Genomic DNA, 41,446 nt, shown 5'->3' on the forward strand with positions numbered 1-41,446 from the left:
AACTAGGCCGAGCCCGCGCACGCCGCCGTCGCGCGGGCGAGCATCGATCGGGCGGGTGTGGGGGAGAAGGTCGAGATCCGCGTCGGCCGTGGTGCGGATGTGCTGCCGACGCTCGAGGATGCCGCGCCGTTCGACCTCGTCTTCATCGACGCTGACAAGGAGTCCAACACGATCTACCTCGACTGGGCCGCCCGACTCGGCCGCCCCGGCGCGGTCGTCGTCGTCGACAACGTGGTCCGATCCGGGCGGGTCGTGGAGACGGATGCCGGTGCCCAGGTCGACGGTGTCCGTGCGGGGCTTGCGATGCTCCGCGACGACCCCCGCTTCGATGCCACCGCGCTGCAGACCCTCGACCGCAAGGGATGGGACGGCATCGCGATCGCCCTGCTCACCGACGAGACCGCATCGGCGTGACCGAGTGCGTCGGCGTCGCTGTGCGGCATCCGGCATCTCACTAGACTCGGGGAGCGGACCGATGACGCTCCCGTTCCATCCTCCACGAGCAAGGAGACACCCCCGTGGCATTGATCGAGGCAGTAGGCGCACGCGAAATCCTGGATTCGCGCGGCAACCCGACCGTCGAGGTGGAGGTGCTGCTCGACGACGGGATCGTCCAGCGCGCAGCCGTCCCCTCCGGAGCGTCCACCGGCGCCTTCGAGGCGTACGAGCTGCGCGACGGTGACAAGACCCGCTTCGGCGGCAAGGGCGTCCTGAAGGCCGTCGCCGCCGTCATCGACGAGCTGGGCCCGGCCATCGAGGGCGTCGATGCGAGCGAGCAGCGCATCATCGACGAGATCCTCATCGAGACCGACGGCACCGAGAACAAGTCGCGCTGCGGTGCGAACGCCATCCTCGGCGTCTCCCTCGCCGTCGCCAAGGCCGCCGCTGACAGCGCCGACCTGCCGCTGTTCCGCTACCTCGGCGGACCGAACGCGCGCGTCCTCCCCGTGCCGCTGTTCAACGTCATCAACGGTGGCGAGCACGCCGACAACGGCATCGACATGCAGGAGTTCTTCCTCGCGCCGATCGGTGCGTCGACCTTCGCCGAGTCGCTCCGCTGGGGCGCCGAGGTCTACCAGGTCCTTAAGAAGGAGCTGCAGGCCGCCGGTTACGCGACGGGCCTGGGTGACGAGGGCGGGTTCGCCCCCGACCTCCCCAGCAACCGCGAGGGCCTCGACTTCCTGGTCAAGGCGATCGAGAAGGCCGGTTTCACCCCCGGTTCCGAGATCGCCCTGGGTCTCGACGTCGCCGCCACCGAGTTCTTCAACGACGGCGTCTACCGCCTCGAGAACAAGGACTGGACCGCCGAGCAGCTCACCGACTACTACGTCGACCTCGTCGACTCGTTCCCGATCGTCACGATCGAGGACGCGCTTGCCGAAGACGACTGGGAGAACTGGACCGCCCTCACCGAGCGTCTGGGCAAGAAGGTGCAGCTCGTCGGCGACGACCTGTTCGTCACCAACCCGGCACGCCTGGCCGACGGCATCAAGCGCGGCGCCGCGAACTCGCTGCTGGTGAAGGTCAACCAGATCGGCACGCTCTCGGAGACGCTGGATGCCATTGAGGTCGCGCACCGCGCCGGCTACACGTCGATGCTGTCGCACCGTTCCGGCGAGACCGAGGACACGACGATCGCCGACCTCGCCGTCGCCGTGAACGCGGGTCAGATCAAGGCCGGTGCGCCCGCTCGCAGCGAGCGCGTCGCGAAGTACAATCAGCTTCTGCGCATCGAGGAGGAGCTGGGCGACGCCGCGGAGTTCATCGGCGCCGACGCCTTCCCGCGCTTCACCGCGTAAGGCGCACGACCAGACACTGAACGAGGAAGGGGGAGCCGTGGACAGACCGACGGCTCCCTCTTCTCGTTCCCGCCCCCGTTCCGAGAAGCGACGCGTCGACGTCCGCGACTGGGTCGGGGGCGTCCGCATCTCCGGCTTCATGGGCATCATGCTGGGGCTCGTCGTGCTCGCCGCGCTCGTCCTGGTGCCGACCGTGGGCACATATGTCGACCAGCGTCAGCAGATCGCCGCGCTCGAAGAGTCGGTCCAGGCGACCCGCGACGAGGTCGCCGAGCTCGAGGCAGAGCGCGAGCGCTGGAACGACGAGGCGTACATCACCGCGCAGGCGCGTGAGCGGCTGTATTACATGCGTCCCGGAGAGGTCGTCTACCTCGTCGCGGACGATGTGCCCGGCGGCATCCTGGCGCCCGAACAGGATCCCATCAGCGATGAGGTCGAAGAGGCGAAGCCCGACTGGATGACCCAGCTGCTGCGCTCGGTCGCCGAAGCGGGACTCGCGCGCACCGTCGTCGCCGACTGAGCAGCAGCGGGGCACCGCGGGTACCCTTGACGGGTGCCTCACCCGACCCTGACCCCTGCCACCGACGTCGACCACGCCACCATGCGCGCGCAGCTCGGACGCCCCATGCGGGGAGTCGTCGGGATCGCCGCGCGCTGCGTCTGCGGCAACCCCACCGTGGTCGCCACCGAGCCGCGCCTGCCCGACGGCACACCGTTCCCGACCTTCTACTACCTGACCCACCCCGGAGCGACCGCAGCGATGTCGGCGCTGGAAGCGACGCAGGTCATGCGCGAGCTCTCGGACGAGCTCGCCGACGAGGAAGGCCTCGCAGAGGCGTACACCCGCGCCCATGAGGCCTACCTCGCCGACCGCGCCGTGTTCGGAGAGGTCGAGGAGATCGCCGGGATCTCCGCCGGTGGGATGCCGACTCGCGTCAAGTGTCTGCACGCCCTCGCCGCGCACGCCCTTGCGGCCGGCCCCGGCGTCAACCCCATCGGCGACCGCGCACTCGCCCGCGGCGACTGGTCTCCCGAACGGTGCACGTGCGCCGAGCCCGGCGAGGACGCCGGATGAGATCCGCCCGCGTCACGCTCGCTGCAGCCCTGGTGGCGGCGACGACCGTGATGCTCGGGGCAGCCGCGGCCCCGGAGGCCACCCCCGAGGTCGATCCGGTGCGCTCCATGGAGTACTGGCTGGACGAGTACGGCATCGAGGAGGCCTGGAAGACGACCCAGGGTCAGGGCACGACGATCGCCGTGATCGACACCGGGATCGGTGAGGGCGCAGAAGAGCTCGAGCCAGCCGTCGTCGGGGGAGCGGACTTTTCGGGGATCGGCACGCCCAACGGCCGCACGCCCATCGGCGAGGCCGATGCCGACCACGGCAGCTGGGTGGGATCGCTCGCCGCCGCGCGCGGCACCGGCGCCGGCAAGGGGATGGTCGGCGTGGCCCCCCGGGCTGAGCTGCTGTCCCTCTCCATCGGTTTCGGCGAGTCCGCGACGGTGCCGTTCGTCGATCAGGTGGCCGAGGCGATGCGATGGGCGGTCGACCACGGCGCCGACGTCATCAACCTGTCCTTCACGACGAACACCCTCGACTGGAACCGGGCGTGGGACGACGCGTTCCTCTACGCCTTCGAGAACGACGTCGTCGTGGTCGTCGCCGCAGGCAACCGCGAGAGCGGCACAGATCAGGTGGGTGCGCCCGCGACGATCCCGGGCGTCCTGACCGTCGGAGGGGTCGACCGGGACCGTCGCGCCAGCAACACGGCATCCACTCAGGGCATCACCATCGGGATCTCCGCACCCAGTGAGGAGCTTCTCGGACTCTCCGCCAACGGCGACCTGGTGATCTGGGAAGGCACGAGCGGGGCCGCGCCCATCGTCGCGGGCATCGCGGCGCTGGTGCGTTCGGCACATCCCGACTTGGATGCCGCGAACGTCATCAACCGGATCATCCGCACCGCCGATCCCGCACCGCAGCAGGTGAGCGTGCCGAGCGCCCTGTACGGCTACGGCACGATCAACGCCGCGGCCGCCGTCACGCGCAGCGTGCCGGTCGTGTCGGAGAACCCGATGGGATCGCTCAGCGAGTGGATCCGTCTCTACCGGCGCGCGGCCGCGCCGTCGAACCCGACGCCCACGCCGACCCCGGTAACGGTGGCGCCGCTGCCCGAGCCCGAACCGCCCACCGCGGCGCGCTCCGCCCTGCTCCCGACCGCCGACACCCTGCGGTACGGCACCGTGCCGCTCGTCGGTCTGAGCCTGGGGACTATACTTGTCGTGCTCGGGGTCACCGCTGCTGCCCGGCGCATCCGATCGGCGCGCACCCCGCGACCGCCGAGCCGCTAATCAAGGAGTACTTCCGACTGTGACGAACACCGTGCCCAAGATCTTGGTCGTCGGAGGAGGCTACGCAGGCTTCTACACCGCGTGGAAGCTGGAGAAGCACCTGCGGCGCGGCGAAGCCGAGGTCACGATCGTCGACCCGCTCCCGTACATGACGTACCAGCCGTTCCTCCCCGAGGTGGCTGCGGGTGAGATCGAGGCTCGTCATGTCGTGGTGGGTCTCCGCCGCCACCTCAAGCGCACGCGTGTCGTGGTCGCCAAGGTCACCGGGATCGACCACGCCAACAAGACGGCGACGATCACGCCCGAGGTCGGCGAGCCGTGGCAGGAGACGTACGACCAGATCGTCGTCACCGCCGGCGCCGTCTCCCGCACGTTCCCGATCCCCGGCATCGCCGACAACGCGATCGGACTGAAGACGATCGAGGAGGCCGTCGCGATCCGTGACCGCATCCTCACCAACTTCGACCGTGCCGCGAACCTCCCGCCCGGGCCCGCGCGCGAGCGCCTGCTCACCGTCGTCGTCGTCGGCGGCGGCTTCGCCGGTATCGAGGTCTTCGCAGAGACGCGCGCCTTGGCGAGCGCCCTGCTGAAGTCGTACCCGAACATCACGTTCGAAGAGACCCACTTCCACCTCATCGAGGCGATGGGTCGCATCATGCCCGAGGTGTCGCTGAAGACGAGCGAGTGGGTTCTCAAGGACCTCGCCAAGCGCGGCGCCAACGTGCACCTCGACACGCAAGTCACCGGCGCCGTCGACGGCAACGTCGAGCTCTCGACGGGTCAGATCATCCCGACCGACGTCATCATCTGGACCGCCGGCGTCATGGCGAACCCGACCGTCGTCCGCGGCAGCGATCTCCCCGTCGAGGAGCGCGGCCGCATCCGCACCCGCGCGGACCTCCGTGTCGGCACGGCTGAGGAGATCGTCGAGGGTGCCTGGGCCGCCGGTGACATCTCGGCTGTCCCCGACCTCACGGGCAAGGGCGTCGGCGGCTACTGCGTGCCCAACGCCCAGCACGCTGTGCGTCAGGCCAAGCTCCTCGCGAAGAACCTCGTCGCCGTCCTCCGCGACGAGGTCCCCACCGAGTACATCCACCACAACCTCGGCGCCGTCGCAGGTCTCGGTCTGTACAACGGTGTCTTCCAGTCCGGCAAGATCGCCATCAAGGGCTTCTTCGCCTGGGTCGCCCACCGCGGCTACCACGGTCTGGCGATGCCCTCGTGGGAGCGCAAGTTCCGCGTCGTCGGCGACTGGTGGCAGAACTTGTGGCTCGGTCGCGACAACGTCTCGATGGAGACGCTGCAGAACCCGCGCTACGTGTTCGAGGAGTTCGCCGCCCGCCCGCGCCCGGCCGCGCCCGCTCCGGCCATCGAGCCGAAGAGCGTCGCCGGTGAGAAGGCACCCGTCGCCGGTGGGGCCGCCAAGGCCTGACCTCTCTCTCGATCGAACCCTGCCTGGCCTTGTGCCCGGCGGGGTTCGTCGTTTGGTCGGTGGATGCCGAGGTGCCGGGCTCTTGCTTCGAGTGAGGCGCGCCCGTGGCCGGCGGCTACGCTGGCGGAGGGCCCCCGTAGCCCAATGGCAGAGGCAGGCGACTTAAAATCGCTTCAGTCTGGGTTCGAGTCCCAGCGGGGGTACGTAACGAATCCCTTAGGCCCGAATCATTTGAAAGCCAAGTCCACGAACAATCATTCTCAGGTATCTGCAGGAAGATTGACCACTGCAAGACGCGCTGCCGGAACAGAACGCAACTGGCAAGCGTTGAGAAGTCGCAAAACATTAGCGCGTCGGGCGTAGGACGCAATTGGTTCGTCTAGGTCTGCCCGTCGAATAGGAGGAAGGTGGGTCGGTCACCCAGGGACGCCTGATGCCAGCCACATCCCTATTGCCGCTCCCGTCACGGAGAATAAGGTTCCGACAACGGGGTAAAGAATCAGGAGTGCGAAGCCGTCCCAGACGGTATCCGAGTTCTCGACCCGTTTCGTTATCGGTCTCGCCGCGAAGAAGAACGCCACCATCCCTAGCACTCCTCCGATGCTCCCGAATATCCATTCCAGCATCTTTGGTTCTGTGTGCTGAAACGCGCCGACGGCTAGTGTGGCGACGACTGCGGCCACGATGCCTATGATCAACTCAGTGATGATCTTCCTCACAGGCCGAGATTAGCGGATCGATTCGATGTGCTCCGAGTGCTCGGATCGACCCCTTCCGCTTCCTTCCGATCGCTAGGCTGACTCTGAGGTGGCAGATGGATGTCGTGTTCTGGGTCGTAACGCTCATTGCGGGTGCCGTGGCGGGCGTCGTGGCTACACAGCTATGGGTTCGGTGGTTCAACGCCATCGGTGACCATGAGCTGTGGGTCGATTGCACGGCGACTGGTCTGGCGCTCGACGCACAAGTTGGACAAAGGTTCGGCCTGCGGCACTCGGTCCATGGGGTAGAGATGGAGCAGCCGTACAACGTGAGCCTCTTCGTTTGGCGAATGGGTGCCAAAGATGTTCGTAGTGACTCATTCGATGGCAAGGATCTCACTTACCGGATTAAGAACCGCATCTCAATGGACTCGCTTGTGGCCAACGAGTCGACCGGGGGAGCGTCGGTTCACTTTGAGTCAGACGGTGAAGGAGCGGTGGTGCGGATTAAGCCGAGCCTTATACGACCGGACTTCTCTGCGAACTACGAGTTCGTCTGCGATGGCGTGCCGCAAGTTGAGCGTTACAATCCGGTAGCTGACCTGAACCTAACCTCCTATTATCATGAAATCAAAGAGAAAAACATCATCGGCCCCACACTTTTTGGGGTTGGAGCTGTCTCGGGTGCTCTTGCCATTCTTTCCCTCATTGTCGGACTAGCTGGCTACAACATCGACAAGGAGGCGTTCGTCTGGATCCCCCAGTGGATCTGGGTCGTTTTCCTAATGCTATTTGGTGGACTCCTGCTATTGATGACTGGCGCTGAGGTTGCACCTAGGAGGGCGCGTCTTTCGCGAAAGGTGGCGCGTCGTCGCTTCGGTGGGCGCGTACTCGAGCGCGGCCAGGTAACTTCTCTCTCCTCGCTACTTATCCCTTGAACTAATAAGCACATCGGTTCACGTCGAGACGTTCGAGACGACGCAGAAGGTGTTGCCGTCGGGGTCGCGCAGGACGATGTAGTCGGCGCCGTCCTCGTAGTCCCAGTCGTCGACCGTGGTGGCGCCGAGCCCGACCAGCCGCTCGACTTCGGCGGCGCGGTCGTCGGCCTCGATGTCGAGATGGTGCCGTTGCGGCTTGTCCGACCCGACGAGCATGAGTGACAGCTGTACGCCCGTGCCCTCCCGCGGCACGAGACTCGCCCAGTCATCGCCCGGCTCGCGCTTCGGCACGTAGTCGAGCGCCGCAGTCCAGAACTCCACGCTGCGAGTGATGTCGCGCACGCCCCACACGATCGAAAGGATGCTTGCCATGTGCGGCATCCTGCTCCTGCCATCGCGATCCCGGTAGGGGGCTTGCGCGGCTGCGGCGAGTGCGTGTGGCCGGAATCACGCGAGGGCTGGCGGTCGCGCCCGTCGCAGCGAGGAGGCACCTCTCGGTACGGTCAGGCCATGCTCGAGATGCGTCCGGACTGTGAGTCCTGCTGAACCGCCACCGCTGCGGACGGCGAGGCGTACATCTGCTCGTACGAGTGCACTCGGTGCGCAGGCTGCGTCGATACGGTCCCGGGCCGAGCGTGCCCGAACTGTGGGGGAGTGCTCGAGCGGCGGCCGACCCGCGTGGCGAGGGCATAGCGAGCCGGCGCGAGAGTCAGCCTCCGAAAAGGCGGCTCACGAGATCCAGAGCCACCGGCGCGCCGAGAGCGGCAGTCCCGACGACGACTGTGGCACCCCACGTCATTCGCACACGCCGAGCAGCTTCGACGTCCTGCTGCAAAGCGGCGAACGCTGACTCGTCGGCAACCGGACCGGGCTCCGCGGACCACGTGGCATCCGTCGACGCCGCTTCTGAAATCCGAGATACCTCTGCTGGCTCCAGGACTGGGTTCTGCTTCCGGAGCCATCGCAGGAGCTGCGGCGCTGTGACCACCGACACGTCTGCGGGCCGATCCCGGTACGTGACCGAGCCGGCCCCGACGACGACCACAACCGCTCGAACAGCGACTTCCTCGCCAAGGGCGGTCCGCAACAGTCGCTCGGCGCGCGAGGCTTCGTAGCGAGCGTTCCGAAGGTGATCGGTTTTCTGGCCGTTGACCATCAGTCGCTGACTACCGACCCAGACGCGCCCGCCGGCGTGATGCTTCGTGTTGAGGGTGAAGACTCCCGCCGGCCCGATCAACACATGGTCGATGTCGCTTCCCCGGGTTCCGACCGGAACGGAGTGGAGGACAAACCAATCCGTGCCGAGTGAAGCCAGCCGTCTCGCGACGTCGAGCTCCCCGAGGGCTCCGAGGTACCAGGGTCGTGAGTCGGTGGTCAGCGGGGATCGCCCGAAGAAGCGTGCGCCCCGCGAACGGGGTCTCGCGTTCTCCTGCACTCGAAGCAACTCCGCCTTCACCGCAGCCGCGGGGACTGAACCGAATACGCGGCGCGATCGCGGAAGCGGGCTGGCAGTCATCCGTTCGAGTCTAGGGAGCATGGCGCTGCCAGCCGGCGCGGATGCCTAGCGGCGGCGATCGACTGAACCAGGGCCGAGATCGACCGGACCGGGCGCATCGGCTGGCGCAGGCAGTCCCAGCTCGAAGATCCTCGTCACCATCGCCACCGCTCGATCGGTGAGCCCGTCACCGGGATAGAAGTCCTCGTAGAGCGCCTCGGCTTCGGCGAGCGTGCTGACATCACAAAGCACGAGGAGCTGTCGGATGTCGTCTGTGTCGCGGCCCGGACGGTTGGCACGAAGCTTCATCGCAAGGAGCGCCTCCTTCGACGCGACCTGGATCACGATGCCGTCCGCCTCGAAGATCGTGACCCACTCAACTGGTCGACGCCCGAGTGTCGGGAGCGCATCCACTTGCTCGACATTGAAGTTCAGCCAATCTGATGACCATCCTCGAGCAACGGCGACCCGGACCGCCGCAGCAGTCACGGCTTTGTCGGTTCCGGGCTCCACGTGCAGTGAGTCGAGATCCTGCGTCAGTCGCCGGTCGAAATACTGCAAGCTCAACGCGGCGCCACCGACCAACCTGATCCCCGCGACCTCGCCCGCAGTGCGCAGCTCGGCCACAAGATCACGCAGGCCGGCGATGATGTCGTCCCGGTTCAGCGTGGCCGCCATGCTCACACGCTCGCGAACGTATCCGCCCAGACGAGCACGCCACGGCTGGCGAACGTGTCGGGCACCGCAGACAGAGGCGGAACGGGATCTGCGGCATCCACATCCAGCGTCCGCCGCTTCTGCAGCGTACGGTCTGCTGAGTGTGCCCACGGGGGAGTCGGGAGGCCCTCGTCGCGCAGTCGCCATTCCACCAGCGCCGCGATAGCGGCATCCCAGGCGGCGTCGCCGGTCGGCTCAGGCTCGGTGAGTGTCAGTACCCCGCGAACCAGACCGCTCTCCGCGACGAGGTTGTCGTTCAGCTGGAGCAGTGCGCGAAGAGCGCCGGCGCGGTCCTTTTCGCGGAGCCGACCCCGGATCTCCGCGGCAACGGTCGCCGCATCATCTCGACGCGTCGGCGCCGCGTACAGGCGATGCCCGGCGCCGGCGAGAAGTCGGTCGATGGTCCCGAACTCGGCGTCGCGGCCGCGCTCCGAACGCGAGATCGCGGACTGATCGAGGCGCGCGCGTGCGGCAAGCTCGGCCTGCGTGAGGCGCTTGCTCTTCCGGGCTGCTCGAACGAGCGTGGATGCGGTGACCATGACTCCTCGATATGTCTTCAGAGACATAATACCTGTCCATTTGGACATGTCACCGGTCGGGTCGGATCTGCCCCGCCACGAGGCTCGGCGGGTCAGCGGCCTCCCACCGCTCGACGGTCTGCACGGCCCAGAACACGGCGAACAGCCCGAGCGCGATGGCTTCACCGATGAAGACGGCGGGGGTATGCGGCATCCGGATGCCGATGATCACCGTCAACAGCAGATCGATCACCATCGCCACCGGGATCACGAAGTACACCACCCGCACCGCGCGCGACGGCCGAGGTGCCGCCGGGTCGCGTGTGCGGGGGAGCGCGTTCACGATCGGGATCGCCGCGAACACCGAGAAGAAGCACACCGTCACCGCCAGGTGCACGTTCACCCCACCCGCGAACGGAAACTGCTCCCGCAGCCCCGGCGCGAACGCGAGCACCGCCAGGCCTACACCCACGACCAGCGCGACCGAACCGATCGCGACGGTGCGACGCCAAGGAATCTGCCCGCGGACCGTGAGCACGATCGCCAGCGCGAGCACCGCGCCAAGAACCACGAGGTACGTCGCCACCCCGTTCAGGACTGTCGGCATCACCGCATCGGGCACGACCGGCTCGAGACGGAACCCCGTCGGCACGATCGCGATCAGCGGTGCGAAGATCGCCGCCACATCGAGCAGCACCGACTCCAGATCCCGCCCCGACAACGCCAGCAACGCCACCGCCGTCGCGGCCAGCGCCGCCGAGAACACGCCGCCCGCGGGCGAGTAGTAGTAGTCGCTGATCGACGGCAGCAGCACACCCGTCCGCACCGTCTCGACCGTCACCGCCACCGCAAGCGCGAACACCACACCCACGAGCGACAGTCGAAGATACCGATGGGTGCGCTGACCAGTCACCCTTGCGACCCTATGACACCCCGGCGACGCGGGTTCGCGTGGGCCGCGCTCAGGCGCTCAACGGAATCCCTCGATCTGCGTCGACTCGTCGGCGACGCGCACGCCGAAGTGATAGGCGAGCTTGCCACCGAGCCATCCCGAGGCGCCGACCGCGGCGAACGCCACGAGGCTGATGACGAACGCGAGCACATCGACCTCCGTGTCCGGTCCATCGAAGCGAAGAACGGCGCTCACGACGAACAGCGCCAGCGCCGCGGAGTTGAACGCCATGTGCATGAGCGCCGTGCGGTGCGCCGCCGTGTGGCGCCTGAGCGTCAGGAAGTCCATGAAGCCCAGCACCGAGGCCAACATGGCACCCGCGATGCCGATCACGAGCAGGATGCGCGCGCCCACCACGAACGGCTCTGGGTCGTCGACGAAGAACGAGATCAGGTCGAAGATCAGGCTTGCCGACCACGCCCCGATCGGGATCGTGACCGCCACCGGGTGGAATGGGTGACCGTAGGGTCCCGCGATCGCGGCCTTCGGGCGCTTCGATCGCCGCAGCGCCTCCGAGGGGTCGGCGGGGGTGTGGGTGTTCATGATCCGTCTCCTTCGTCAAGCGGGTGGACACGAGTGTGAAGACGCGCGTGATCTGGCGGAGGGGGCTTGAACGCCGCGTGAGCCTGTGCAACGTAGTCGCGCGGCATCTCGGGTCGCCTGCGCGGATGCGGTCGGCGATGATCGGAACATGCTGATCGCAATGGCGGGCCTTCCGGGCTCAGGCAAGAGCACCCTGGCCCGCGAAATCGCGCGCACACTCGGCTGCGCGCTGCTCTCGGTCGACCCGATCGAAGCGGCGATGTGGCGCGCGGGTGTCGCGCGCGATCAGCCCACCGGGCTCGCGGCGTACGTCATCGCCGAAGACCTCGCCCGCGAGCAGATGATCCTCGGGCTGGACGTCGTGATCGACGCGGTCAACGACGCCGTCGCCGCTCGCGGTCAGTGGGGGGCACTCGCGGCGGAGTTGGGGGAGCCGCTCGCGTTCGTCGAGGTCTTCTGCAGCGACGAAACGGAGCATCGGCGCCGGCTGACCGAGCGTCGCCGTGACATCGTCGGATTTCCTGAACCGACGTGGGACTCCGTCGTCGAGCGGAGGGCTGCTTTCACTGAGTGGACGGGCGCGCGTCTGCGGCTGGATTCGATGCTCTCGCAGGATGAGAACGTCGCCACGGTGCTCGCTCACATCGCCTCGGTGAAGATGAGAGATTCCTCATGTGGCCGGGCCTTCTGAGGCGCCGATTCGGCCGCCCAATGTCGGACCCCCTCACCATCATGGAGGTATGACAAGCCCCCACGGCACTCCCGGTTCAGACGCATTTACCGCGTCGCTGGCCGAGATCGTCCACGGGGCCGAGGGCATCGGTGCCGCCCTCGCTGCGGCTCAGATCCAGGAGATCCGCTTGCTCGCCGCGGCCGCCGCGCTCGCTGATCGCGCCGTCGCCGGATCACCCCAACGAGTGCGCGAACGCGACATGGTCGAGCGTTCCATAGCCGCCGAACTCGGGGGAGTGGCACGCGTCACCGACCGGACCATGCAACGGCGCATGGAAGAAGCCCGCACCATCGTCGAGGACTACCCGGCCGCGATGGCCGCATGGGAGACGGGCACCATCGTCCGCGGTCACGTCATGGTGATCAGGGATGCCGGGACCGTCCTGCCACCCGAGCTGCGTCCCTCATTCGCGGATGCCGCCATCTCCCGGTGCGAACGAGACACCCCGAATCGGGTGCGCGCCGAACTCGAGATGCTCGCACAGCGCATGCATCCGCGCACCTTTTCACAACGCCACGAAGAAGCGGCGGCGGGTCGATGCGTGCGAACCGTGGCCGGGCGGGACGGGATGAGCGACCTGATCGCGACCGTGCCGACGGTGATCGCCGAGGGCATCCACGACCGGCTCACCCAACAGGGACGAGCGATCATCGATACCCGCGGCGAGCGTGCGGCGGCCGCCAGTGGCGCCACGTCAGACGGCGTCGCCTTCGGGATCGATGCAGCGTCGCTTGGTGCCGGATCGTTCGACGACACGGCGCGCGGCGAGGCGACATCTCGCGCCGAGATCATCGCCACCGACGCCCGCACGATGGACCAGGTCCGCGCAGATCTGTTCGCCGACCTCCTTCTCATCGGACCGCCCGCCCTCGACGACACCCGCGGCACCAGCGCGGGGCCGCTCGGTGCGATTCGCGCGCGCGTCCAGGTGGTGATCCCCTCGCACGTGCTGAACGGAACCGGCGACGCCTGCGACCTCGTCGGCCGCTCTCCGATCGACGCCGAGACCGCCCGCCAACTCGCCGCCGGCAACCCCATCTGGGAGCGGCTCATCACCCACCCCGTCACCGGCGCCGTGCTCGAAGTCGACTCGTACCGCGTGCCCACCGCCATGCGCCGCTACCTGCAAGGCCGAGACCAACACTGCCGATTCCCCGGATGCCGCACCGCCGCGATCCGCTGCGAAGTCGACCACACGCTCGACCACGCACTCGGAGGCGCGACGAAGACGTCGAATCTCGCGCACCTCTGCCAGCGGCATCACTCGATGAAGCAGTTCACCGCATGGCGAGTCCGACAACTGAAGGGTGGCGTCCTCGAATGGACCTCACCCCTCGGCAGGACCTACCGCGAAGACGCACCCACCCCGGCCGTCGCCTTCACTCCTGCCGTCGCACCGCTCACCGCACCCGCCCCGTTCTGATGCCCTCGTCCGGCGCGGCCGCGCTCGCGAAGACCGATCGCGGTGCGCGAGCGTCGCCGGCACCCGCCCGCGCCACCGGCAGCCGCGCGCGCCACCGGCATCCGTCCGACTCAGCCCGCGAGCTCCCGCCGAACGATCTCCGCACCCGCGCTCAGCGCCGCGAGCTTCCCGCGCGCCACCGCACGCGGCAGCGGCGCCATCCCACAGTTCGTCGACGGGTACAGCAGCGACGCATCCACGTACGGCAACGCCGCCCGCAGCGTCGCCGCGACATCCTCCGGCGTCTCCACCTTCGACGACGCCACATCGATCGCGCCCACCATCACGCGCTTCCCCCGCAGCAGCTCGATCAGCTCGATCGGCACATGCGAGTTGTGGCACTCCAACGACACGATGTCGACCCCCGACGCCTGCAGCTTCGGGAACGTCCGCTCATACTGACGCCACTCGTCACCGAGCGTCGCCTTCCAATCCGTGTTCGCCTTGATCCCGTACCCGTAACAGATGTGCACCGCCACATCGCACGTCAAACCCTCGAACGCCCGCTCCAGCGCAGCCACGCCCCAGTCGTTCACTTCGTCGAAGAACACATTGAACGCCGGCTCGTCGAACTGGATGATGTCGACGCCCGCCGCCTCGAGCTCCTTCGCCTCCTGGTTCAGGATCGTCGCGAACTCCCACGCCAACTTCTCGCGGCTCTTGTAATGCGCGTCGTACAGCGTGTCGATCATCGTCATCGGCCCCGGCAGCGCCCACTTGATCGGCTGCGACGTCTGCGCCCGCAGATACGCGGCATCCGCCACGAACACCGGCTGCTTCCGCGACACCGCACCCACCACCGTCGGCACCGACGCGTCATACCGGTCGCGAATGCGCACCGTCTCCCGCTGCGCGAAATCCACCCCGTCGAGATGCTCGATGAACGTCGTCACGAAGTGCTGCCGCGTCTGCTCGCCATCGCTCACGATGTCGATCCCCGCCTGCGCCTGATCGGCCAGCGACAGCCGCAGCGCATCCCGCTTGCCCTCGACGAGGTCCTCGCCCTCGAGCAGCCACGGCGACCACAGCTTCTCCGGCTCCGCCAGCCATGACGGCTTCGGCAGGCTCCCGGCGGTGGAGGTGGGCAACAGCTTCGTCATCATCGGTCTCCCTGCTCGTCGTCGTTCCGCGCGGAGTAGCCGGCCGACCACTCCCGCAGTGTCGCCTCGTGCGGCGTCATGAAGAACTCCTCCGCGAACTTCCCCTGCACCACCGCCAGACGGCTCCGCTCCTCGCGGTCGTACACGACCCGCGTCAGAGAGAAGTCCGACGCCGTCAGGCTCGGCTGGTACACCGCACCCGCCGCCGAGTTCGCGTTGTAGATCTCGGGCCGGTAGATCTTCTGGAACGTCTCCATCGTGCTGATCGTCGCGATCAGCTCCAGGTTCGTGTAGTCGCCCAACAGATCGCCGACGAAGTAGAACGCCAGCGGCGCTGCACTCCCGCGAGGCATGAAGTACCGGGCACGCATCCCCATCTTCGCGAAGTAGTTATCGGTCGGCGACGACTCGCTCGTGTACTCGACCCCGAGGATCGGGTGCACATTCGCCGACCGCCGGTACGTCTTCGACGTCGACACGCTCAGACAGACGACCGGCGGCGTCGCGAACTGCTCCGCGTACGCGTCCGACTCGATGAAGCTCTTGAACAGGTTGCCGTGCAGCACACCGAAGTCGTCCGGTGCGCTGAAGCCCGTCCGCCCCTCGTTGTGCGCCGGCAGCACGATGCTGAAGTCGTAGTCACGAACGTACGACGAGAAGTTGTTGCCGACGATCCCGTCGATCCGCTGCCCGGTCTTCGTGTCGACGATGAGCGGATGCAGCACCTCGATCAGCGGGAACGACCCCCCGCCCGACGCATCGTCGATGTCGACGCTCACCGTCACGATGTCGAGCTCGAGCTGGTAGCGGTCGCCGGTCTCGTTGTCCCAGTTCGCCAGGTCGTTGAAACGTCGATCGATCATTCGCAGCGTGTTCCGCAGATTCTCCTCGCGGTCCTCACCCCGGGCGAGGTTCGCGAAGTTCGTCGTGATGCGGGTGCCGTCAACGGGACGGTAGTCCTCGTCGAAACGCGTCGTCTCAATCGAGAAGACGGGGGCGGACGATTCAGTGAGACGCATGACAAGCCGTTTCTGCTCGGGCAGGCCAGACGGCCTGCTGACTCGATGTTCAGAAAGCCGCAGCGCGTGCCCGGGGAGGATGCCGTGGCGCGAAAGCCGAAAGCAAAGCGGGCGCGAGGCTTCGCGTCATGCTGCGATTGACTCCAGTGTGTCCCACACCCGCGCACCGCGCACATCGGCCCCGTCACACGACGCAACGCGGATCCACAGCCAGCGTGAAGACCCGCGTGGATAGGATGAAGACCGCTTGTTCGGAGGGGGAGACATGGACTTCTTGGTGCCACTGCTCGTGGTCGTCGGCGTACTGGTGATCGCGGGTATCTACCTGTGGGCGACGTACAACTCGCTCGTCTCGCTGAACGTGCGGGTGGACGAGGCGTGGAGCGACATCACCGTGCAGCTGAAGCGGCGCGCGGACCTGCTGCCGAACCTCATCGAGGCGGTGAAGGGCTACGCCGCACACGAGAAGGCGGTCTTCGAGAACGTCACCCAGGCACGCGCCGAGACGCTGTCGGCCACGACGCCGGCCGACGCCGGTGTCGCCGAGGGGCACATGCAGCAGGCGCTGAAGTCCCTCTTCGCGGTGGCCGAGGCCTATCCGCAGCTCCAGGCGAGTCAGAACTTCCTCCAGCTGCAGCAGGCCGTCGTCGACACCGAAGACAAGATCCAGGCCTCGCGCCGGTTCTACAACGGCGGCGTCCGCGAGCTGAACACGAAGATCAAGGTCTTCCCCAACAACCTCTTCGCCCGCCGGTTGGGCTTCTCCGAGCGCGAGTTCTTCGAGGTCGTCGACGGCGCCGCGATCTCCGAGCCGCCGCGGATCCAGTTCTGAGTTCGACGAGCGGCGCCCTTTCGCGCCGGAGGGTGATTGCGTGAGCAGTGATGAGCGCAGAGGGCGCGGCGGGTTCTTTGACGCTCTGACACAGCGGACAGTCTCCACCGAGATCTCCTCCACGGTTCCGCGCGGGTTCCAGCTGGCTGCGGCCTACGCATGGCGCTTCCTCGTCGTCGCCGCCGCGATCGCGGTGTTCATCTGGATCATCATCCAGCTGAAGCTCCTCGTGATCCCGCTTCTCGCGGCCATCCTGATCACTGCCCTGGTCTGGCCCCTCTTCTCGCTTCTGGTAAGACACCGCGTTCCCCGCTGGCTCGCCGTCCTGGTGACCGTCGTCGTGACCCTCGCGATCGCCTCGGGCCTGGTCGGACTCGCTGTTTGGCAGATCTCCCTCGAGGCATCCGCCGTCCGCGATCGCACCATCGTCGCCCTCGCCGAGTTCCGCGACTACCTCATCGATGGCCCACTTCACCTGACCGGTGGTCAGATCGACGGCACCATCGACCAGCTGTTCGGCATCCTGCAGGAACAGGCCCAGCTGCTCTGGACGGGCGCGCTCGCGATCGGCACCACTCTCGGCCACGTCGCCACCGGTGTCCTGCTGGCCCTGTTCATCCTCATCTGCACCCTCGCCGACGGCGGCGGGATCTGGCGCTGGACCGTCCGCCTGTTCCCGCGGCGCGCCCGTGCCGCCGTCGACGGTGCCGGCCGGGCCGGTTGGCAGACCGTCATCAACTACTCGCGCACCCAGCTGCTCGTGGCGACGATCGACGCCATCGGCATCGGGGTGGGAGCCTTCCTCCTCGGCGTGCCGCTCGCTGCGCCCATCGGCGTGCTCGTCTTCCTCGGCGCATTCGTCCCGTTCGTCGGTGCCGTCCTCACCGGCGCTCTCGCGGTCTTCCTCGCGCTCGTCTACAACGGCCCGTGGATCGCCCTGTGGATGCTCGTCATCGTCCTCGCCGTCCAGCAGGTGGAAGGACACATCCTGCAGCCGCTGCTGATGGGAGCCGCGGTCAAGGTGCACCCCCTCGCCGTCGTCCTCGCCGTGGCCGGAGGCGCGATGGTCGCCGGCATCGCCGGCGCCGTCTTCGCCGTCCCCCTGGCCGCCTTCGCTAACGTGGTCTGGCTGTATCTGTCGCGTCGCGGGTGGGAGCATCCCGTGCAACCCCTGCCGACCGATCTGATCTGGAGTACCGTCCCTCGCCCGAGGGGACGCGCGTGACCGAGGAGAGCACCATCACCCACCCGACCCTCGCGGAGTTCGAAGACGCCGCCGCACTGTTGAGCGACGTGGTCTCGCACACTCCCGTCGAAGCCTCCGACTACCTCTCCGGCGTCCTCGGCGCCCCGGTCTTCCTCAAACTCGAGAACCTCCAGCGCACCGGTTCATTCAAGATCCGCGGCGCCACTTACCGCCTCTCCCGGCTCAGCGCCGAGGAGCGCGCCCGTGGCGTCGTCGCGGCATCCGCCGGCAACCACGCGCAGGGCGTCGCCCTCGCCGCGCAAAAGCTCGGCATCCCGGCGACCATCTTCATGCCGCTGGGCGTGCCCGTTCCCAAACTGCTCGCCACCCGCGGCTACGGCGCCGATGTCGTCTTGGAGGGCGCGACCTTCGAGACGCCGCTCCGGCTCGCGCAGGAGTTCGCCGAACGGACCGGGGCCGTCTTCATCCCGCCCTACGACCACCGCGACGTCGTGATCGGGCAGGGCACTCTCGGGCTCGAGCTCATGGACGAGATCCCCGGGCTCGACACGGTGCTCGTCGGCATCGGCGGCGGGGGACTGGCCGCAGGGATCGCCGCGGCCGTGAAGGCGCGCGCCGCGGCTGAGGGTCGCACCGTCCGCGTGATCGGCGTGCAGGCGGAGAACTCGGCCGGCTACCCGGTATCACTCGCCGCCGGCACACCGATCGAAGCGGAGACGAGCCCGACGATCGCCGATGGCATCGCCGTCAAGCGGCCCGGGGACGTGCCCTTCAAGATCATCCGCGACCTCGTCGACGAGGTCGTCACCGTCAGCGACGACGACATCGCGCGCGCCATCCTGGTGCTCATCGAACGCGCCAAGCAGGTCGTCGAGCCCGCCGGCGCCGTCGGCGTCGCGGCGATCCTCACCGGAAAGGTGATCCCCACCGGCCCGACCGTCGCGATCCTCTCCGGCGGCAACATCGACCCGCTGCTGCTGCAGCGTGTCGTGGCGCACGGTCTTGCGGCATCCGGACGGTACATGACCCTTCAGGTGCCGCTGCCCGACCGCCCCGGCCAGCTCGCGCGCGTGTCCGAGCTGCTGTCGACGGTCGGTGCGAACGTCATCGAGGTGCTCCACACCCGTCACGGGCAGGGCCTGCAGATCAGCGAAGTGATCCTGCAGCTGAGCGTCGAGACGCGCGGCGAGGAGCACCGTGCGCAGGTGCTGGCGATCCTGCAGGAGGCCGGCTACAAGCCGACGGTCCTGCCGGACTGATCCGCGGCCGAAGCCGCCGCACTCACTGGCCCGCGTAAGTCTCGACCTTCACGATCTCGACGCTGATCGACTTTCCGTTCGGCGCCGTGTAGGAGGTCTTCTCGCCCTCCTTGAGCCCGAGGATCGCCTCACCCAGCGGGGAGGCCTCGCTGTAGACGTCGAGCTCGCTGTTCGCCGCGATCTCGCGGTTGCCGAGCAGGAACACCTCTTCGCCACCGGCGACGACAGCGGTCACGACCGTGCCGGACTGCACCGTGCCGTCGGATTCGGGGGCGACGCCGACCTTGGCCTCCTTGAGCAGCTGCTGGAGGGTGCGGATGCGCGCCTCCTGCTTGCCCTGCTCATCCTTGGCCGCGTGGTAGCCGCCGTTCTCCTTCAGGTCGCCCTCTTCGCGCGCCGCCTCGATGCGCTTGGCGATCTCCTCACGGCCCGTCGTCGACAGCTCTTCGAGCTCGGCGGCGAGGCGGTCGTACGCCTCCTGGGTGAGGAAGGTCTCCGTGGACATGTGTATCTCCCGATGTCGTTCGAGGGGTAAGCCAAACGCCCCAGCTTCATGCCGGGGCGCGTGAACACACAGACTAAGGGATCCAGCAGGAGCGGACCAAACCGGTGGTCGCCTCCGACACCGTCGGCACCGTCTCCACGACCATCCGCGATCGCTCCTCGGATGCCGCGTACTCCACGATCTTCCACCCCACCACGCCGTGCTCGGTGTCCTGTGCTTCGAAGGCGCAGGCGACCGCTGTGCCCGCGGCGATGGAGATCTGTGCGCGGACGGCGACGGTGTGGTCGTCGACGACCTCGTAGCCGTTCGTCTCCGCGTCGACGGTGGACATCGCCCCCGTCACGGTCGACCAGCTCAGCAGCACCGTGGCGACCGCAGCGATGCCGATGCCCACGATCCATGCGAGCCGGCGGCGCACCGACGACCCGGCTCGGCCGTACCGCTCCGCGAGCTTGCGTTCGACGTCGGTGGGGGTCATGCGGCATCCGATCTAGGCTGGAGTTCCAGGCTATTCGCTCTGGCTGAGAGATAGAGGATCCATGCTCGACCTTCCCTGGCTCGCAGGGCTCGCGACCCCGTCGCCGACGTCCACCGTCCGCGCCGACGACGTCACCCCGGGCATCGCCGGATTCATCGCGATCGCGGTCGTCGCGATCGTCATCGTGCTGCTGGCGATCGACATGCTCCGCCGCATCCGGCGCGCGCAATACCGGCTCGACGTCCGCGAGGAACTGGATGCCGAGGAGGCAGCCGCCCGCGCCGCCGAAGAGCCCGCATCACCGGTCGGCGACGCGCCCCGCGGCGATGGTGACGTCAGCCCGGAAGACCCAGCGAAGGGCTGAACGGCTCGAGCGAGATCAGCAGGCACGCCGTCCAGTGGCAGAGGAACGCCAAGACGGTGCAGACGTGGAAGATCTCGTGGAAGCCGAAGTGCCCGGGCCACGGGTTCGGGCGTTTCATGCCGTAGACGATCGCCCCGCCCGTGTAGAGCAGGCCGCCGACGATGACGAGGATCATCATCGCGACGTTCGTCTGGAGAAGGTCGCCGAGGTACATCACGGCCGCCCACCCCAGCAGCAGGTAGAGCGCGACGTAGAGCCAGCGCGGTGCGTTGATCCAGAACACCCGGAACAGGATGCCGAGAAGGGCGCCCGACCACACCAGCACGAGCAGGAGCGTCCCCTTGTCGGGGGGGAGCGCGAGCGTCGCGATCGGGGTGTAGGTCCCGGCGATGAGCAGCAGGATGTTCGCGTGATCGATGCGCTTGAGGACGATCTTCGTCTTCGGGCCCCAGTCGAACCGGTGGTACAGGGCTGAATTGCCGAACAGCAGGAGCGAGCTGGCCATGAAGACGGCCGCGGCCCACTTCGCGGGGCCGCCCTCGGCGAGCACGATCAGGACGATTCCGGCGGCGATCGCCACCGGGAACGTGCCGGCGTGGACCCAGCCGCGCCACGTCGGTCTGATCTCCGCGTGCGCATCGGCGGAGGCGGCCTCGATGAGGGGGAGTTGCGGCATCTCTGCGCCGTCGGCGGGCGAGTGTCGGTTCACATCGCCGAGCCTACGCGCGCAGTCATGCCTGCCGACACATACGCGTCGGGGCGGGGACTCCGCGCGCGGCAGGGGTAGCGTAGACACGTGACTCGCGCCGGATCGACCCAGGGACGGGGCCTTCTCTACCGGCTCTACAGCTCCCGGCTCCGCCGCGAGATCGAGGCTCGGAGCGTCCCGCATCACGTCGCGATGATGATCGACGGCAACAGGCGGTGGGCTCGCCAGCTCGGGTACACGACGGTCTCGCACGGCCACCGCGCCGGAGCCGCGAAGATGCACGAGTTCCTCAAGTGGTGCGACGAGCTCGGCATTCAGGTGGTGTCCCTCTACCTGCTCTCGACCGACAACCTCACCAAGCGCGACAGCCAGGAGCTCACCGATCTCATCGAGATCATCGCCGAGCTCGCCGAGACGCTGTCGCAGGAGCCGGGTTGGCGGGTTCAGCACGTCGGGCGCGCGGAGATCCTCCCGCCCGAGCTGGCCGAAAGCCTCCGCACGGTGGCCGAGCGCACCCGCGAGAATACCGGCCTTCACGTGAACCTCGCCGTCGGCTACGGCGGGCGTGGGGAGATCGTCGATGCGGTGCGGAGCATCATCGTCGCGCACCACGCCCGCGGCGGTTCACTCGAGGAGCTCGCCGAGAGTCTCACCCCGGAGCAGATCGGCGAGCACCTGTACACCGGCGGCCAGGCCGATCCGGACCTCGTGATCCGCACCTCCGGCGAGCAGCGCCTGAGCGACTTCCTGCTGTGGCAGTCCGCGCACAGCGAGTTCTACTTCGTCGAGGCCCTCGGGCCGGACCTCCGTGAGGTCGACTTCCTCCGCGCGATCCGCGATTTCGGCGACCGCGACCGCCGCTTCGGCAGCTGATCGCGGACCGCGGGGGCCCGGCGCCGACATGCTCTCAACGGGCCGCGCGGCGGGCATCGACTTCGTCTGGCAGCGCGTGGACGAGGCGCGCGCCCTCGTCGGCGATCTGCTCGGTCTTCCCGCCGAGGGGGTCGTCCTGCAGCCGTCCACGACGCAGGGTCTGACCCACGCGCTGTACGGCCTGTCCGGCGAGGTGCTCGTCTCGCCCTGGGAGTTCCCCGCCCTTCCGGTGGCGGCTGCTCGCGCGGCCGCCTTCCGCGGGGTGCTCCGCGTCCGGGAGATCGAGGCTGCCGACCGTGGCGTGACCGTCGACACCGTGCGCGACGCGCTGACCGATGAGACCACCGCGGTCGCCGTCAGCGCCGTCGACTACCGCACCGGCTACCTCGCCGACCTCACCGGCATCCGCGAGGTGATCGGCGACCGCCTCCTCATCGTCGACGCCGTGCAGGCGTGCGGTGTCACCGAGCCCGACTGGGCTGCCGCGGACGTCATCGCCGGAAACGGCTACAAGTGGTTGCGCGCGGGACGGGGGAGCGGCTTCGCCTGGTTCTCCGACCGCGCGCGCGAGCGCATCGAACCCGTCCTCTCGGGGTACGCGGGAATGGCCGGGGAAGTCGGTGACCTCGAGGTCGCCCCGGTCCGAGCGGATGCCGCGGCGTACGCCATCTCCCCGGTGGACCCCATGGCGGCCGGGCGTTTGGCCGCAGCGCTCCGTGAGGTGTCCGCCGCGGGCGTCTCCGGCATCGCCGAGCGCGTCGCCGCCCACGCCCAGCGCGTCATGGCGATCGCCGACGCGCACGGCATTCCGGTCGTCACCGATCGCGAGCGCCACGCCGGCATCGTCGCGCTGGACCCGCCCGCCGAACTGACCGGTCCCATCGGCGCGTCCCTCACCAACGCCGGCCTCACCGTCACTGTGCGCGGCGGCCTGGTCCGCATCTCCGCCCACGCGGGAACGAGCGAGGACACGCTCCGCCTGCTCGACGACGCCCTCGCAGAGGCCCGGACGATGGTACCGCCCGTGCCCGTGGCCCCGACACCGTTCGACGCGCCCATCTCGCTGCCCGAGGGCGCGATGCTCGAGGGACCCCTGGAGAGTTAACCTCGCCGTCACAATCGTGCGGCGTGTCGGATGCGGCATCCGCCACCGACGGAGCCTACGTTCATCCCAACGGGCAAGGAGCCCGTTCGAGTCGGCCTCTCACGACTCGTGACCCCAGGTCGACTCGTGACTGCCGGGTGTGTGACACCCGGGGCGGGAGTGGGTTGTGGCCACACGAGCACCTGAGAAGCAGCGTCACCTCGACTCGGCCGCGGAAGCGGCCTCGGACCAGGATCTGCGCACGTACGTGCTGGACACCTCGGTCCTGTTGAGCGATCCGCGTGCACTTTTCCGGTTCGCCGAGCATTCCGTCGTCCTCCCGGTCGTGGTGGTGACCGAGCTGGAGGGCAAGCGTCACGACCCGGAGATCGGGTACTTCGCACGGCAGGCGCTGCGGCACCTCGACGAACTGCGCGTCGAACACGGACGCCTCGACTTCCCCGTGCCGGTCGGTGACGGCGGCACCCTGCGCGTCGAGCTCACCAACACCGACCCCACCGTGCTCCCCGCCGGCATGCGGCTCGGCGACAACGACACCCGGATCCTCTCGGTCGCCATGCACCTGAGCCAGGAGGGCCAGTCGGTCACCGTGGTCTCCAAGGACCTCCCGATGCGCGTCAAAGCGGCATCCCTCGGTCTGCACGCCGAGGAGTACCTCGCCGAACAGGCGGTCGACTCGGGCTGGACGGGCATCGCGTCCATCGACGTGTCGGGCGACGAGGTCAGCGACCTCTACGACAGTGAAGTGGGCGTCAGCGAAGACGTCCGCGGACTGCCCGTCAACACCGGTCTCGTGATCCACTCCGAGCGCGGCTCCGCCCTCGGTCGCGTCACCGGCAACGGCTCCTACAAGCTCGTGCGCGGTGACCGCGACGTGTTCGGTCTGCACGGGCGGTCGGCCGAGCAGCGCATCGCGATCGACTTGCTGCTCGACCCCGACGTGGGAATCGTGTCCCTCGGCGGGCGTGCCGGCACCGGCAAGTCGGCGCTCGCGCTCTGCGCGGGGCTGCAGGCGGTGCTCGAGCAGCAGCAGCAGAGGAAGACCATCGTCTTCCGCCCGCTGTACGCCGTCGGCGGCCAGGACCTCGGGTACCTCCCCGGCGACCAGGGCGAGAAGATGAACCCGTGGGGCCAGGCGGTGTTCGACACCCTCGGCTCCGTCGTCTCGGGCAACGTCCTCGAAGAGGTCGTCGCGCGCGGGATGCTCGAGGTCATGCCGCTGACCCACATCCGCGGCCGGTCGCTCCACGACGCCTTCGTGATCGTCGACGAAGCTCAGTCGCTCGAACGCAACGTGCTGCTGACGGTGCTCAGCCGGATCGGCCAAAACTCGCGCGTCGTCCTGACCCACGACGTCGGACAGCGCGACAACCTGCGGGTCGGGCGTCACGACGGCATCGCCTCCGTCATCGAGACCCTGAAGGGTCACGGCCTGTTCGGGCACGTCACGCTGACCCGCTCGGAGCGCTCGGCGATCGCGGCGCTGGTGACCGACCTGCTGGAGGCCGGCGAACTCAGCTGAGCCGGCGGAAGAAGGCCCTCGGCACCGTGCTTATCCGCGCGGCGCCGAGGGCCTTCATCGTCACTCCCAGCGGTACCCCACGCCGCGGACGGTCGAGATGAGGTTCGGGCCGACCTTCGCGCGCAGATAGCGCACGTACACGTCGACCACGTTGGAGCCCGGATCGAAGTCGAGCCCCCACACACGGCTGAGGAGCACTTCACGCGTCAGCACCTCGCCGGGGTTCCGGAGGAACTGCTCGGCGAGGGCGAACTCCCGCGCCGACAGGTCGATGTCCCTGCCCCCGACCGTGGCACGGCGGGCGAGGATGTCGAGGGTCACCGGGCCGCGGCTGAGCACCATCGCAGCGCCGCCCGTGCTCTCGCGCAGTCGCGACCGGACGCGCGCCATGAGCTCTGCGACGGCGAACGGCTTGGGGACGTAATCGCTCGCGCCCGCGTCGAGACCCTCGATCGTGTCGCTCGTGCCGCTGCGCGCGGTGAGCATGATGACCGGCGCCGTCACGCCCTCGGCACGCAGATGCCGCAGCACCTCGAAGCCGTCCATGCTCGGCAGGCCCACGTCGAGAACGATGAGGTCGACGTCGCCCTCCAGTGCGAGGTCGATCGCCTCGGGTCCGTCTTCGGCGCCGACGGCGTCGAAGCCTTCGGCTCGGATCGCCCGGGAGACGAGCGAGACGATGTGCGGCTCGTCGTCGACGATCAGGATGCGGGTCATTCGGTGGCCTCTCGCTGAAGGAGGACATCGCCGGCACGGATGGGGGAGGGCAGAGCCCCCCGCTTGCCGATCGGGATCTCAAGGGTGAACGTAGCACCGCCGCCGGGGGTGTCCGCGACGGTGCAGTGGCCGCCGTGCGCCTTCGCGATCGCGTCGACGATGGCCAGACCCAACCCCGACCCGCCCACGTGGCGTTTCCCCTGGCCCCGGTCGAACCTGCGGAAGATGCGGTGGCGGAGGGCGGGAGGGATGCCGGTGCCGTGATCACGGACCCAGAACTGCGCGCCGGCGGCATGCAGGGCGCTCCCGAGCTCGATCTGCGATCCGGCGGGTGAGTACTTCGCGGCGTTGTCGGCGAGCTGCAGCCAGGCCTGCAGGAGACGGTCGCCGTCGGCGCGGATCATCCCCTCCGCGCACTGCTCGATGTGCCAGCCGTGATCTCCGATCACAGCGACCATCTCGGCGACGCGCTGCGTCAGTCCCGTGACGTCGACATCGCCGTAGGCGAGCTGGCCGCCCTCGACCGCCGCCAGGACGTCGATGTCGCCGATGAGGCGCGTCATCCGATCGAGCTCGGCCATCCCGAGCTCCCGGATGGAGGCCACGTCCTCGGGGTCTGCGGGATCCATCACCTCGAGATGGCCCCGCACGATGGTGATCGGCGTGCGCAGCTCGTGCCGGACGTCGTCGAGCAGACGTCGTTGCGACTCGATCGCGTTCTCGGCGGCATCCGACCCCGGCACCGCGCCCTCGTTCCGGCGATCCCCCACGGCCCACGCGACGACGCCGATGCTCGCGAGGGCCGGGACGGATGCCAGGAACCAGGCGAGGGCGACCCAGCCGGCGAGGGTGGGCGCACCCACCAGCACGACGACGAGCGCCGCCGATCCGACGGCGATCAGGCCTGCAGCCGAGACGGCGAGGATGATCCTCAGGCCCGGCGTGGACCGGCGCGGAGCGGCGGCGCTGTTCACCGTCGTGCGATCAACCCGGGTGGGTCATCGACAGCAGGTCGAGCTTCTCGTCCAGCTGCGCCTCGGTCAGCTCACCGCGCTCGACGTAGCCGAGGTCGATGACGGCGTCGCGGACCGTGATGCCCTTGGCGACAGAGTGCTTGGCGATCTTCGCCGCCGCCTCGTAGCCGATGAGCTTGTTCAGCGGCGTCACGATCGACGGCGACATGCCCGCGTACGCGGCGGCACGGTCGAGGTTCGCCTCGAGGCCCGTGATCGTCTTGTCCGCGAGCACGCGGGACGCGTTGGCGAGCAGGCGGATCGACTCCAGCAGCGCGGTGCCCATGACCGGGATCGCGACGTTGAGCTCGAACGAGCCCGATGCGCCTGCCCAGGCGACCGTCGCGTCGTTGCCGATGACGCGGGCGGCGACCATGAGGACGGCCTCCGGGACGACCGGGTTGACCTTGCCCGGCATGATCGACGAACCCGGCTGCAGGTCGGGGATGTGCAGCTCGCCGAGACCCGTGTTGGGACCCGAGCCCATCCAGCGGATGTCGTTGTTGATCTTCGTCAGCGAGACCGCGATCGTGCGGAGGGCGCCGGACGCCTCGACGAGGCCATCGCGGTTGGCCTGCGCCTCGAAGTGGTCCTTCGCCTCGGTGATCGGCAGCTCGGTCTCGGCCGCGAGCAGCTCGATGACCTTCTGCGGGAAGCCGAGCGGGGTGTTGATGCCGGTGCCGACGGCGGTGCCGCCGAGGGGGACCTCGCCGACACGGGGGAGGACGGACTGCACACGCTCGATGCCCAGGCGCATCTGGCGGGCGTAACCGCCGAACTCCTGGCCGAGGGTCACGGGGGTCGCGTCCATCAGGTGGGTGCGGCCGCTCTTGACGGCGTCCTTCCACAGCTCGGCCTTCTCCTCGAGCGCGACCGAGAGGTGGTCGAGCGCCGGGATGAGGTCGTCGATGAGCGCCTGCGTCACGGCGATGTGCACGGAGGTCGGGAACACGTCGTTCGAGGACTGCGACGCGTTGACGTGGTCATTCGGGTGCACGGGCGAGCCGAGCTTGCCCGTCGCGAGCGTCGCGAGGACCTCGTTCATGTTCATGTTCGAGGACGTGCCCGACCCGGTCTGGTAGGTGTCGACCGGGAAGTGCGTGTCGTACGCGCCCGAGGCGACCTCGTCGGCGGCCCACGCGATGGCGTCGGCGATCTCACCGTCGAGGGTGCCGAGGTCCTTGTTGGCGAGGGCCGCGGCCTTCTTGATGCGGGCCAGAGCGGCGATCTGGGTGGATTCGAGGCCCTTGCCGGAGATCGGGAAGTTCTCCACGGCACGCTGCGTCTGCGCGGCGTAGAGGGCGTCCTTCGGGACGCGGACCTCTCCCATGGTGTCGTGTTCGATCCGGTATTCGGTCGCGTCAGTCATGACGTTCACATCCTCGTTTCAGGTGACTGCGTCTGCGGAAGACGGGTGGGTGGTCAAGCGGTCTCGCCGGCGAGGCCGACGATGAGATCGGGGATCGCCGTGCCGTCAGCGAGTCGGTAGTTCGCGCCGACGATGGCGAGTCGGCCCTCGGCGACGGCGTCGCTGATGAGCTCGGAGGATTGCAGCAGGCTGCCGACGGTGTCGCGGAGGTGCTGACGGCCGACCTCCTCAGCGTCCACGTTCTCGCTCGTGACGCCCTGGGGCGCCCCGGCGCGCAGCACGCGGCGGACGGCCGGGACGATGGGAGCGACCTGGCGCCAGATGTGCGGGGGCAGGGACGGTGCGTCGATTCCCGTCGACTCGATGGCCGCGCGGACCGCGCCGCACTCGTCATGGCCGAGGACGACGATCAGCGGAACGTGGAGGACGGCGACGGCGTACTCGAGGCTGCCGACGACGGAGTCGGAGATCACCTGACCGGCGTTGCGGACGACGAACAGGTCGCCGAGCCCGAGGTCGAAGATGATCTCCGCGGCCAGGCGCGAGTCGGAGCAGCCGAACAGTGCGGCCGTGGGGCGCTGCACGTGAGCCAGCTCGTGACGACGTTCGGCATCCTGACGGGGATGACGGGGTTCGCCGCTGACGAAACGGCCATTGCCGTCGAGCATGTCCGACCAGACACCGGCCGGGGTCGCCTCTGCGCTCATCCGAGCTCCTCTCGCAGGTCGCGGATCTGGTCGCCGAGACCGGTCGCGGCCTCTGCGGCCTGCTCCGCGGTCGTGTCGCCGTAGATCAGGATCGTGTCGCTGCCGGCGTCGGTGGCCAGCGCGTAGGAGATGTTGTCGACGGGGCTCGCGAGGTCGTAGACATCCCACTCGATACCGTCGATCGTCTCCGAGCCGGTCGGGGCGAAGCCGCCGAGCTCGCGGGCGATCCAGTCGTCGGCGGTGTCGAAGGCCTGCGAGACGCGGATGAAACCGGATGCCGGTGCGTACACGACCCGCCACGCGCCACCCTCGATGCGGGCGGAGTTCGTCCGCCAGTCCTCGGGCGCGTCGGGCACGATGACCGCGTGTCCGACTGCCCCGGAGGCCTCCTCCGCCGCGGCCACCACGTCGGCCTCCGGCTGATCGGGCGGAGTGCCGCGGGGCACGCCGAGGATCACCACGGCGACGATCGCGACGCAGACGATGAGTGCGGCGATCAGGTTCCGGAAGGTCTTGCTCGAGCGGTAACGCTGCGAGGCGGCGGCCTTGCGGGACGCGGTCTCCTCAGCCGTCTCAGGACGGCCGAGTTCAGCGACGATGCGCGGGCGGGCCATCAGGATGCCGATCCCTCGGACGGCCGGACCTCTTCGAGGCGACGCTTGGCGCCGACGAGCCACTCCTCGCAGCGCGCCGCGAGCGCTTCGCCGCGGGTCCAGAGGGTGAGGGACTGTTCGAGGGTCGGGGCGCCCTGCTCGAGCTGGGCGACGACCTGGACGAGCTCGTCGCGGGCCTGTTCGAACGTGAGGGTCGACACGTCGGAGGCGTCGCTGGTCATGGTCTCCATCCTAAGACGGCCCCGGGCCCTCGCCGGACTGCGAGATCTCCCCCTCCGAGCGGGCCGCGAAGGAGCCGCGGGCGACCGTCACCGTGACCGCGGAGCCGGCGGCGGCCTGCGCGGCATCCCGCACGATGACGCCGTCGGCGAGATGCGCGATGGCGTATCCGCGCTCCAGCGTCGCGCCGGGGGAGAGGGCGCGCAGCGACGCGCGGAGCTCGGCGGTCGTGAGGGCCGCGGCATCCCACTGGCGACGGACCACGTCGCGGCCGCGCATCGACAGCGACCAGATCTCCTGCGAGCGTCCGGTCAGGAGCGATTCCGGGTCGCGGAGGACGGGTCTCGAGCGGAGCTGCTGGAGGGCATGGATGTCGTGCGCGATCCGCTGCGTGAGGCGGGTGCGGGCACGCGACCGCAGCTGCTGCACGAGGGCGCGCTGCTCGGTGACGTCGGGCACGACGCGCTTGGCGGCATCTGTCGGAGTGGAGGCGCGGAGGTCTGCCACATCGTCGAGCAGCGGATGGTCGTTCTCGTGGCCGATCGCCGAGACCACCGGGGTCTTGGCCGCTGCGACGGCGCGCACGAGCTTCTCGTCGCTGAAGCCGAGCAGGGTCTGCGGGTCGCCACCGCCGCGCGTGATGATGATGACGTCCACCTCGGGATCGGCGTCGAGGGTCTTCAGAGCCGCGATCGTCTCGGGGACGCACCGGTCGCCCTGGACGGCGGCGTGGATCGTGCGGAAGCGGACGTGCGGCCACCGGAGCTCCGCGTTGCGGTGCACATCCTTCTCGGCATCGCTGCGCTCACCCGTGATCAGGCCGATCACATGAGGGAGGAAGGGGAGGGGCTTCTTGCGAGCGGCGTCGAACAGGCCCTCGGCGCGCAGCTGAGAGCGCAGTCGCTCGAGCCGCTCCAGCTGGTCCCCGAGACCGGTGTGACGCATCGCGGAGACGGTGAAGCTGAAGTCGCCCGTCTTCACGAAGTAGTCGGGCTTCACGCACGCGACGACCCGGTCACCGACCTTGAGATCGTCGGGGGTCCGCTGCAGGGTGGACGACCACATGCGGAACGACAGCATCCCGTCGCCGCCGGTGTCCTTGAGGCGTCCGAAGACGTGACCGCCGCGGAGATTCCAGGCGGTGATCTCCGCCTCGACCCACACCGCACCCCACTTCTGCACGAAGTCGCGGATCGTCTCGTTCAGCCGCGACACCGAGGTGGGCGTATCGGGGGAGGAGTCCCGCGGGTGCACCGCGTCGGGCGGGGGCGTGGCGCCGGCTGCGGTCTGGAAACTCGTCACGGACACCCATCTTGGCGCATCCGCCCTCTCTCAGGCGGGGGTTCGTAGAATCGAGGAGTGACTTCCACCACCGTGCCGCTGCCCACCCCTCGCATCCCCGGGGCACGGGGGCGTCTCCTCGACCTCCCGGTCGCCGGCCCCAAGCGCGTGCTGCTGGCCGCGCCGCGCGGCTACTGCGCGGGCGTCGACCGTGCCGTCATCGCCGTCGAGAAGGCGCTCGAGCGGTACGGTGCGCCGGTGTACGTCCGCAAGCAGATCGTGCACAACATCCACGTCGTCACCGAACTCGAGTCCAAGGGTGCGATCTTCGTCGACGAGGTCGACGAGGTCCCGCCGGGTGCGCACATCGTCTTCAGCGCGCACGGGGTGAGCCCCGCCGTCGTCGGCGCCGCCGCGGACCGGGGACTGCAGGCCATCGATGCGACATGCCCGCTGGTCACCAAGGTTCACCGCGAGGCCGTCCGCTTCGCCCGCGACGACTTCGAGATCCTGCTGATCGGGCACGAGGGGCACGAGGAGGTCGAGGGCACGGCCGGTGAGGCGCCCGACCACGTCACGGTCGTGAACTCGCCCGACGAAGCCGACACGGTGGTCGTGAAGGACCCCGACAAGGTCGTCTGGCTGTCGCAGACCACGCTGTCGGTCGACGAGACGATGGACACCGTCCGCCGCCTCCGGGAGCGGTTCCCGAACCTCCAGGATCCGCCCAGCGACGACATCTGCTACGCCACCCAGAATCGCCAGGTGGCCATCAAGAAGGTCGCCGTCGACGCCGATCTCGTGATCGTGGTCGGCTCGGCGAACTCCTCCAACAGCGTCCGTCTCGTCGAGGTGGCCCTCGAATACGGGGCGAAGGCCGCGTACCGCGTCGACTACGCGAGCGAGATCAAGCAGGAGTGGCTCGACGGCGTCGAGACCGTCGGAGTGACCTCCGGCGCCTCCGTTCCGGAGGTGCTCGTGCAGGAAGTGCTCGCCGACCTGGCCGGAGCAGGCTACGCCGACGTCGGCGAGGTGAAGACGGCGGAGGAGGACCTCATGTTCTCGCTGCCCAAGGAACTCCGTCAGGACGTCGCCGGACGTCGCGACGAGCGCGCCCTCGGAGGGCGGACCCGCTCGTGAGCGACCCGCGGCCGGCTCCCCGCTACGGCGAATACGCGACGCCGGAGGAGCAGCGGGCCGCCATCCGTGAGCCTGCACCGGGGCCCGCGCCTGCGGCATCCGCTCCTCATCGGCCTGCGCAGACGGCCCCTGCGACGACCGTCGCGGCGCAGCCGACGCGTCTCGCCGACCGGATCATCACGATGATCCTGCTGGGCTACGGGCTGCTGACGGTCCTCACCGCGATCCCGCAGATCCTCGACTTCACGGCGTTCGCGCAGACGTGGATGGATGCCGTCGGCGTCGACGGCGAGTTCACGAACACCGACCAGGGGCGCACGTGGGGCATGGTCGGGGCGATCGTCTTCGGCATCGGCTGGCTCATCACCGCGGCACTGTCCTGGCTGTCGCTGGTGAAGCGGCGGGTGACGTGGTGGATCCCGCTGGTCGGCGCGATCGTCACCTTCGGCATCGTGAGCGCTTGTCTGGTGGTGCCGCTCCTCGGTGACTCCGCCGTCGCGGCCCACTTCGGCGCCGCCTGATCCTGCGCCGCCTGGTAGCGTCGTCGTGCGCGGGGCATCACGCGCGCGTGTACTGAGGGGGACTCCATGGCGCGGTCGATCGCGGAACGCGTACGGCAGCGGTTGTGCGGCATCGGCGTTGCAGTGGCGCTCGCCGTTTCCCTCGTGCCTGCGGGTGCTGCGAGCGCTGCGGCCGCCACGCCCACGCCGGCGACCCCCGTCGTGGTTCCCACCGCGTCACCGACGCCGACGGAGCAGCCGTTCACCGTTGCGCCGCAGCCGCAGATCACCGGGACGGCCCGTGTCGGTCTCACGCTCACCGCCACGACTCCGGACTGGTCGCCGGTGCCCGCGCACACGTATCAGTGGCTGGTGGACGGGGTTCCCGTCGCCGATGCCGTCGGTCCCACCTGGCAGGTCACCGCCGCGGCCGCCGGCAAGCGGGTCACCGTCGCCGTGACGGGAACCCTTCCCGGATACGTCACCACGACCGTCACATCCGAGCCTACGGCCGCGGTCGTGCGCGGCCGCTTGACCGCGAAACAACCGGCGATCTCGGGAACTCCGACGGTCGGGCGCACCCTGACGGTCCGCGCGGGTGATTGGGGCCCCGCTCCGGTGCGTGTCACCTATCAGTGGCTTCGAGACGGTGCCGTCATCAGCGGGGCGACCGCCTCGAGCTACAAGGCCACCCGCGCGGATGACGGCCGAGTCGTGGCCGCTCGTGTCATCGTCCGCAAGGACGCGTACCACACCGCGAGTCGCACGACATCGGGCGTGCGCATCGGCAAGCCGATGACGAAGACGGTGGCGCCGACGGTGTCGGGCACCTTCGCCGTGGGGCGCACGCTCACGGCTCGAGTCGCGCCCTGGAGCCCCGACGGCGTGCGCCTGAACTACCAGTGGTATCGCGGCTCCAGCCGGATCCCCGGCGCCACGACCAGCAGGTACACCCTGCGCGACGCGGACGGCGGGCACAAGATCTGGGTCCGTGTGGCCGGACGGAAGCCGGGTTACACGATGGCAACCCGTTCGAGCACATCGCGGACCGTCTTGCGGGTGCTGACGGTGCCGGCATCGGTGTCCGTCACGGGCGACAAGACCGTGGGGACGACGCTCACGGCTTCCGTCGGTACGTGGGGCCCGAAGCCGGTGTCCTTCCGTTACCAGTGGCTCCGCGACGGGAAGAACATTCCGGGAGCGAAGGGACGGACCTACCGACTGACCGACGCCGATGCCACCCACCGCATCTCGGTGAGGGCCGCGGGGCTCAAGGGCGGCTACGCCACGGTGCGTCGCACGAGTCCGGCGTTCCTCGTGAAGTGGGCCTTCGCATCCGCTCCGACGCCGAAGATCACCGGCGACGCGAAAGCGGGCGGCCTCCTGACCGCGAAGATCGGGACGTGGCGGGAGACGCCCGACACCCTGCAGGTGCAGTGGCGTGTCGACGGCGGAGCGATCGCCGGCGCGACAAGCGATACCTTCGAGGTGCCCGCCTGGGCGGCGGGCCGTGAGATCACGGTGGTGGTGACAGGAGCGAAGAAGGACTTCGTCACGGTCACGAAGACGTCCCCCGTGACCGCCGTGTCGTGGTCGCTCGGGTCCGCCATCACGGGCGGCACCTCCATGCGTCCGGGAGTGCAGATCACCTCACCGAACGGGCGGCACCAGTTCGGTCTCCTCGGCGACGGCAACCTCGTGCTGTCCGATGGAACCGTGCCCGTTCGTTCCGGGGCGACGACCGGCATGATCGATGGAATGCTCCAGTTCAGCGGGGACGGCGAACTGATGATCGTCGATCCGCAGGGAGTGGCCGTCTGGTCCACGCAGACGGGAGGTCAGGGCGCCACGGCTCTGACCATCGAGGACGACGGCGTCGCGCGTCTGGTGGGAGCGGAGGGAAACGTCGTGTGGTCCAGCGACGCGCTCGCTCCCTTCACCGATGCCAGCGCCGCAGCGGCGGGCGTCCCCGGGCGTTACGGATGGGCGTTCCCGATCCTCCCGAGCGGGAAGTTCACGACGTACGCGGGGCACAGTGGCGATGACATCGCCGCGCCCAGGGGAACGCCGGTCTACGCGATGCGCGGCGGGACCGTCGCGGTCCGGGAGATCTGGATCACATCCGGCTGTCCTTCCTGGGCGCCGAACCGCACCCGCCAGAAGGAAGTCGTCGTCACCTCCGTCATCGATGGGCGCACGTTCGTGGCCGTGTACGCGCATCTCGACGCCTTCTCCGTGAAGACCGGGCAGCAGGTGTCCGCCGGGCAGAAGATCGGCACGGTCGGCTCGACGGGCTGCTCCACGGGGCCGCACCTTCACACGGCCTTCACCGTCGACGGTGAACGGTACGCGCTGTATCCGCGGGACGTCCTCGGCGTGACCGCGTACTGACCGCCCGCGCGGCGGCACGAGGAAGCCCCGGCTCGCAGTGCGTGCGAGCCGGGGCTTCGTTCGTGGCTGAACTCAGGCGGCGAGGGACTTGCCGGCCGAGCCGAGCTGCTGGGTCGCGGCGGCGACACGCTGCGCCATCGCCGACTCGGCGATCTTGCCCCACGCGCGGGGGTCGTACTGCTTCTTGTTGCCGACCTCGCCGTCGAGCTTCAGCACACCCTCGTAGTTGGCGAACATGAAGCCCGCGATCGACCGGGTGAACGCGTACTGGGTGTCGGTGTCGATGTTCATCTTCACGACGCCGTTCGCGACGGCCGTGGCGATCTCCTCGTCGGACGAGCCGCTCCCGCCGTGGAAGACGAGGTCGAGGGGCTTGGGGCCGGTGCCGAAGTGCGCGGCGATGCCCTCCTGGATCTCGCCGAGCAGCTCGGGGCGGAGCTTGACGCCGCCGGGCTTGTAGACGCCGTGCACGTTGCCGAAGGTGAGGGCCGAGATGTAGCGGCCGTTCTCGCCGAGGCCGAGCGCTTCGACGGCCTTCGTCACGTCGGCGACGGTCGTGTAGAGCGCGTCGTTCGAACCCTCGTGAGCGACACCGTCCTCTTCGCCGCCCACCACGCCGACCTCGATCTCGAGGATCGCGTTGATGTTCTTCATGCGGGGGAGCAGGTCCTTGGCGATCTCGATGTTCTCGTCAAGCGGCACGGCCGAGCCGTCCCACATGTGCGACTGGAAGATCGGGTTGCGACCGGCCTTTACCTCTTCCTCGGATGCCGCGATGAGGGGCAGCACGAAGCCGGGCAGGGCGTCCTTGGGGCAGTGGTCGGTGTGCAGTGCGACCGTGATCGGGTAGTTCTTGGCGACCTCGGTGGCGTACTTGGCGAAGGCGATCGCGCCGGTGGCGCGGCCCTTCACGGTGTGACCGGCGAAGTAGTCCGCACCGCCGGTGGTGACCTGCAGGATGCCGTCGGAGCCGGCCTCGGTGAGGCCCTGCAGAACGGCGTTGATCGTCTGCGAGCTCGACACGTTGATCGCGGGGTAGGCGAATCCGCCCGCCTTCGCGCGGTCCAGCATGTCGGCGTACTGGTCAGGGGTGGCGACGGGCATGAGTCAGCTCCTCGAGGATGTCCGGTGATTCATCGCCACTCTATCGAAGCGGCGTCTCGCTGCGGATGACCAGCGCCCGGAATCGGATGAGCGCGCCCCTACGATTTTGATAACAATCCCGAATCCTTCGCCTCGTCGTGGTGAGGATCGGCGGGGATCGGCGAGAGCGAGTCCTAGGCTGAGGGCATGGTGAGCCTGACTGCCGACATGAGTCCCCTGCATCCCGATCGCAATCTGGCCCTCGAGTTGGTGCGCGCCACCGAGGCGGCCGCGATCCGTTCGGTGCCGTTCATCGGGCGGGGCAAGAAGGAGCTCGCCGACGGGGCGGCCGTCGACGCGATGCGGGCCTTCCTCACCACGGTGAACTTCGACGGCTCCATCGTGATCGGCGAGGGCGAGAAGGACAACGCCCCGATGCTCTACAACGGCGAGAAGGTCGGCACCGGCCGCGGCCCGCAGTGCGACATCGCCGTGGACCCCATCGACGGGACGACCCTGACGGCCGAGGGACGCAACAACGCGCTCTCCGTGCTCGCGGTGTCCGACCGCGGCGCCATGCTCGACGCATCCAGCGTGTTCTACATGGACAAGCTCGTCACCGGCCCCGCCGGTGTCGGGGTCGTCGACATCCGTCTTCCCGTCGGTGAGAACATCCGACGACTCGCGAAGTCCCTCGGAAAGCCCGTCGACGAGATCGTGGTGTCGGTGCTGAACCGGCCCCGCCACGCGAAGCTGATCGACGAGATCCGCGAGGCCGGCGCCGGCACCCGGCTCATGAGCGACGGTGACGTCGCCGGCGGTATCAACGCCGCGCGGCATAACGCCCGCACGGACATGTGCGTCGGGATCGGCGGCAGCCCTGAGGGCATCGTCACGGCGTGCGCGATCAAGGCGCTCGGCGGTCACATCCAGGGTCGTCTGTGGCCGCGGGACGACGATGAGAAGCAGCGCGGCATCGACGCCGGCCTCTCCCTCGACGGGCACGTGTACGAGGCCGACGACCTGGTCCGCGGCAACAACACGATCTTCGTCGCGACCGGCGTGACCAACGGAGAGCTCGTTGCGGGGGTCCGCCGGGAGGGCGGCTACGTCTACACCGAGAGCGTCGTGCTGCGCGGCGCGTCGGGCACGCTCCGCCGGATTTCGTCGGAGCATCTCACGTCGAAGTGGCTGTGACAAGGGACGCGCGATAACGCGTCGTCCTGGGGTCTTCGGGCATCCCTCTGGCACAATGGGCGACGGCGCCCGCTTTCACGGGCGCCACCTCACAAAGGTCAGGAGTGCTCATGCCCGCAGCTTCCAGCGATCCCCGTACGGGTCAGCTTTCGCTTTCGGGACCCCTGCCCGCAACGCGAACCGGCCAGATCCCCGTGGTGACCGCACAGCCTGTGGCTGAGAAGCTGAGCACCGCGCAGATCGCCATCCAGAACGACCCTGCGCGTCGGCCGGATGTCCTCCTGCGTCGCCGGATGCCCCCCGGTCACCAGATCAGCGCGTGGTGGATGATCGGCGCCTTCGTCGGCGTCACGGTCGGGACCGTCGCACTGTTGAACTTCTTCCCCATCTGAGTCAGTCCTCCGAGAGGCGCCCGCGCACGCCGCCCAAATCCGCCGTGAGCTCAGCGGACACGTCCCCATCCGTGTGGCCCTCCGTGAACTCCGGTGCGGTGAGCCGTCGAGGCGAGGCGTGGATGACAGCCGGCGGAGCGGTGGCATCCAATTTGCTCTCGTCGATTCCCGGGAATCGGCGGGCGCTGACGAGCACTCGGCTCTCCAGCGACCCGGCGAGCTTGTTGTAGCTCTCGACGGTCCGCTCGATCGCGCGGCGCAGGTCGTCGGCGTGCGCGGCGAGCGACCCGAGCCGGTGGTAGAGCTCGTTGCCGAGGTCGAAGAGCTTCCGCGCCTCGTCGGAGACATCCTGCTGGGTCCACGTGTAGGACACGGTCTTGAGGACCGCCCACAGGTTGACGGGGGAGGCCAGCGCCACCCGGCGGCCGAAGGCGTACTCCAGCAGGGCGGGGTCTTCTTCGAGAGCGGCGGCGAGGAGGGATTCACTCGGGATGAAGCAGACGACGAACTCGGGGCTGCTCGGAAGCCCCGCCCAGTACTGCTTCTTCGCGAGCGCGTCGACGTGGGCGCGGACCGCTTTGACGTGACGCTCCAGCAGTCGCTTGCGACGGGCTCCCTCCTCGCCGACGGCGGTCGCGGGGATCTCAGCTGCCTCCAGATAGGCGTCGAGGGGAGCCTTCGCATCGACGGCGAGCGCCTTGTCGCCGGGGAGGCGCACGATGAGGTCGGGCCTGCCCGCTCCGGCGTCGCTCGACACCGAGGACTGCGTCTCGAAGTCGACGAAGCGTGTCAGACCCGCAGACTCGACGATCCGGCGCAGCTGGGTCTCACCCCACACGCCGCGTGCGCTGCCCGAGCGGAGCGCGCCGGCGAGGGATTCCGTCGTGGCACGGAGGGCCTCTTCGGCTTGGTGTGAGCGGCGCAGCTGTTCGGCGAGCGAGCCATACTGCTCGTGCCGCTCGCGCTCGAGGCGCTCCACCTTCTGCTGCATGGCAGCGAGGGAGTCCTGCACCGGCGACAGCGCCCGCAGCACCAGCTGCTCGCGGCGATCCCGCTCCTCGCGCCGGGCATCGTCCGCCCGAGCCTGAGCAGCCAGCTCGACCTGGAACGCTCTCTGCTGATCGAGCTGGGTCTTGAGCGCGGATCGCTCGGCTTCCACGGCGGCGAGATGAGCAGCTGCGCGCTCTCGACGCGTCGCGGCGCGGGCGGTCGCGGCGGACCATCCCGCGAGCAGGCCTGCGAACAGGGCGGCGACGGTCAGTGCGGCGACAGAGACGGCATCCATGATCCCCATGCTGTCGTGGACCTCCGACACGCGCCCTCCGACGCACGGAGTCAGGGGGCGACGGCCACCGCGTCGGGCACCGGGAGCTGCGGAATCCGCACGCCGAGGAGCATCGCGAGCTCGACCACGTCTGTCGCTCCGGCACGCTGGGCGGCGTCGATCATGACGTGCGCACACGCCAGGGCATCCGCGGCTGCATCGTGGTGCGCGAAGTCGAGATGACCTGCCGCCGCGGCGACGATCGGCAAGCGGTACGAGGGGAGCTCGTAGCTCTTGCGCGCCACCTGCACGCTGCAGAGGTAGCGAGCCGGCGGGACGACGAGTTCGGTGGCCTCGCACGCGCTCCGCAGGACCCGCATGTCGAACCCGGCGTTGTGGGCGACGAGGACGTCGTCGCCGATGAATTCGCAGAGGCGGGGGAGCTGATCCTGCCACGTCGGTGCATCGACCACGTCTTCGGGACGGATGCCGTGGATCCCGACATTGATCTCGAAGAACCGGTCGTGTCCGGCCGGCGGGCGAATGAGCCAGCCCTCGGATGCCACCACGCGACCGTCCCGGACGCGTGCGAGCCCCACCGCGCAGGCGGACGCACTCGAAGAATTCGCCGTCTCGAAGTCGATGGCGGTGAAATCGAGGGGCATGCCTTCACCTTCGCCGTTGCGCCCCAACTCAGCGGACAGGCGCGCCGTGAGCCGCCGAGCCGAGGCTCCGCCGCGTCGGAAAGGGACGACGCCACGTAGACTGGATGCCCGTGGCTCTCACCATCGGAATCGTAGGACTGCCCAACGTCGGCAAGTCGACTCTCTTCAACGCACTGACCAAGAACGACGTGCTCGCGGCGAACTACCCGTTCGCGACGATCGAGCCGAACGTAGGGGTCGTGAATCTGCCCGACCCGCGCCTGGACACGCTCGCGGAGATCTTCGGCTCGGAGCGGATCCTCCCCGCCACGGTGTCGTTCGTCGACATCGCCGGCATCGTCCGCGGCGCGAGCGAGGGCGAAGGCCTCGGGAACAAGTTCCTCGCGAACATCCGTGAGGCCGACGCCATCGCGCAGGTCGTGCGCGGCTTCGCCGACTCCGACGTGGTCCACGTCGACGGTGCGGTCGACCCGAAGAACGACATGGAGACGATCAACGCCGAGCTCCAGCTCGCCGACCTCGAGACGCTGGAGAAGGCGATCGTCCGGTATGAGAAGGAGGTCCGTGGCAAGAAGCTCGACCCGATCGTGCTCGAGACTGCCAAGGCCGCCCAGGAGGCACTGCAGCGCGGTGAGCTGCTGTCGGCATCGGGAATCGACCTGGCTCCGATCCGCGAGCTCGGGCTCCTCAGCGCCAAACCCTTCATCTTCGTCTTCAACGTGGACGAGACCGTGCTGACCGATGCCGACCGCAAGGCGGAGCTCGCGGCCCTCGTCGCTCCCGCGCAGGCCGTCTTCCTCGACGCGAAGATCGAGTCCGAGCTCATCGACCTCGACCCCGAGGACGCTGCGGAGCTGCTCGCCTCCACCGGTCAGGACGAGTCCGGCCTCGACCAGCTCGCCCGCATCGGCTTCGACACTCTGGGCCTGCAGACCTACCTGACCGCAGGGCCCAAGGAGTCCCGGGCATGGACGATCGGCAAGGGATGGAAGGCCCCCCAGGCGGCCGGTGTGATCCACACCGACTTCGAAAAGGGGTTCATCAAGGCCGAGGTCATCTCGTTCGAGGACCTCGTGGCGACCGGTTCCGTGCAGGAAGCACGCGCGAAGGGCAAGGCCCGGCTCGAGGGCAAGGACTACGTCATGCAGGATGGCGACGTCGTGGAGTTCCGCTTCAACAACTGAACGGCGTTTGGAAGTGGCCTGGGCTCAGGCCATCCGCGGGTAGTCGATAGTCAGCAGACTGCCGTCGCGGATGTCGCGGAGCACGTCCTCGGTGAGATCTCCCACTCGGACACCTCGAGCGTGGGAGGGCACGACATCGTCGTCCTCAGGGCTCCACGCGCGGAGTACTGCGATGCGCGAGACGTTCGTGACGTGGTCCGGCATCTCGCGCAACCACCCGAGCCACGCGTCGGCGTCGATCTCCTCTTGCACGGGTGGGTCGTTGCGACGCCCGATGAGACTGTCGCAGTCGCACATCCGGCGGGTCAGTGTGAACACCGCCGACGAGCCCCGCACTCGACCGGAGGCTATGCGCATGGGGGTTCGCAGGGGAGGCACGCCCAGCCTGTCCTCGGTGAATCGCTGGAATTCCGAAGTGAAAGCTGCGGCGTTGATCGCCCACAGATTGGTGGCGCACATGCTCTCCATCTTTCCGCGTTCGACCGCCGCTGTGCACACCGCTAACGGTGACGTAACCCGGTGGAGTTTCGTTTCAACGTATAGTCGCGTTCCGCTTAAACCTTGCCATCGCCTAGGCCGCATGCCGGGTGTCAACTCGGATGAGGGTCTTCGGTTTGGGGATCGAAGAGTTCATCGATCCTGCAGTCGAAGACCGCTGCCAGACGGAAGGCTAGCTGCGCTATCATGGTTGATAGCAGAAGGAGGTGGCCCGGATGTCATCCATCATCGTCCGAGGTCTCGATGACCATGTGAAGCAGCAGCTGGCATCGCAGGCGAAGGAGCACGGGCGGTCCATGGAGGCCGAGGTCCGCGACATCCTCACGAAGGCCGCTCGACGGCCGCACATCGGCATGGCTCTTCTGTCTGTGGCACGGCATGTCGATGGGGTCGACGAGTTGCCGGTTCCGACGCGCGATGATGTCGCAAGGGCGGCGGACTTCGAATGATCGTCCTCGACACGAACGTCATCTCGGAGATCTTTCGGCCCTCTCCGGAGCCTCGTGTCGTCGAGTGGCTTGTGTCCTTGACGGGCGACGTCGCGATCACTTCCATCACTCTCGCGGAGTTGCTTGCCGGTGTGCGCAGGCTCCCGAACGG

The 41,446-nt window shown here is 68.5% G+C and carries 46 protein-coding genes, 1 tRNA gene and 2 pseudogenes; 26 read left to right on the forward strand and 23 right to left on the reverse strand.

Features of this window, described 5'->3' with window-relative positions; all coding sequences use genetic code 11:
• Positions 1-6: 6 nt before the first annotated feature.
• The 7 genes and pseudogenes from ACHFGS_RS07100 to ACHFGS_RS07130 form a co-directional block, all read left to right on the forward strand.
• A pseudogene (locus ACHFGS_RS07100) lies at positions 7-414 on the forward strand (O-methyltransferase); the annotation flags it as partial.
• A gap of 104 nt (positions 415-518) precedes the next feature.
• Complete coding sequence (gene eno, locus ACHFGS_RS07105; RefSeq protein WP_394279619.1) at positions 519-1,799, forward strand: phosphopyruvate hydratase; 1,281 nt, start codon at positions 519-521, stop codon at positions 1,797-1,799.
• 37 nt (positions 1,800-1,836) lie between these two features.
• Positions 1,837-2,319 (forward strand): septum formation initiator family protein, encoded by a 483-nt coding sequence (locus tag ACHFGS_RS07110; protein WP_394279618.1) that lies wholly within the window; start codon positions 1,837-1,839, stop codon positions 2,317-2,319.
• An 81-nt stretch (positions 2,320-2,400) separates the two neighbouring features.
• Positions 2,401-2,874 carry a DUF501 domain-containing protein gene (locus ACHFGS_RS07115; RefSeq protein ID WP_394279637.1) on the forward strand — a complete coding sequence of 158 codons (474 nt, stop codon included), beginning with the start codon at positions 2,401-2,403 and terminating at the stop codon, positions 2,872-2,874.
• A complete protein-coding gene (locus tag ACHFGS_RS07120) occupies positions 2,871-4,151 on the forward strand; it encodes a S8 family serine peptidase (protein ID WP_394289305.1) in 1,281 nt (426 codons plus the stop codon). Before ACHFGS_RS07115 ends, ACHFGS_RS07120 begins: the two co-directional genes overlap by 4 nt.
• 31 nt (positions 4,152-4,182) lie before the next feature.
• Positions 4,183-5,583: an NAD(P)/FAD-dependent oxidoreductase gene (locus ACHFGS_RS07125; RefSeq protein ID WP_394289313.1), complete on the forward strand. Its 1,401-nt coding sequence runs from the start codon at positions 4,183-4,185 to the stop codon at positions 5,581-5,583.
• A 130-nt stretch (positions 5,584-5,713) separates the two neighbouring features.
• Positions 5,714-5,786, forward strand: a tRNA-Leu gene (locus ACHFGS_RS07130).
• A 213-nt stretch (positions 5,787-5,999) separates the two neighbouring features.
• Here ACHFGS_RS07130 and ACHFGS_RS07135 read toward each other — a convergent pair.
• On the reverse strand, positions 6,000-6,302 hold the full coding sequence (locus tag ACHFGS_RS07135; RefSeq protein ID WP_394289306.1) for a hypothetical protein: 303 nt from the start codon (positions 6,300-6,302) through the stop codon (positions 6,000-6,002).
• A gap of 95 nt (positions 6,303-6,397) precedes the next feature.
• Between ACHFGS_RS07135 and ACHFGS_RS07140 the strand changes: the two genes are divergently transcribed.
• Positions 6,398-7,219, forward strand: coding sequence for a hypothetical protein (locus ACHFGS_RS07140; RefSeq protein ID WP_394278818.1), 822 nt, complete (start codon positions 6,398-6,400; stop codon positions 7,217-7,219).
• A gap of 18 nt (positions 7,220-7,237) precedes the next feature.
• On the opposite strand, the gene ACHFGS_RS07145 is transcribed toward ACHFGS_RS07140, so the two are convergent.
• Positions 7,238-7,591, reverse strand: a complete 354-nt coding sequence (locus ACHFGS_RS07145) for a VOC family protein (protein ID WP_394278819.1) — start codon at positions 7,589-7,591, stop codon at positions 7,238-7,240.
• 198 nt (positions 7,592-7,789) lie between these two features.
• Here ACHFGS_RS07145 and ACHFGS_RS07150 point away from each other — a divergent pair.
• A pseudogene (locus ACHFGS_RS07150) lies at positions 7,790-7,912 on the forward strand (DUF1272 domain-containing protein); the annotation flags it as partial.
• 16 nt (positions 7,913-7,928) lie between these two features.
• On the opposite strand, the gene ACHFGS_RS07155 reads toward ACHFGS_RS07150, so the two are convergent.
• Genes ACHFGS_RS07155 through ACHFGS_RS07175 form a run of 5 tightly spaced genes read right to left on the reverse strand, consistent with a single transcriptional unit; the run spans position 7,929 to position 11,444 of the window.
• Positions 7,929-8,756: a nuclease-related domain-containing protein gene (locus ACHFGS_RS07155; RefSeq protein WP_394278820.1), complete on the reverse strand. Its 828-nt coding sequence runs from the start codon at positions 8,754-8,756 to the stop codon at positions 7,929-7,931.
• A gap of 24 nt (positions 8,757-8,780) precedes the next feature.
• Positions 8,781-9,392, reverse strand: a complete 612-nt coding sequence (locus tag ACHFGS_RS07160) for a hypothetical protein (protein WP_394278821.1) — start codon at positions 9,390-9,392, stop codon at positions 8,781-8,783.
• A 2-nt stretch (positions 9,393-9,394) separates the two neighbouring features.
• Positions 9,395-9,970 (reverse strand): helix-turn-helix domain-containing protein, encoded by a 576-nt coding sequence (locus tag ACHFGS_RS07165; protein ID WP_394278822.1) that lies wholly within the window; start codon positions 9,968-9,970, stop codon positions 9,395-9,397.
• 49 nt (positions 9,971-10,019) lie between these two features.
• Positions 10,020-10,862: a hypothetical protein gene (locus ACHFGS_RS07170; protein ID WP_394278823.1), complete on the reverse strand. Its 843-nt coding sequence runs from the start codon at positions 10,860-10,862 to the stop codon at positions 10,020-10,022.
• A 57-nt stretch (positions 10,863-10,919) separates the two neighbouring features.
• Entirely contained in the window at positions 10,920-11,444 is a 525-nt protein-coding gene (locus tag ACHFGS_RS07175; protein ID WP_394278824.1) for a DUF2231 domain-containing protein, read from the reverse strand.
• Positions 11,445-11,592: 148 nt separating this feature from the next.
• On the opposite strand from ACHFGS_RS07175, the gene ACHFGS_RS07180 reads away from it, so the two are divergent.
• Both ACHFGS_RS07180 and ACHFGS_RS07185 read left to right on the forward strand, forming a co-directional pair.
• Entirely contained in the window at positions 11,593-12,135 is a 543-nt protein-coding gene (locus tag ACHFGS_RS07180; protein ID WP_394278825.1) for an AAA family ATPase, read from the forward strand.
• 49 nt (positions 12,136-12,184) lie between these two features.
• Positions 12,185-13,600, forward strand: a complete 1,416-nt coding sequence (locus ACHFGS_RS07185) for a DUF222 domain-containing protein (RefSeq protein WP_394278826.1) — start codon at positions 12,185-12,187, stop codon at positions 13,598-13,600.
• A gap of 110 nt (positions 13,601-13,710) precedes the next feature.
• On the opposite strand, the gene ACHFGS_RS07190 is transcribed toward ACHFGS_RS07185, so the two are convergent.
• A complete protein-coding gene (locus tag ACHFGS_RS07190; protein ID WP_394278827.1) occupies positions 13,711-14,739 on the reverse strand; it encodes a methionine synthase in 1,029 nt (342 codons plus the stop codon).
• On the reverse strand, positions 14,739-15,758 hold the full coding sequence (locus ACHFGS_RS07195; RefSeq protein WP_394278828.1) for a putative oxygenase MesX: 1,020 nt from the start codon (positions 15,756-15,758) through the stop codon (positions 14,739-14,741). The genes ACHFGS_RS07190 and ACHFGS_RS07195 overlap by 1 nt, the downstream gene beginning before the upstream one ends.
• Before the next feature lie 265 nt (positions 15,759-16,023).
• Here ACHFGS_RS07195 and ACHFGS_RS07200 point away from each other — a divergent pair, with 265 nt between their 5' ends.
• The 3 genes from ACHFGS_RS07200 to ilvA are packed head-to-tail and all read left to right on the forward strand — an operon-like array spanning position 16,024 to position 19,056.
• Entirely contained in the window at positions 16,024-16,590 is a 567-nt protein-coding gene (locus ACHFGS_RS07200; RefSeq protein ID WP_394278829.1) for a LemA family protein, read from the forward strand.
• A 40-nt stretch (positions 16,591-16,630) separates the two neighbouring features.
• Positions 16,631-17,815: an AI-2E family transporter gene (locus ACHFGS_RS07205; RefSeq protein ID WP_394278830.1), complete on the forward strand. Its 1,185-nt coding sequence runs from the start codon at positions 16,631-16,633 to the stop codon at positions 17,813-17,815.
• Complete coding sequence (ilvA, locus tag ACHFGS_RS07210; RefSeq protein WP_394278831.1) at positions 17,812-19,056, forward strand: threonine ammonia-lyase; 1,245 nt, start codon at positions 17,812-17,814, stop codon at positions 19,054-19,056. The genes ACHFGS_RS07205 and ilvA overlap by 4 nt, the downstream gene beginning before the upstream one ends.
• A 22-nt stretch (positions 19,057-19,078) precedes the next feature.
• Here the strand turns inward: ilvA and greA are convergent, their stop codons facing one another.
• Complete coding sequence (gene greA / locus ACHFGS_RS07215; protein WP_394278832.1) at positions 19,079-19,561, reverse strand: transcription elongation factor GreA; 483 nt, start codon at positions 19,559-19,561, stop codon at positions 19,079-19,081.
• 73 nt (positions 19,562-19,634) lie between these two features.
• Positions 19,635-20,039: a DUF4307 domain-containing protein gene (locus ACHFGS_RS07220; RefSeq protein ID WP_394278833.1), complete on the reverse strand. Its 405-nt coding sequence runs from the start codon at positions 20,037-20,039 to the stop codon at positions 19,635-19,637.
• Positions 20,040-20,100: 61 nt separating this feature from the next.
• Here ACHFGS_RS07220 and ACHFGS_RS07225 point away from each other — a divergent pair, with 61 nt between their 5' ends.
• Positions 20,101-20,403: a hypothetical protein gene (locus tag ACHFGS_RS07225; RefSeq protein ID WP_394278834.1), complete on the forward strand. Its 303-nt coding sequence runs from the start codon at positions 20,101-20,103 to the stop codon at positions 20,401-20,403.
• On the opposite strand, the gene ACHFGS_RS07230 is transcribed toward ACHFGS_RS07225, so the two are convergent.
• Positions 20,375-21,079, reverse strand: coding sequence for a hemolysin III family protein (locus ACHFGS_RS07230; protein ID WP_394278836.1), 705 nt, complete (start codon positions 21,077-21,079; stop codon positions 20,375-20,377). The genes ACHFGS_RS07225 and ACHFGS_RS07230 overlap by 29 nt on opposite strands.
• Positions 21,080-21,199: 120 nt before the next feature.
• Here ACHFGS_RS07230 and ACHFGS_RS07235 point away from each other — a divergent pair, with 120 nt between their 5' ends.
• The 3 genes from ACHFGS_RS07235 to ACHFGS_RS07245 all read left to right on the forward strand — a co-directional run bounded on the left by ACHFGS_RS07235 (position 21,200) and on the right by ACHFGS_RS07245 (position 24,612).
• The gene (locus ACHFGS_RS07235; RefSeq protein ID WP_394289307.1) at positions 21,200-21,985 is read left to right on the forward strand and encodes an isoprenyl transferase; all 786 of its coding nucleotides are present in this window, start codon (positions 21,200-21,202) and stop codon (positions 21,983-21,985) included.
• Between the two features lie 28 nt (positions 21,986-22,013).
• Positions 22,014-23,090, forward strand: coding sequence for an aminotransferase class V-fold PLP-dependent enzyme (locus ACHFGS_RS07240; RefSeq protein ID WP_394280335.1), 1,077 nt, complete (start codon positions 22,014-22,016; stop codon positions 23,088-23,090).
• 166 nt (positions 23,091-23,256) lie between these two features.
• The gene (locus tag ACHFGS_RS07245) at positions 23,257-24,612 is read left to right on the forward strand and encodes a PhoH family protein (protein WP_394289308.1); all 1,356 of its coding nucleotides are present in this window, start codon (positions 23,257-23,259) and stop codon (positions 24,610-24,612) included.
• 60 nt (positions 24,613-24,672) lie between these two features.
• Here the strand turns inward: ACHFGS_RS07245 and ACHFGS_RS07250 are convergent, their stop codons facing one another.
• Genes ACHFGS_RS07250 through xseA form a run of 7 tightly spaced genes read right to left on the reverse strand, consistent with a single transcriptional unit; the run spans position 24,673 to position 30,553 of the window.
• Positions 24,673-25,329, reverse strand: a complete 657-nt coding sequence (locus tag ACHFGS_RS07250; RefSeq protein WP_394280022.1) for a response regulator transcription factor — start codon at positions 25,327-25,329, stop codon at positions 24,673-24,675.
• The gene (locus ACHFGS_RS07255) at positions 25,326-26,303 is read right to left on the reverse strand and encodes a sensor histidine kinase (RefSeq protein ID WP_394280023.1); all 978 of its coding nucleotides are present in this window, start codon (positions 26,301-26,303) and stop codon (positions 25,326-25,328) included. The genes ACHFGS_RS07250 and ACHFGS_RS07255 overlap by 4 nt, the downstream gene beginning before the upstream one ends.
• Before the next feature lie 10 nt (positions 26,304-26,313).
• A complete protein-coding gene (locus tag ACHFGS_RS07260; protein WP_394280024.1) occupies positions 26,314-27,711 on the reverse strand; it encodes a class II fumarate hydratase in 1,398 nt (465 codons plus the stop codon).
• Between the two features lie 53 nt (positions 27,712-27,764).
• On the reverse strand, positions 27,765-28,418 hold the full coding sequence (locus tag ACHFGS_RS07265) for a carbonic anhydrase (protein WP_394280025.1): 654 nt from the start codon (positions 28,416-28,418) through the stop codon (positions 27,765-27,767).
• Positions 28,415-29,032: a DUF4245 family protein gene (locus tag ACHFGS_RS07270; protein ID WP_394280026.1), complete on the reverse strand. Its 618-nt coding sequence runs from the start codon at positions 29,030-29,032 to the stop codon at positions 28,415-28,417. Before ACHFGS_RS07270 ends, ACHFGS_RS07265 begins: the two co-directional genes overlap by 4 nt.
• Positions 29,032-29,253 (reverse strand): exodeoxyribonuclease VII small subunit, encoded by a 222-nt coding sequence (locus tag ACHFGS_RS07275; protein WP_394280027.1) that lies wholly within the window; start codon positions 29,251-29,253, stop codon positions 29,032-29,034. The genes ACHFGS_RS07270 and ACHFGS_RS07275 overlap by 1 nt, the downstream gene beginning before the upstream one ends.
• 10 nt (positions 29,254-29,263) lie before the next feature.
• Complete coding sequence (gene xseA / locus ACHFGS_RS07280) at positions 29,264-30,553, reverse strand: exodeoxyribonuclease VII large subunit (protein ID WP_394289309.1); 1,290 nt, start codon at positions 30,551-30,553, stop codon at positions 29,264-29,266.
• Between the two features lie 93 nt (positions 30,554-30,646).
• Here xseA and ACHFGS_RS07285 point away from each other — a divergent pair, with 93 nt between their 5' ends.
• The 3 genes from ACHFGS_RS07285 to ACHFGS_RS07295 all read left to right on the forward strand — a co-directional run bounded on the left by ACHFGS_RS07285 (position 30,647) and on the right by ACHFGS_RS07295 (position 34,563).
• Entirely contained in the window at positions 30,647-31,672 is a 1,026-nt protein-coding gene (locus ACHFGS_RS07285) for a 4-hydroxy-3-methylbut-2-enyl diphosphate reductase (protein WP_394280036.1), read from the forward strand.
• Positions 31,669-32,193, forward strand: coding sequence for a DUF6264 family protein (locus ACHFGS_RS07290; RefSeq protein WP_394280029.1), 525 nt, complete (start codon positions 31,669-31,671; stop codon positions 32,191-32,193). The genes ACHFGS_RS07285 and ACHFGS_RS07290 overlap by 4 nt, the downstream gene beginning before the upstream one ends.
• Positions 32,194-32,259: 66 nt before the next feature.
• Complete coding sequence (locus ACHFGS_RS07295; protein WP_394280030.1) at positions 32,260-34,563, forward strand: peptidoglycan DD-metalloendopeptidase family protein; 2,304 nt, start codon at positions 32,260-32,262, stop codon at positions 34,561-34,563.
• 72 nt (positions 34,564-34,635) lie between these two features.
• On the opposite strand, the gene fbaA is transcribed toward ACHFGS_RS07295, so the two are convergent.
• Positions 34,636-35,667, reverse strand: coding sequence for a class II fructose-bisphosphate aldolase (fbaA, locus tag ACHFGS_RS07300; protein WP_394280031.1), 1,032 nt, complete (start codon positions 35,665-35,667; stop codon positions 34,636-34,638).
• A 186-nt stretch (positions 35,668-35,853) separates the two neighbouring features.
• Between fbaA and glpX the strand changes: the two genes are divergently transcribed.
• Together glpX and ACHFGS_RS07310 are read left to right on the forward strand one after the other, a co-directional pair.
• Entirely contained in the window at positions 35,854-36,843 is a 990-nt protein-coding gene (glpX, locus tag ACHFGS_RS07305) for a class II fructose-bisphosphatase (protein ID WP_394280032.1), read from the forward strand.
• 197 nt (positions 36,844-37,040) lie between these two features.
• Positions 37,041-37,235 (forward strand): UDP-N-acetylmuramyl pentapeptide phosphotransferase, encoded by a 195-nt coding sequence (locus tag ACHFGS_RS07310; RefSeq protein WP_394280033.1) that lies wholly within the window; start codon positions 37,041-37,043, stop codon positions 37,233-37,235.
• Position 37,236: 1 nt separating this feature from the next.
• Here the strand turns inward: ACHFGS_RS07310 and ACHFGS_RS07315 are convergent, their stop codons facing one another.
• Together ACHFGS_RS07315 and ACHFGS_RS07320 are read right to left on the reverse strand one after the other, a co-directional pair.
• Positions 37,237-38,520, reverse strand: coding sequence for a DNA recombination protein RmuC (locus ACHFGS_RS07315; protein WP_394280037.1), 1,284 nt, complete (start codon positions 38,518-38,520; stop codon positions 37,237-37,239).
• A 50-nt stretch (positions 38,521-38,570) separates the two neighbouring features.
• Positions 38,571-39,164 (reverse strand): exonuclease domain-containing protein, encoded by a 594-nt coding sequence (locus ACHFGS_RS07320; RefSeq protein WP_394280034.1) that lies wholly within the window; start codon positions 39,162-39,164, stop codon positions 38,571-38,573.
• Positions 39,165-39,274: 110 nt separating this feature from the next.
• Here ACHFGS_RS07320 and ychF point away from each other — a divergent pair, with 110 nt between their 5' ends.
• Entirely contained in the window at positions 39,275-40,348 is a 1,074-nt protein-coding gene (gene ychF, locus ACHFGS_RS07325; protein WP_394289310.1) for a redox-regulated ATPase YchF, read from the forward strand.
• Positions 40,349-40,372: 24 nt separating this feature from the next.
• Here the strand turns inward: ychF and ACHFGS_RS07330 are convergent, their stop codons facing one another.
• On the reverse strand, positions 40,373-40,600 hold the full coding sequence (locus tag ACHFGS_RS07330; RefSeq protein ID WP_394289311.1) for a hypothetical protein: 228 nt from the start codon (positions 40,598-40,600) through the stop codon (positions 40,373-40,375).
• Between the two features lie 461 nt (positions 40,601-41,061).
• On the opposite strand from ACHFGS_RS07330, the gene ACHFGS_RS07335 reads away from it, so the two are divergent.
• Positions 41,062-41,295 carry an Arc family DNA-binding protein gene (locus ACHFGS_RS07335; protein ID WP_394289312.1) on the forward strand — a complete coding sequence of 78 codons (234 nt, stop codon included), beginning with the start codon at positions 41,062-41,064 and terminating at the stop codon, positions 41,293-41,295.
• On the forward strand, positions 41,292-41,446 hold a 155-nt coding region (locus tag ACHFGS_RS07340), incomplete at its 3' end, for a PIN domain-containing protein (RefSeq protein WP_394289314.1). The genes ACHFGS_RS07335 and ACHFGS_RS07340, both read left to right, overlap by 4 nt.

Source organism: Microbacterium sp., from assembly GCF_043427715.1.
Taxonomy (GTDB): Bacteria; Actinomycetota; Actinomycetes; order Actinomycetales; family Microbacteriaceae; genus Microbacterium.

Excerpts from the sequence above, each read along its gene's own strand:
- ACHFGS_RS07115 (WP_394279637.1), top strand. The coding sequence starts at position 2,401 with ATGCGCGCGCAGCTCGGACGCCCCATGCGGGGAGTCGTCGGGATCGCC.
- ACHFGS_RS07175 (WP_394278824.1), bottom strand. The coding sequence starts at position 11,444 with ATGAACACCCACACCCCCGCCGACCCCTCGGAGGCGCTGCGGCGATCG.
- ACHFGS_RS07320 (WP_394280034.1), bottom strand. The coding sequence starts at position 39,164 with ATGCCCCTCGATTTCACCGCCATCGACTTCGAGACGGCGAATTCTTCG.
- ACHFGS_RS07275 (WP_394280027.1), bottom strand. The coding sequence starts at position 29,253 with ATGACCAGCGACGCCTCCGACGTGTCGACCCTCACGTTCGAACAGGCC.
- ACHFGS_RS07335 (WP_394289312.1), top strand. The coding sequence starts at position 41,062 with ATGTCATCCATCATCGTCCGAGGTCTCGATGACCATGTGAAGCAGCAG.
- ACHFGS_RS07250 (WP_394280022.1), bottom strand. The coding sequence starts at position 25,329 with ATGACCCGCATCCTGATCGTCGACGACGAGCCGCACATCGTCTCGCTC.
- ACHFGS_RS07265 (WP_394280025.1), bottom strand. The coding sequence starts at position 28,418 with ATGAGCGCAGAGGCGACCCCGGCCGGTGTCTGGTCGGACATGCTCGAC.
- fbaA (WP_394280031.1), bottom strand. The coding sequence starts at position 35,667 with ATGCCCGTCGCCACCCCTGACCAGTACGCCGACATGCTGGACCGCGCG.
- ACHFGS_RS07195 (WP_394278828.1), bottom strand. The coding sequence starts at position 15,758 with ATGCGTCTCACTGAATCGTCCGCCCCCGTCTTCTCGATTGAGACGACG.
- ACHFGS_RS07295 (WP_394280030.1), top strand. The coding sequence starts at position 32,260 with ATGGCGCGGTCGATCGCGGAACGCGTACGGCAGCGGTTGTGCGGCATC.
- ACHFGS_RS07200 (WP_394278829.1), top strand. The coding sequence starts at position 16,024 with ATGGACTTCTTGGTGCCACTGCTCGTGGTCGTCGGCGTACTGGTGATC.
- glpX (WP_394280032.1), top strand. The coding sequence starts at position 35,854 with ATGGTGAGCCTGACTGCCGACATGAGTCCCCTGCATCCCGATCGCAAT.
- ACHFGS_RS07315 (WP_394280037.1), bottom strand. The coding sequence starts at position 38,520 with ATGGATGCCGTCTCTGTCGCCGCACTGACCGTCGCCGCCCTGTTCGCA.
- ACHFGS_RS07185 (WP_394278826.1), top strand. The coding sequence starts at position 12,185 with ATGACAAGCCCCCACGGCACTCCCGGTTCAGACGCATTTACCGCGTCG.
- ACHFGS_RS07155 (WP_394278820.1), bottom strand. The coding sequence starts at position 8,756 with ATGCTCCCTAGACTCGAACGGATGACTGCCAGCCCGCTTCCGCGATCG.
- ACHFGS_RS07270 (WP_394280026.1), bottom strand. The coding sequence starts at position 29,032 with ATGGCCCGCCCGCGCATCGTCGCTGAACTCGGCCGTCCTGAGACGGCT.
- ACHFGS_RS07160 (WP_394278821.1), bottom strand. The coding sequence starts at position 9,392 with ATGGCGGCCACGCTGAACCGGGACGACATCATCGCCGGCCTGCGTGAT.
- ACHFGS_RS07240 (WP_394280335.1), top strand. The coding sequence starts at position 22,014 with ATGCTCTCAACGGGCCGCGCGGCGGGCATCGACTTCGTCTGGCAGCGC.
- greA (WP_394278832.1), bottom strand. The coding sequence starts at position 19,561 with ATGTCCACGGAGACCTTCCTCACCCAGGAGGCGTACGACCGCCTCGCC.
- ACHFGS_RS07230 (WP_394278836.1), bottom strand. The coding sequence starts at position 21,079 with ATGCCGCAACTCCCCCTCATCGAGGCCGCCTCCGCCGATGCGCACGCG.
- ACHFGS_RS07165 (WP_394278822.1), bottom strand. The coding sequence starts at position 9,970 with ATGGTCACCGCATCCACGCTCGTTCGAGCAGCCCGGAAGAGCAAGCGC.
- ACHFGS_RS07225 (WP_394278834.1), top strand. The coding sequence starts at position 20,101 with ATGCTCGACCTTCCCTGGCTCGCAGGGCTCGCGACCCCGTCGCCGACG.
- ACHFGS_RS07260 (WP_394280024.1), bottom strand. The coding sequence starts at position 27,711 with ATGACTGACGCGACCGAATACCGGATCGAACACGACACCATGGGAGAG.
- ACHFGS_RS07190 (WP_394278827.1), bottom strand. The coding sequence starts at position 14,739 with ATGACGAAGCTGTTGCCCACCTCCACCGCCGGGAGCCTGCCGAAGCCG.
- ACHFGS_RS07140 (WP_394278818.1), top strand. The coding sequence starts at position 6,398 with ATGGATGTCGTGTTCTGGGTCGTAACGCTCATTGCGGGTGCCGTGGCG.
- ACHFGS_RS07145 (WP_394278819.1), bottom strand. The coding sequence starts at position 7,591 with ATGGCAAGCATCCTTTCGATCGTGTGGGGCGTGCGCGACATCACTCGC.
- ACHFGS_RS07220 (WP_394278833.1), bottom strand. The coding sequence starts at position 20,039 with ATGACCCCCACCGACGTCGAACGCAAGCTCGCGGAGCGGTACGGCCGA.
- ACHFGS_RS07120 (WP_394289305.1), top strand. The coding sequence starts at position 2,871 with ATGAGATCCGCCCGCGTCACGCTCGCTGCAGCCCTGGTGGCGGCGACG.
- ACHFGS_RS07180 (WP_394278825.1), top strand. The coding sequence starts at position 11,593 with ATGCTGATCGCAATGGCGGGCCTTCCGGGCTCAGGCAAGAGCACCCTG.